Here is a 48,266-nt window from a genome sequence, read left to right on the forward strand (position 1 = left end):
GCCTCCGGGATCCCGACGTCTTCCATCAGTTCGAGAGCTCGTGCGTTGGCGCGCTCCTTGTCGAAGCCACGGATCTCCCGGCACACTTCGGCGATCTGCTCACCAACCGGGTAGGCGGGGTTGAGCGCGTTCGAGGGGTTCTGGAACACCATCGCGATCTCGTTGCCGCGGATCTGCTGTTCCATCTCCTTCTCGGAGAGCTCCAGGAGGTTCTCGCCGCGGTAGTTCACCTCGCCGTCGACGATCCGGCCCGGCTCGCGGATCAGTCGAAGGATCGACCGAACGGTGACGCTCTTCCCACAGCCCGACTCGCCGACGATCCCGACGATCTCGTTCTCGTCGACCGAGAGCTGGACGCCGTCCAGCGCTTCCACGATACCCCGGTACGTCTCGAACTGGGTGACGAGTCCCGACACAGAGAGGAGCGTGTTGTCGGACCCGGGGTGGTCGGCGGTGGAGCGTGCCGTTTGCATTCCTGAATAAGCCCTCTGGACGCTATGGGATAAAATTACGCGCTGATGTACTGTCCGTCGCTCGACAATCGAAGGCGGTAGCTCAAACGATCGCTTCGAAGTACGGCGCGAGGCGTCGACGGAACAGCGTATATATCCCGGCAACACCGAGCAGGCCAAGAAGCACCCACCGGACTGGACCGTCGTAGACCGACAGGGGGGGCACGGCGGCGAGGACAGCAACGACGAGGTCACGGGACGAGCCGTCGTACGGAATGACGTATCTGGCGCGCCACCAGCGTCCCGAGACGTGGTCGTACACCGCGTTCGTGCTCGTCCGCTCCCAGGGTCTGAGCTCCTCACCCGCGCCGAGCACGTCGCTCGTGCTATGGACCGCTGCGGCCGTCACCGCCATCGCACCCCCAACCGTCAGGTTCGACGGGACCAATAGCGCGACGATGATGACTGGGAGGGCAAGGAGCGGGCCGATAACCGGAAAATGCAGCGTTCGCCGGTGCTCGCCCGCGACCAGGTCGAGATCAGGAAACACGCCGCCGATGACCGCGCCGACGGCTGCGGCGGTCGCGAACTCCGGCATCGACAGTGCCACGGGGAGGGCGGCGAGTAACCCGATTGCGACGTGGGTGATGACCATCATGGCTCAGCGTGGGCGCTGCCACAGGAGGTCGTATCCGTGCGCGATAAACGTGAGGGCTCCGCTGGAAAGCTGCTCGCGCCGCGTCGTGAGCCAGTCCTCGGCGCAATCGACGCCCTCGATAGCCTCGGCGACGAACTCGAGGATGCAGGCGAGGAAGTAGCGTTCGTCATCGCGGTACTGGCCGTCGACTGGTCGGACGATCCAGTCCGACGCGGCCACGGCGAGGAGCGCTTCCTCACGGTCGCGAAGCCGGTCGATGAGCCGCCGCCCGGCGCGGCTGTCACGTCCCGGCGTCCCGTCGATGTCGCCGTGATACGCCGCGATGACCTGCTCGTCGCCCGGGTGTTCGGGCTGGAACAGGGTCACTCCGTCGAAGGTCAGGGGGGCGTACGCGAACCCCCCGGGCGCGAGCGCGCCGGAGATGGCGTCGAGCGCGTTCTGTAGCGGCACGAGATCGAGAAACGACTGCGCGATGAGGAGCTCGGCGTCGGCGCCGGGCAGTGCAGTCAGTGCGTCAGCGGCCTGGAACGTCACAGGGACCTCGTCGGCCTCACCACCCAGCAGACAGCCATCCGCCGTCTCCCGGGCCGCGTCGCCCCGACGCCGGAGCAGCTTCGGGAGGAACGAGCGGGCGAACGCGACGATATCCGGGTCAGCGTCGACGCCGCGGTACGACGCCGGGCTGATTCCCCAGTCCAGCAGCGACGCGACGGAGTTGCCGACGCCACAGCCAGCCTCGACGACCGTGGGCTGCTCGGCCACGGCGTTGCACATCCGTGCTCGGACCCGCCGGCTGCGTGCGCGGTCGTCGACGGACTGCTTGGCTGTCAGATACCGCCGCCGGGCGTGGCTGTGGCTCATTCCAGAACGCGTTCGTGGCTCGCCCAGGCGAGGTCGTCCTCCCACATCCGGACGGTGAGCCGGGTAGGGGTTGTGTCCCCGAGGCGTTCGACGAGGCGGTCACCGAACAGGCGTGCAAAGCGCTCGACGCTCGGGTTCGCGTCGCCGAACTCCGGCAGGTCGTTCAGCAGCGCGTCCCGATATCTGGCCTCCAGGCCGTCGAGGGCAGCCTCGACCGTGTCGATATCGACGAGGTAGCCGTACTCCCCCAGCTCCGGGCCGGCGAACACCAGTTCCGCGGTGAACTCGTGGCTGTGGACCTCGCCTTCGAGTCCGGGGTTCGGGACCGTGAGGAAATGCTGGGCGATGAACTCCCGGCGAACCGTGAGTCGGTACGTCTCCTCCGTCACGTGCTTGGTGCTCGATTCCTCGCCAGTCGGTGTCTCGGAGTCGTGGTCAGTCATGGGTAGGTGAGTATCACGTGCAGCGCTTCTGCAGGGTTGGTGTCGAGGAGGTCGTACGCATCCCCAGCGTTGCCGAACGGGACGCGGTGGGTCGCGAGTACGTCGCTGTCGAGCTGACGGAGTCGGTCGAAGGCCACGTCGAAGCGCCGGGGTTTGTCCCAACGGCCGCGGAGTTCCGGCGCGAGGCTACTGACCTGGCTCGAGAGCAGGTCGATCCGGTTACGGTGGAACGAGCCACCGAGGTCGACATCGGCGCGTTTCGATCCGTACCACGAGCCGACGACGACGCGGCTGTCGTAGCCGGCGGCCGCAATCGCGTCGTCCAGTGTCTCCGGTCGGCCCGAGAGTTCGTAGACGAGGTCCGCACCACCGGGGTCAGCACTGGCGAAGGGTGCATCGTCCTCGGGGGAAATCGCCCTGTCCGCGCCGAGTGCCCGTGCGGTCTCTCGACGGGACTGGATGGGTTCGACGACGACGAGCTCCTCCAGCGGGAAGCCTGCGAGGGCGTGGGTCGTACAGAGCCCCACTGGGCCGGCGCCGAAGACGACGACGCGCTCGCCGAGACGCGGGTGGCCGTCGAGCACCAGGTTGGTCGCTGTCTCCACCGTCGGGAGAAGCGTTGCCGCCTCGGTGTCGATGTCGTCCGGCAGCGCGACGACTGCCTCGGGCGACGACCGGATGTGTGTCGCGTGCGGGGCGAAGCAGAAGACACGCCGTCCGACCCACTGTTCGCTCTCTGGACCGGTCTCCACGACTTCGCCCACGGCCGAGTAGCCGTACGCGAGGGGGTACTCGAAGCCGCCGTCCAGCGCGTCGATGGTTTCGTCGACGGGGACCGAGTCTGGAAACTCGCCGCGGTAGACCAGCAGCTCCGAGCCCGCGCTGATACCCGAGGCAGCCGTCTCGATGAGCAGGTCGTCACCGGTCGGTGGCTCCAGTGGCTCGTCGTGAAGGTCGATACGTCCCGGTTCGGTGAAGTAGAGCGTTCGTGCGTTCATCGGGTTAGTCGTCGGCCCCCGTGGACTGTCGATGTGCTCCTCCTCGAGAGACAGGGTTCGAGCGCGTGTTTCGCGGTGGTGCTCGCTGCACGAATGGGAGTGGCTGCTGACCGGGCCCCCGGTCGTCCAGTCGGCGAGCTACTATCCGCGTGGCCTCTGTCAGAGCGTTACTCACGTATATTCTCAACGGGCGGATCAGTTTGATTGTTGTCCTTACTCACACGGTCGCTCTCCTTGCCGAGCAGGCCAGCAACAGCCAGGTAGTCACGGGCAAACAGCAGGAGCGAGGGAAGCAGAACGACCGCTGCGGCGGGGCGAACCGCCGACGCCGGGACAACCGGGAGTAAGGCGACAGTGATGAACGCCATCTGGATGCCTGCAAGGAGCCGGCGGACGCTGCTCGGCGGGAGTTCTCCGACCGACCGGCCGCGTTGGCGGCGCTGCCAGCAGCCGAACTTGAACAGGTAGCGCGCTGCCGAGAGTGAGAGATACCAGACGGGGATGCGGCCCCAGACGACGCCGACGAGCGGGGCGACCAGGAATCCGAGCGTGTCGAACGCCATGTCCAGTTTCTCGCCGAGCACGGTCCGGCGGCCGATGGTTTTTGCAAGCAACCCGTCAACCAGGTCAAGCGTCACGCCGATGCCGTACCATCCGACAGGGAGCCACCGCCACGCGCTCTCGACCGGTGGGACGACGAGGATGAAGCCGGCCACGCCGGCGAACAGCCAGCCCCGGACGACGGTGACCCCGTTCGCGATGCCCAGCGTCGGGTAGATGCGGACCCCGCCGTCGCTCAGCGCCGCCGTCTCGGGCGCCCGGTTCAGCGCCAGTGAGTCCCTGAGAAACCAGAGCACGTAGCCAAGCGGAATCGCCGCCGCGGTGGCCCACATCGCTGCGGTGGCCATGGAGAACCGGTCTCGCGTGGCAGTAAACACCATCACCGCCGCGAGAACGAACCCGATAGTTGTCGCCCACCATTGCCAATGGAGGGATCTCGGCGTGCTCATCGGGCGAACTCCGGGTCTCTGAGCCCAGTCAGGCGGTCATATGCCTCCTCGTCGACTCTGTGGCGGGCCGCAGCGAGGTTCGAGACGACGTGCGCTGCATCCGTCGTCGACGGAATCGGAACGACGCCACGTGTTACGTTCCAGGCGAGCACCGTTGTTGCGGGAGTCACCCCCAGCTCTTGGGCCACTGTCTCGACGACTGATTCATCGAGGAGCCCTGGCGCCGAGAGCGGCGAGTGGGCGACGACCCTGATGCCGCGGCGGTGACACCAGTCCACAAGCCGCTCGCGAGGCTGGTACGGATGCCGCTCGATCTGGACGAGCGCGGGCGGGACGTTCGCCGCGTCGACCAGCCGGGCCAACTGCGGAAGTGTGACGTTAGAGATGCCGAGCGTTCGCGCGAGTCCGCGCTCGTGAACGCGTTCGAGTCGGCGCCAGCTTTCCACGAGGCCGTGGTCCGCCTGCCGCGGCGTCCCGTCGGTATCTGTCGGGAACGTCAGCCGCTCCTGGGCCGCCACCGGCTGTTTCGAGAGTTCTGTGAGCGTCCCCTGGTGCTCCCACGCGCCCGGCCAGTGGAGGGCGTAGCAGTCGAAGGTCTCGACGCCGAGCTCGTCGAGCGAGCTCTCACAGGCAGCCTGCAGCTCATCGGCGCCGTGGTTCGTCCGCCACGGCTTGCCGATGAGGAACAGCGACTCCCGGGCAGGCGCGCCTGGCCCGTCGAGGAGTTCGCCGAGACGCCACTCGTTGCCGTAGAGCTCGGCGGTATCGAACAGTCGGTAGCCGGCATCCAGCGCGGTGCCGAGCGCAGGCTCGACGTAGCGCCCGTCCCGATACCGGGAGCAGCCGAACCCCACCGGCGGCAGTCTGATTGCCCCTCGGTCCGGCCGGGACGGTGGAGCGCTCACCGCTGGTGTTCGCTCCCGCGGCGCTGGGACGCCGGTCTCAGCATCGACAACGATCGACCCTGCAGTCTCCGCTGCGCACTCGATAGCGTTGCAGACAGCAACGACGTGCGCGGCCCGGCGAGCGCTTTGGCGAGATGTGGCCCCACGGTCGACAGTTTCGGCGAGCCGTTCAGGCCCCTCGATGTAACTGCGTTCGCGTCGCGGCTGCGGATGCGGCGCAACCGTCGACTCTCGGTCGCCGCCTCGGAGCGTTACCGTATCACGATCGGCCTCGAGCGAGCCAGTGTCACGCACGTAGAGCGTGCCGTCGTCGCCGTGGAGTTCGAGGCCATAGAACTCCCGACTGCGGTGGTCCACGTAGAAACTGGCCCGGAGCGCGACGACCGGTCCATCGGCGAACTCGAGCGTCGCCTCGACGTGCGGGAGTCCCGCAGGGGGCTCGTCGCCGGGCCAGGCGTCGATGGCGTCGGCGCGCCGGACCGTGGCGACGCGGCCGAACCACGCGACGAGCAGGGAGAGCGGGTAGACGGCGCCGTCGTAGAGCGGACCGACCTGGAGGAACGACTCCGGCCGGTCGTGCCACTGGTCGACTCGACCGACGTTCGCCGTCGCCGTCGCGAACCCGATCTCGCCGAGGCGACCGTCGTCGACGAACGCCTTGGCGTGGCGCTGGGCATCGCAGCGGTCGTTGATAGGCGCACAGCCAAGCGCCAGGCTCCGGGTTTCTGCCATCTCGACCAGGCCCGCCGCCCGGTCGGCGTCCAGCGCGAGCGGTTTCTCGGAGAACACGTGTCGATCGGCCTCGAGACAGCGCTCCGTGACCTCGGCGTGTGCGCCGTGGCTCGTCAGGTTCACCGCGAGTGGCGCGGATTCGGCCGCGAGCATCGCGTCGAGGTCGGTGTACACTGCCGGTTCGTCAGGCTGCCCGCCCGCCAGCGAGGCGGCGCGCTCGTGAACCCGATCGCAGACGGCCGTGAGCCGGAGCGCTGACGCTGGAACGCCCTCCGCGTACGCGCTGGCGACGGCGCCCGCTCCGACGAACACGCAGTCCACATTTATCCAGGGACCTACCGGCTAATATAGTCAGGGTTGCCGGAACCCGCCGGGCCGGGGTTGAAGCCGGCCGGCGACAAACGGGAGCTATGGCCCGGATCGCAGTGCTGCACAACACCCTCGATTTCCGCGGCGGCGCCGATGCGGTCTGTGTCCACACCTGCGCCGCGCTGGCGGAATCACACGACGTGACGCTGTTCACCGTCTCCCAGTCGAACCCGGCGGCCGTCGCGGCGCAGTTCGACGTCGACCTGGACGTGCAGGTTGCAGCGCCACCCGGGGCGACTGCGATTGCGACGGGCTTCTCGATCCTCGCACCGGCCATGGGCCCGCAGTTGGCCGCTCGAAGCGTCCTCCTCAGCGCGTTCTTCCGGCGCCACGCCGACGCGTTCGACCTCGCTGTGAGCACCGCGAACGAGCTTTCGCTTCCGTTGCCCTCTGTGCAGTACGTGCATTTCCCACAGTTCAATCTCGAGCGAACTGATGCGGGTGACTCGGGCCGACTCGACGGACTGTGGAGTCATCTCGCCGCGCCAACAGGGCCCGAACTCGAGCGCAATGTGTGCCTGCTGGCGAACTCGTCGTGGACCGCCGACGTCGTCGCGGATATCTACGGTCACCGTCCGGCGGTCTGTCACCCACCAGTCGACCCCATCGAGGGGAAGCCGTGGGAGGAGCGTGAGCCAGGCATCGTCGTGCTGGGCCGGATTGCGCCGGACAAGCGGACACTCGACGCCATCCATGTCGTCGATGGGCTCCAGGAGGCTGGGTACGACGTCTCCTGTACGATCGTCGGATCAGCCCCGTCCGCCTACCGCAACTACGTTTCTCGCGTCCGGACGGCGGTGAGCGAGCGCCCCTACGTCTCGCTGGAGACGGACGTCTCGCGGCAGCGAATCCGCAACCTGCTCGGTCGGAACCGGTACGGGTTGAACGCAAAGCCGGACGAACACTTCGGCATGGCCGTCGCGGAGTACGTCGCTGCCGGGATGTTCGCCCTCGCGCCCGACGAGGGCGGGCAGGTGGATGTGCTCGACGGGGATGAGACGCACCTTTTCAGCGATATCGACGAGGCAACCGCGCTTCTGGGAGCGGCAATCGACGCCGACCGCCGCCCGACACGCCCCCGGAACCGGTTCGGTCGGGAGCGCTTCGCCGACGAGATTCGTGCCCACGTCGCAGCCGTGCTCACGAGGGGGTGAGGGCCGTTTGGGGCGTAGATTGATGGGGTTCTACACTGTTGTTAGGATATGTCAACCGTCACTGACACGGCGGAGAGCGGATTGACAGTATCGACGGACGAGCTCACACGACTGCACTGGGTGGGCATCGCGCTGGCAGCGGTGACGGGCATCCTCCATCTCGTGCTCGCAGCAGCGTTGGTCCCGGGTGGGCTCGGGATCGCTTTCATCGTCGCCGGCGTGGGCTTTCTGGGCGGTATCGCCGCCATCCTCGTGGACTACCGTCGCCAGGAGTTTATCCTGCTCGGGATTCCGTTCACGCTCGGCCAGATCGTCGCGTGGTACGTGGCCAACGCTCCCGACTTCTCGCCGCTGGGCATCGGCGACAAGGTCGTCCAGGCCGTCCTCATCGTGGCGCTCGTGATGCTCTACCGGCAGGACTGACAGAATATCCTGCCGGCGGAACACGTTGGGCCGGCCGGTGATTCCCCCCTCGCTGGCTCCGTCGCCGCCAGGGGGATCCGCTGGCGCACTCGCGTCCCACGGCATCGACCGAACGGCCATCGTCGAGGCGGCCGCGCGCGTCGAGGCGTCGGTGCCGCAGCGCCACCGCATTGCGTTTGCAGGGATGGCCGAGGAACTTGCGACCCCGGATACCGACCTTCGCGTGTACGCGTTCGGAACGTCGGCGTTTCAGGATGCCCTCTCCCCTGGCGGCGCCCCCGAACCCAGAGAGCCGGGAGAGGGCTGTTCGAATCTCCTCGTCCCGGCCGACCGCTCGTCGTCGTCGCCGATGGTACTGAAGAACCGCGATATCAAGTCCCGCGGGTTCCGACCGCAGGTCGTACTGGAGGTCCCGCCGCTGGGTCCGTACAACGGCTTCCTCACGACGACGACGGCCGGACACGTCCTGATCTACCAGGGCGTAAATAGCGCAGGGCTCGTCGTCGCAAACACGTTCGTCGATAACCGTCGGGAGGGAGTGCCCGAGGCCGACCGTCTCCGGAACGGGGTGATCGTCCGTGACCTGCTGGAGCGATCTGACTCTGTGCAGGAGGCGATTGACCGCGCCAGGGCGCTCCCAACGGGGACGGCGAAGGGGCTGACACTGTTCTTGGCTGACGATGCGAACGCTGAACTGCTGGAGGTCGACCCAGCCGAGGAGCGTGTCGAGGGGGTCGCCGACGGGATCACTGCCAGGACGAACCATTTCCCCGGAATGGCGGAGACTGGCGCCCCGAGCACGGCGTTACGGCTTCGACGGCTCCGCGAACTGATCGAGGGGTTGCCCGCCGAAGTCGAGCCAAGGGACCTCGAGCAGGTTGCTCGTGACCACCGACACGGTCCGGGGGCAAACTCCATCTGTCGACATCCGACGACCGGGGACGGCGATTCGGAGCGCCTGACGGAGTCGACGACGGTCGGGTCGGCGGTGTTCGTCGGCGGCGATGCACGGATGCGGGCGGGGCAGGGACACCCCTGTGAGCAGCAGCCGGCGGCCTATCGGCTCCGTCACGAAACGTTAGGGGCGTTCGAGGAACGAGCGGCAGTCGCGGACCGTTGAGCGTGCCGATCAGTCGACGACCGCTTCGGTCTCCATAGCCAGCACTCGGGACCTGGTTTTCAACACCTTTCGGTTCCGGCGAACGCCGCGGGGGCGGTTCCGGCACAGAAGAGGGACGAACCAAACAGCGAAGTACGCGCCGACGAGAGGAGTCTGCATGCCAACGCTTGACAGAGGGCTGCTCGGCGATGCGTACTACAGCGACCACCACTGGGAGCTGCTGACGGAGATGGTGGACCTCGACAACCGGATGGCCGGCCAGTCCGGCGAGCACGAGGCCGCTGAACTGGTCAAGGACGCCTTCGAACGACACGGCCTGCGCGAGGCCGAGATCACCGACTTCGAGATTCCGGGCTGGTGGCGCGGCTTCTCTTCGCTCGCGGTCCGCGCCGACCGCGAGCACACGTTCGACGCCGATTACCAGAGTATCGCGCTCCCGGGGACGCCCGCGGGTGAGGTGACCGCTGAAGTGGTCGACGTGGGCTACGGCCGGCCAGCAGATTTCGCGAACGCCGAGCTAGAGGGCAAGATCGTCGCCGCCTCAAGCGCAACGCCTGAGGACTACGGCCGCTGGATCCATCGTGGTGAGAAGTACGGCGCTGCCGCGGAGGGTGGCGCTGCAGCGTTCGTCTTCCGCAACCACATCGAGGGGGCGCTCCCCCCGACTGGAAGTATCGGAAAGGAGGATGGGCCCGGACCGATTCCCGCCATCGGCGTCAGCAAGGAGGTTGGCGATCGGCTCGTCCGCTACTGCGAGGATGGTGACGTGGAGGCGACCCTGAACGTCGACTGCCGGAACGAGCCGACCACCTCGCCCAATATAGAGGCCGTCGTCGGCCCGGACACCGAGGAGGAGGTGCTCGTGACAGGGCACGTCGACGCCCACGACATCGCCGAGGGGGCGAACGACAACGGCGTCGGGACCGTGCTCTCGGCGGAGGTGGGGCGGCTGCTCGCCCAGATTGAGGACGAGCTCGAGACGAAGGTGCGCTGTCTCGTCTTCGGGAGTGAAGAGGTCGGCCTGTTCGGCGCCTACCACTGGGTCGAAACCCACCCCGACAGCCAGGTGAAAGCGATTCTCAACGCCGACGGCGCGGGCTACTCGCGAAACATGGACGTCTACACCCACCGCTTCGATCCCATCGGCGACGCCTTCGAGGAGACCGCCGCGGAGTTGGGCGTCCCCATCGACGTCAACGACGAGATCAGCCCGCACTCGGACCACTGGCCGTTCGTCCAACGCGGCATACCGGGCGCACAGGTGCGCTCGAAATCCGAGGGGAGCGGCCGCGGCTGGGGCCACACCCACGGCGACACGCTCGACAAACTGGACAAACGCGACCTCCGAGAGCTCTCGGTGGCGTTCGCGGCTGCGACGGCGAAGGTCGCCGAAGCTGACCGGGAGATCGAGCACAAATCCGTCGCCGAGATCCGTGAGGCGACGATCGAAGAGGGCTACGAGGAGGGCATGCGCAATGCCGGAAGCTGGCCCTTCGAAGCATGACGGAATTCACACTCGCCGCCGCCGGCGACGCGATCCTCACGCGGTCCCTGCGAGACGCCGTGGACGGCGAGACGGCGGCAATGTTCGACCCGGTTCGGGAGGCAGACGCCGGCGTCGTGAACCTGGAGGTGCTGCTCCACGACTACGACGGTCCGCCGGCAGCCAACAGCGGTGGAACGTACATGCGCGCGCCGCCGTCGGTCGCCGACGACCTGACGTGGGCCGGCTTCGACCTGTTCGCGGCGGCGACGAACCACGCTGGCGACTACTCGACTCGCGGACTGCTCGACACGCTCGAGGCACTCGAGAGCCGGAACATCCCGAGTGCGGGGCTCGGCCGCAACCTCGGGACCGCCCTCGAACCCGCCTACACGGACACGGAAGCGGGCCGTGTGGGGCTCGTCGCCGCCTGCTCGACGATCACCCCGGGAACGGTCGCCGGGAGACAGCGACCTGACATGCGCGGGCGACCGGGGGTTGCGCCGCTCCGACTCGAGACCGAGCTCCGCGTCAGCGAGTCCGACCTGGAGACGCTCGAGGGAATCGCTGAACGCACTGGCGTCGATGCCGAACGCGAGCGCCGGCGTGAAGAGGGGTTCCCGATTCCAAGCGACGAGGCGGAGGGGTTCGCGTTCCCCACCCCCCACGGCGGCAACCTGCAGTTCGTTGCGACCGAGGCGGACGAAGAGCCAACGGTCACCCGCACGCCCGAAGAATCCGACAGCGAGGCGTATCTCGATTCCGTTCGGGAAGCGTCGCGACAGGCCGACTGGGTGGTCGCCAGTGTCCACAGCCACGAGGGCGAGGGCGCGCTCATCAACGACCACTCCGTGCCCGCCTGGCTCGAGCAGCTCTCCCGTGACGCCGTCGACGCCGGCGCCGACGCGGTCGTCGTCCACGGTCCGCACGTCCTCCGTGGCATCGAGGTGTACGACGGCGCGCCTCTGTTCTACAGCCTCGGCGATTTCGTCATGGGGAACGAGACGGTGACCAAGCTGCCGGCCGATATCTACGAGCGCTACGAACTCGACCCGCTCACGGCGTCGCCGTCAGAGCTGTTCGACGCCCGCGTGTTCGACGACGACGGGAACCGTGTGGGGTTCCTTTCGAACCCGGCCTACTGGCGGACGGTGCTCCCGGTCTGTTCGTTCGATGATGACGGGCTCAGTCACATCGAGTGCCAGCCGGTGAGTCTTGGCTACGAAGCGGCGCGCCCCGACCGGGGGATGCCTCGGCCCGCCGCAGGGGAGGAAGCCGTGGAGATTCTGGAGAACCTGGCTGGGCTCTCGGCGCCCTACGGGACGGAGATCGCCATCGAGGACGGCATCGGGGTTATCGACGTTTAGGGCTCTCTGCCGTTACTCTTCGGCGCTGGGCTCTGTGCCGCACTCCGGACAGACTGTTCCCATCTCCCCGCCTTCGAACGTCACCTGCAGTGCCTCGTTCCCACACGACGGACACGGGCCGGGGACGCGCACGTCCTCGCTCTCCTTCGGCGCGCCGAACGCGAGCGCCTCAACCGGCTCGTCGCCATCATTGCTGCCGGTCTGATACTCGCCGGGCCCGAATCGGACGGCTTCCTCTGGACCGACCTCCACCGTCTCCGTGTCACCGAGGGGCTCATTTGTGTGTTCGAAGCTGGCCGTCCCCGACATGACGTAGAACGCCTCCTCCTGGTCGAGATGGGTGTGGAGACCGCCCGAGAACTCCTCGCCGGGGTCGAGGCTGTAGCGGTTGATGGCGAAATCCGCGGTGTTCAGCGGGTTCGAAAGCCCGAGTCGCCTGGCCTGTTCCTCCGAGCCGACGTCATCGACTGACACGTGTTCCATGGCACCTGGTTACTGCTACGATTGCAAGAAACCATCGTCCGCAGCGGACTTAGACGTTCAGGTCGGTCTCCGTACCGCAGTCGAGACAACGTCTCCTGTGCTGCCCGGCTCCGAAGTCGAGTTCCAACGACTCGGCGCCACAGTCTCCACACGGTCCAGGAACACGCATCTCACTACTCCCGGTTGGGGCGCCGAACGCGAGCGCCTCGACCGGTTCGACCCCCTCGTTCGCACCGGTCTGGTACTCACCAGGTGCGAATCGCACGGCTTCGTCCGGGCCAACGTCAACCGTCCGGGTCTCCCCGAGGGGCTCCTCGCGCGTCTCGAACGTCGCAGTGCCGGAGATGACGTAGAACACTTCCTCCTGATCCAGATGGGCGTGGAGCCCACCGGAGAACCGCTCGCCTGTCTCGAGATGGTAGTGGTTGATGGCGAAATCCGTCGCATCCAGCGGGTCCGAGAGCACACGATGGCTGGTGGTTCCGCCCTCGCCCTGCGGTGGAATCTGTTCGATCGAAGCCCGTTCCGTACGCCGATTCGGGGCGCTCCCGCGAAGAAGCTTCGTTGTCTCAGGGCTGGAACACGCTCGCGGGCTCATCGGCGAGGATCCTGTGCCGGGCACGTCGACGCCATTGGGCATCTCCCGACCGGGATACCGCGCCACGAGCCTCGCACTGATCGCATTGGGGGCGCAGGCGCGAGCTGCCGCAGGTCGAGAGCGAGTTCATCCGGCCACCCCGGTGCCAACTGCGCCGAGAAGCCGGGCCACTGCGACGGCTGCGTAGAGCCCGACCAGGCGGCCCGTCACGTCGACGGCGCCGAAGATGTCGCCGCGAACGCCGGCGAGCAGGCTGTTCGCCCAGTAGGCCAGAAGCCCGCCGCCCAGTAGCGCGCCAAGGAAGGCACCGGTGACGACTGAAGCCGGCCCCGGGGCGACAGCGAGCAGCGGGAGCCAGAGCGCCAGCGCTACGAGGGTAACGCCACCGAGTTCCCGCCGGCCGTTCCACTCCGTGAACTGTGAGCCCAGCCCCTCGTGGCGCGCAGTGCCGAGGCAGGCGATGCCGGCCATCGCGGTTTTAGCACCGATCTCCGCGGCGGTGACGACTGCGACGACCTGTCGCGCGGGGAGCGCGCCGAGAGAGCCGACGACCGACGCCGTGCCGAGCAGCGCGAGCACCAGCGCGACGACGGCGCCGACGCCGACATCGCTGTCTTTCAGTACCTCAACCCGCGTCTCCGCGTCGCCGTGGACGACGACGGCGTCCCCGAGATCGGCGACGCCCTCGAAATGAGCGATGCCCAGCAGCGCAAGAAGCACTGCGAGAAAGAGCACACCTGTCGCGCCGCCGAGGCCGACCCAGTGCAGTAGGGCCGTCAGCGCGCCCAACAGCAGTCCAACGCCGGCGCCTACGACCGGGAACGCCCAGGGCGCGTCAGTGAACGCTCGCCAGTCGGCTTGATCCCCGCTAACCCGAACCCGGGTGAGGAAGCCGACGGCCCCACGAAGCGCGCTCAGAAGCATCCCTCGCCCCTGGCGGCGGAGAGCTCGCCGAACAGTCCCGTAGTGACCCTAATCAGGGGGGACCTCACCACGCCGTCGCGGCGCATCACGTCGATACCGGCGGTAGCGGTCCCTGCGTCGGGTAGCGGGCGCTCGGGAAACAGGCCGGAGGTTCCGGGGGCATCGAGGCGATAGTCACACACCGCGGCCACCGTCGCCATGGGCCAGCCGGAGTTCGGCGAGTGCAGGACTGTGGCGACCGACCGCACTCGGACGAGTGCACACTGTGCACCCGCGGTGACAGCGAGGACGAGCGCGGTGGCGGGCCCCGGAACCGACGCCACCTCGCGGTCGAACCCCGCGCCCACGGCGTCGCTGACGACCGCCTGTTCTGCTTCGGGCGTTCTGCCCTCGCCGGGAGTTACTTCGGGGGTCCCCGCATCACCATCAGTATCGTCGGCCATTGTCCCGTGGTACCCCCCGCACTCGCTAAGCGTTTTGGCTCGGAGCAAGCTCTGGTTACCCGGCGCACTCGTGACAGAATAGGCCGTTTTGTATCGCTATTTGTGGTTTATGCATCCGGTCTCGCGGCGCAGATCGACCAGGGGATACCCACCCGAGAGGTCGGCCAACAGAGGTGAAACCGCGGCCAATAAGAGGGAACAGCAGAGAGAACGAGAGCACGCCACTCGCCGATAACTGGGCCGTCGGAGCCCCAGCCCTCAGATACTGGCTCGACAATCGATATCTGGTCCCAGCTATTCTCCCCCACCAGGCAGAGCACCGAGAGCTCCCGCGCTGCTACCTGGTGGGCGCCAAATCAGAAAGTCGATGACCGGTCGTTCAACCGAAAGCCCGCTTACAGCGAGTCTGACGAAGCATCTATGGCGGAGGCCGGTAACCCTGAACCGTGAAACTCGCCGTCCTCGGCGTCGGCGGCGCGGGCTGCCGGTTGGCCGACCAGCTCGCCGCGGCCGAGCCAGACGACCGTCAGTATCTCGCCGAAACCAGCGCTTTTGACACCGACATCGAGAGTCTCGGACGACTGGAGGTCGAACAGGAGAATCGCCACGCGTTCGGGAGCAGCGCCCGGTCGACCGGCGACGCTGTCGCCGTTCGTGAGGCCGCGGAGGCGAACGCTCTGGAACTCCGACAGGCTGCCAGTGACGCCGTACCGAGCGACGCCGCGGGCGTTCTCGTCACCGTCGGCGTCGGCGGGGCGACCGGTGCAGGTGCGGCGCCCGTGCTCGTCGACGCGCTCAAAGAGCGCATCGGGAAGCCCGTCTACGCACTGACGGTCATTCCCGGAACGGACGATACAGCGGCCGTCGAGAACGCCAGAGTCGGCCTGCTCGGCCTGGAGGCAACCGTCGATGCACAGCTTCTCTTCGATAACGACGTGCTCGATGTACCCGAGGAACGCCCGCCCGACGCCGAGGCCGCCACGGCCTACGCTGACGCCAACGCCACAATCGAGGAGTGGCTACGCCCGCTGTTCACCGCCGGGGAAGCCTCGACTGCGGCCGCCGTGGGTGAAACCGTCGTCGATGCCAGTGAGATCATCGCCACGCTGGGGGAGGGCGGCTACGCGACGATGGGATACACGCGGACGCAGGTCCGCGAGCCAGCCTCCTTCCTCGACCGCCTGCTGTCGCGGTCGGAAACCCCCGACAAGATCGAGAGCTACAGCACCATCGAAACTGCCGTTCAGCGGGCGCTGTTCAGACACCGCTCGCTCGACTGTGACCTCTCCCGGACGAGTCGGGCGCTCGTGGTGACAGCCGGGCCGCCGGCCTGGCTCAACCGTGAAGCCATCGCGGACGCCCGGGGAACGGTCGCGAGAGAAACAGCCGGAAGCACCGTTCGGGGTGGCGACACCCCCATCGAGGACGGCACAGATCTGATCTTGCTGGTGCTCTGTGCGGGAATGAACCGGCCAGACCGGGTGGCGTCGCTGGTGACGGACCAGTCGGTCGCCTGAAAACATTTAGCCACCGGGCAGCAACGCCTCGCCATGGTCCCCACTCGCCGCGCCCTCCTCTCCGGGCTGGCCGTCACCCTCGCCGGCTGTAGCAGCAATTCCTCCGGGTCGCCGACGCCGAGAACGACCACCGCTGGAGAGACGACGACGGAACCGACAACTGCGACGCCTGAGCCGCCGACTGGGACGCCGACGGAGCCACAGCAGCCGGAACACGTCCGGCTCGATGACGAACGAGTCCCCTGGCGGGTCGACTTCCCGGGCGACAGGATCGTGAAGCCGTCGGCCTCCGGCGACCACCTGTTCGTCGCTACGGGGTCGTCGCTTGCCGGGACTCCCAGGACCGGTGAGGAGTCCGTTGGCCATCTCGCGGCGCTCTCGCATCCGGACGGAGAGATCGAGTGGCACCGTGAACTCGACGATGCGCCGACGTCGGACGTTCACGTCCATCGCGATTCGGTCTACCTCCCCATCGGGCAGAGCACCGGACTCCAAGGGGTCAGCCAGCGGCTCGTCCGAGTCGAGACCGACGGGACGATCCGGTGGCAGTCCCCAACGCGTGATGCGTTCCTCCGGCCCTACGGCTTCGACGCCGAGGCTGCGTATCTCGGCACGGCCGACGACCATCTCCAGCCAGCCGGTGAAACGACGTTCGCGGTTAGCCTCGAAACCGGCACCGAACAGTGGGCTGTCGAGGGTGGTGACGCCTCAGATGGCCGTGTGGCTGACGAGACACTCTACGCGGATTACGGTGGCCTGGCAATCGCCTCGCTCAGGACCAGTGACGGCTCGACTCGCTGGCAGCGGCGCGTCGAGGCGCTCCACGGCCACGAACGCCCGCTGCCGACCGCGGCCGGTCACCTGTTCGCCGCCATCGAAGGCCAAGACAGCTACGGAATCGCTGGGATCGACGCCACCGACGGCTCGACGTCGTGGACCCACGGTCTCGATGCCGCCTCCCCGTTCGTGGTGACAAGCGCCACAGCAGTTGGGGACGCCGTGGTCGCGACTGAGTTCGACGGCCTGCTGTTCGCCCGCGACGCGGCAACCGGCGAGGCCCGCTGGCGTCAGGAGTACGGCGACAAACTACACGCACCGCTCGAGTGGGAGGGTGTGCTCTACTGTTCGGTTCTCGATGGCCCGGTGGTGGCCGTTGACGCCGACTCCGGCGCAGAACTGTGGCGCACGGACGTCGCAGGCGAGGGCGACGCGCAGCTCTCACTGGCAGGCGACACGCTGCTTGTCGGCTCCCGGAACGGGCGCGAGACGAGTATCGAGGCCCGGCGGGTCAGCGATGGCGGTCTGCGATGGCGACGGTCGATTCCCGGACCAGCGGTCGCCTTCGAAACCGTTGGAAACATGCTCGCAGTCGCGACGGAGACCCAGTCGGTCTACGGAATCACGCTGGACTGATCACGTCGCGACGCTGTAGCCGGCGTCCTCGACGTTCGTCTCACAGCCGCCACAGGCCATCCTTTCGACAGTGAGCGTTGTCCGTCCCATACTGGAGCGTGGAGGCGGGATGTAGAGAAACTTTCGCCCTGCGCTGGCGAGTTCTCCGGGAGCCGAGTACCTTTGTACCGTCGCCGTAACCGGATAGTGTGTCATCAGAACCCATCCACGAACGGCCGGGCGACCTCCTCGCTGAGCTGATCCGGTTCGAGACGGTCAACCCACCCGGCAACGAGCGCGCCTGTATCGAGTATATCGACGGCCTACTGACCGAGGCCGGCCTGGAGACGGAGACGCTCGCTGCGGAGCCCGAGCGGCCGAACTTGCTGGCCCGACTTCCCGGCGGCGATGCGGCGCCACTGCTGCTGCAAGGACACGTCGACGTGGTCCCAACTGAGGGCCAGGAGTGGTCCGAACCCCCGTTCGAGGGTGTTCGGAACGACGGGGAAATCTGGGGCCGCGGCGCACTGGACATGAAAGGCGGCGTCACGATGATGCTCGCCGCGATGCTCCGTGCCGCCGAGGAAGGGCTCGAGCCAGCGGGCGACGTGCTCTTTCTCGCGCTCTCGGACGAGGAGGCCGGTGGCGAGGTGGGCGCGAAACACGTCGTCGAGAACTATCCCGAGCGGTTCGACGGCGTTGGCTACGCCATCGGCGAGTTCGGCGGCTTCCCAATGCGTATCGACGGGACGGAGTTCTACCCGATCCAGGTAGCCGAAAAACGGGTCTGCTGGCTGGACGCGACGATCACTGGCGAGGGCGGCCACGCCTCACGCACGAAACGCGACGGCACGATGAACGCGCTCGGGACGGTGTTAACCCGGCTGACCGAACACCGGCTGCCAGCCCAAATCACCCCTGCCGCTCGGGAGTTCATCGAGGCGCTGGCCGACGAATCCGGCCCGGAACGGGCCGAACAGCTCCGGGGCCTGCTCGACCCGGAGCGGACCGACGAGATCCTCGACGAACTCGGCGCGGTCGGCGACCGGCTCGACCCGATGCTCCACAACACTGTCAGCCCGACCGTCGTCGAAGGCGGTGGGAAGGTGAACGTCCACCCCAGCAAGATAGAACTCCGAATCGACGGCCGGATCCTCCCCGGCGTGACACCCGAGGAGTTCATCGAGGAGGTCGAGACGGTCGTCGGCGATGTCGCTGGCGTGACCTTCGAGGTGGCTCGGTTCAGCGGCGCCCCCGACAGCACTGTCGACATGGGGCTGTTCGACCTGCTCGGCGACGCCATCGAGCAACGCAACTCCGACGCCGTGCCGGTCCCGTTCCTGCTCACCGGCGCCACTGACGGGCGGTTCTTCGAGGAACTGGATATCCAGCCGTACGGCTTCACGCCGCTGAAGCTCCCCGAATCGTTCGAGTTCATGCCGCTGGTCCACGCCGCCGACGAGCGGGTGCCCGAAACGGCGGTCGAGTTCGGAACGGCGGCAATCGGCGACGTCATCCGCGGGTACGGCCGCAACTGAGCCCGGCCGGCGGGCCACTCTCTCGGGCTTCCTCCAAGCAGTCAAACGCAGGGCAGTTAGGCGTTGTTCGCCGACGTTGCTGTGGAACTCGGTCTGGCCTGAAAAATCAGTGGTCGCTGCGTTCTTCGAGGATCTGGTCGACGACGTCCTCGACGTGGTCTTCCAGCACCCGGACCGCGGCGTCGTGGAACTCCCGACCGGTCACGTCGCGGATGCCGTGGTTCCGGCGGAGCAGCATCTCGACTTCGAACTCGGTGTCCTCCAGTCGCTCCAGCGTCTCCGGGCGGACGTAGATGCTCTTGGCGGTGGTTGCGTCGAACTCGAAAGCTGGGCCCCCGTCGTCGGTCGGTTCCTCCGTCGGCTTCTCGGCCTCCCGCTCGTCGTCGGTCTCCGCAGGCTCCTCCCCGTCGACGTCCGAGAGGCCGGCGAAGCGGTTCTCGTCAGGCATCGTCCTCTACGATCGCAGCCAGTTGGTGGAGTCTCTCGAGCATGTCGTTGTCAGCGTCGTACTCGCGGAGGGTTTGCCCCTCGCGCCAGGCACGGCTAAAGGCGATTCGGTGGCGGATGCCCGGTCCCGGCGACACCGGGTTGTCGAACTCCGCCGAGCGGGCGAACCCGGGGAGAAACTCGTCGAAGGGTGAGTTCTCCAGGTCCTCGATGATGCGTCGCTCCTCGTTGTTCCCCGAGAGGTCGTTGGGGACGATGGCGAGCAGTTCGAGGTCGACCTCGTTGCGGATGGGGAGGATCTGCTGGTCCCACATGCGCTCGAACCCGCTGACGCTCGGTTCGCTCATCAGAAGCGGGACGATCACGTGGCCGGCGCCGATGAGCGCCGCGTCCGAGAGCGGGCCGAGACTCGGCGGCGAGTCGATGACCACGTAGTCGTACTGCTCGTCGAGTAGCGGCTCGACGATACGCCGGCGCACCCAGAGCATCCCGAACGTCGAGTTTCGGATGCGGTCTGCGGTTTCGTCCAGGTTGATGTGGGCGGGGATGATGTCGAAGCGGTCGCGCTCGGCGATGATCTCCTCGGCGTCGACGGCGTCGTCGTCGGTGAGTACGTCGCCGATGTGGGGGCTGTCGGATTCGTACGCCTCTTTCAGCCCGACTCCCTCGGTGGCGTTGCCCTGCTGGTCGAGGTCGACCAGTAGCACGTCGTCGCCGTCAGCCGCGAGTGCGTCCGCGAGATTGATTGCGACGGTGGTCTTTCCGACGCCGCCCTTCTGAAGCGAGACGCTCACCGCTCGCCCCATCAGGCGGTCACCTCGACCGCTGGCCTTCGTGCATAACCAGCAGACGGCGGAGACGACCGCAGACGTACCCCCAGCGCCGCGACGTCCGGTTGCATACGAGAATACTCACTTCTGCAGGACACTTAAGAGTTCTCACGAACTGCAGATGCTTGGAACTGTGTACGGTATTTACGATTTTTACAAATTGTAACTACGGTGGTGCAGCCGGCGGTTCAGCTTCGGGGAGCCGACGCTCGATCCCCCAGTCTGGTGGTTGCAAACCGTTCCCCAAGCCCCACGTACTTGTACTCGGGCGTACATCTGCGCTCGTGGACGAACTCTCACCAGAGCGGTTCTACGACTTCTCGGCGGTCTCCGGCGCCGCGCTCTCGCCCGACGGCGAACGGGTCGCGTTCCTCGTCAGCGAGTTCGACAGCGAGGAAGACGAGCGATACAGTTCGCTGTTCGTCGCGCCGACAGACGGCGTGGCGGAGCCATACCGACTCACGCGCGCCTCGAGCGCGTCCTCACCGCAGTGGTCCCCCGATGGAGACCGGCTCGCCTTCATCGCCGCCCGTGACCAGGACGCCGAACTCGCCGTCGCGAACGGCTCCGACGCCGGCGAGGACAGCGATGCCGACGGGGAGGAGGCGGAAGACGAACCGGTCGGCGAGGGACCGAAACCACAGGTCTGGTCCTTCGACATGCGCCGCGGCGGCGACGCCCGGCAGCTCACAGACCGAGAGTACGGCGTCGACGACTTCGACTGGGGGCCAGACAGCGAGCGACTCGTCATCGCTGCCGAGGACCCGACCGAAGAGGACGAGGAGTATCTCCGCCAGCGCGAGGAGGACGGCCCTATCGAAGTCGACCGGCTCCAGCACAAGGGTGACGGCGTGGGCTGGATGGACGAGGTCCCGACGTATCTGTTCGTCGTCGACGCCGACTCCCGCGAAACGGTGCGGCTGGACCGCGCCTACGACGCGGAGAACGGTGACCGGCAAGGGCTCCAGCCGGCGTGGTCCCCCGACGGCGAGCGCATCGCCTTCATCGCTCAGCACGAGGTGGACCCCGACACGACCCACGTTCGCAACGTCTGCACCATCCGGCCTGACGGGACGGGCTACGAGCAGGTGACCGATGCGGGCCTGCGCGTGAGCGTGCCTCGCTGGTCGCCCGACGGCAGCCGCATCGTCGTCGGTGGCGGCGACCCGTACAACTGGTACAAACCCACCGAGGCGTACGTCCTCGAGGTGGAGTCCGGGGAGTTGCGGTCTGTCTCGGCGTCGCTCGACCGCACGATCGCCTTCGGCGGCAACCCACAGTGGCTGGACGACGGGACGCTGGTCGGGCTGTTCGGTGACGAGGGGAATACGCGGATGGTTCGGCTCGACGCAGCGGCCGACGACCCCGAGCGGGTGTTCGTCGCGCAGGGTCGTGGGCGCTCGGTCGATGGACTCGCTGTCTCGGACGACGGCAGCACCCTCGCCTTCCGGATGGACGACCCCGAGGAGAGCGCCGACATCTACGCGATGGAGCGGGCAGGCCTGGACGCGGAGGAAGACGCCCCAGCACAGGCAGGCGCGGCGGGCAAGGGGACGGCGGCCGACGAGGCGGGCCTCACACAGATCAGCGAAGTCAACGAGAACCTCGTCGGCGACGAGGAGACACACAGCTGTGTGCGGCTCTCCTGGGAGAACTCCGACGGCGTGACCATCCACGGGCTGGCCTATCTCCCGGCGGATTTCGACCCCGATGACCCGGAGCCCCGGCCGATGGTTTCCTCGGTTCACGGCGGGCCGATGTCGTATGACTCCCCCGCGTTCGGCTTCGACCACCTGTTCTGGACGAGTCGGGGCTACATCGTCATGCGCACGAACTACCGCGGCTCGACCTCCTACGGACAGGAGTTCGCCGAGCGCCTGCGGGGCACCCGCGGCGATCTCGAGGTCGACGACGTGGTCACCGGCGCCGAGCACATGGTCGAGAAAGGGTGGGCCGAGGCCGAGGAACTCTACCTCACGGGCTTCTCGTACGGCGGCATCACAACCGCCGCGACCGTGACGAAATCAGACCTGTTCGCCGGCGCCGCCGCCGAGCACGGCATCTACGACTTCTACGCCACGTTCGGCACCGACGACAACCATCTCTGGCACGAGGACGAGTTCGGTCTCCCCTGGGAGAACGTCGACACCTACCGGGAGATATCGAGCATCACCGACGTGGGCAACGTGGACACGCCGCTGCTCATCACCGCCGGCGAGGAGGACTGGCGCTGTCCGCCGACGCAGGCCGAGCAGCTCTTCGTCAGCGTTCGCAAGCAAGGCGTTGACTCGCGGTTGGTCATCTACACCGGCGAGCACCACAACATCGGTGACCCCGACCGGGCCATCCACCGGCTCGAGGAGCTCTCGACCTGGTTCGATAGCCACTGACGTCGACGGTACCCGCTTCGTCCAGTGGGCCACACGTTTTTTCAGCCGGACCAATCTGTCTGGCCGCCACGCCCCTCCACCTGTACGCCCAATCGGTTTTTCGGGTTGCTCGGGACGAGCAGAGGTAGTTCGACGAAACTACCCGCTGTTCACCGAGGGTCGCTGAACTCGTTGAACAAGTCGGTTACTCGCCCTTCGATTTCGTCCCGAATCTCACGCACGCTGTCGAGATCCCGTCCATCCGGGTCTGCAAGCGCCCAATCACGAACGTCGACGGCCCGGCCCACGTCACCAACATCGAGCGTTGAACACCCCATCGTTGCGACGTAGTCACACGACTGGAGTTCCTCCAGGGTGATCTCCTGTGGGGACCGACCTGTGAGGTCGAAGCCCGCTTCATCCATCACGGTGAGTACCTCCTCGTGGACGGTGGCTGCTGGATGGGTTCCGCCGGTCAGGATTTCGACGCGGTCCTCGAGGTCGCGCCGGGTTCGTTCACGCTCGGCGAACGCCGTCGACATCTGCGAGCGGCCGGCGTTCTGCACACACATGAAGGCGATCCGAATCTTCTCTGCTGACTCAGTTGGAGCTGACATTGGTGGATTGGTGATCAGTCGTCACTCGTTTCAGCGTCTCTCGTGTCGAGACTCCCCTGCTCGAAGCCGGCCCAGTCGTAGCGGCGCTGGAAGTACAGCGCGACGTTGACCAACGCCAGAAGCACTGGAACTTCGATGAGTGGTCCGACAACCGTCGCAAACGCGACGCCGGACCCGACACCGAACACCGCGACGCCGACGGCGATGGCGAGTTCGAAGTTGTTCGACGCGGCGGTAAACCCGATCGCCGTCGTCGTAGAGTAATCCGCACCGATCCCCCTGCCCATCGCGAAACTCACGAGGAACATCACGACGAAGTAGATCGTCAGCGGGACGGCGATCAGCATGACGTCGCCCGGGGACGCGACGAAGGCACCCCCCTGGGTCGCGAACATCACGATAACTGTAAACAGCAACGCGACGAGCGTCAGCGGGTCGATCTTCGGGACGAACTGCTCGTCGTACCACCGCTCACTCTTGACCCGAGTACCGACGTATCTGGTCAGGAAGCCCCCAGCGAACGGGATCCCCAGGTAGATGACGATCGCCTCGAACACCTGCATCGGGGTGATGTCGAACGTCGTGATCCCTGCGACGAGTGACTCCATTCCGAGCAGTGGCGGGAGAAACAGCGCGAAGAACCACACGTAGACGCCGTAGGTGACGATCTGGAAGAGGCTGTTGAACGCGACCAGGCCAGTGACGTACTCCGTCGACCCCTCGGCGAGTTCGTTCCAGACCAACACCATCGCGATACAGCGGGCCATCCCGATGAACACGAGTCCGAGGAAGTATTCGGGGCGTGCCGGCAACCCTGGAACCAGCCCGCTGAAGAACACAACCGCCAGCCCGAACATCAGCGTCGGGCCGATGAGCCAGTTCTGGACGAGGCTCAGCCCGAGGACGCGCCAGTTACTGAACACGGTTCGGAGCTGCGAGTAGTCCGCTTTCGCCAGCGGCGGGTACATCATCAGGATGAGTCCGATCTCAACGAAGTGGAACTTCTGAATCGGTTGGGTCACCGAGGGGGCAACGAAGCCGAGGCCCACACCGATAGCCATCGCACCGAAAATCCAGACGGTGAGATACTTATCGAGGAAGTCCATCGACCGTGGATTGCCGCAGTCTGGACAGTCGCAGTTCGGGCCGTGCTCGTGTGCGACGCTACTCATCGTCGTTCACGCCTCGATCTGCCGTTTCGAACAGCATCTCGGCAAGCTCGGTCGCTCTGTAGTAGCGCCAGTTCCCGTCTTTTCGGCGCGTGACGAGCCCCGCGTCGACGAGGTCAGCGAGCGCGTGACTGATTGCACTTTCACTGACAGACACGAGCGGGTCGAATTCACAGACACAGAGCTCGTCGTCCGCGACGGTGAGCGCGCGAGCAAGTCGATACCGAGTCTCGTTACCGAGAACGGCAAACACTGCCCGAGTTGGGTCGTTGTCGAACGCCGTCTCGGCGAGTGACTGGAGCTCATCGAGTCGCTGTTCGACGTCTTCGTCGCAGCAGTCCCCGAGCTCGTCGGTGAGCAATCGACGGATGCGGGTTTGGGTCTCGGCCATCGGAATCTACTTGAAAGCCTGTTCAAATAGGCGTTTTGATTTGAATCTGTGTTCAGATACTGTTCGAGTTGTTTCACTCGTCACGCTACAGAACGAACTCGTCGGATGAACGTCGGTTACGCCGAAAACGCTCCCTGCAGGTCCCCAGCCATGGCAGCAATCGCCTCCGGTGCTCTGTCGACGTCCCGCATCGTCGCGAAGCCGTGGACCATCGCCTCGTAGTTGATATAGCGGACATCGACGCCGTCAGACAGGAGCTGCTCGGCGTAGCGCTTGCCGCCGTCCCGGAGCGGGTCGAATCCCGCGGTGATAACCGTCGCCGGCGCTCACTCGACGGCCGCGTACGCGTCCTCCACCGCGGCCGGGAACGGATGCTCCGGAGCGAGGCGATAATCGACCGAGAGCACCCCACACCCGCTCTCGCGAGTGAGGAGGCGACAGAGCCTGTCGTGTGTCTCCAGCCCGCCGATTACGTAGCCACCACCGTGGAAGTAGAGGACCGTCGGGACGGGCTCCTCATACTGCCGGACAGAATGATACAACCATCGCTCGCCGTGAATCGGCCGTCAGCTCGTGTGAGAGCCAGAGGCTGGTGAGCGAGTCTGTACTGACTTCTGTCCGGCAGTATCACGCTCCGGGAGATAGCGACGGGCCGCGATGTCGTCGGCCGGTCCTGGAATCGCGATGTCGGTGGCTGAGCCTACTGTCGGCGGGTTCCGGTCGCCGTATCTGCTGACCAGGCGGGCCACAACTCGGGCCGTCGACCACACGCTTTTGATGCCACACCCCAACCACCTCCTAATGACAGAGACACTCCCTTCGGTGTATGGCGGTGAGATTCTGCACGTATACCTCGACAGCGGCGAGACAAGGGCCGAAGAGATCGACCCCGAGATGGCCCGGAAGTTCCTCGGCGGCAACGGGTTCGCCGCAAAGCTCGTCAACGACCACGTCCCAGACAACGCGGACCCCCTGGCGCCCGAGAACCTCGCGGTGCTCGCCGTCGGCCCGATGACCGGGACGCGGTTCCAGTCTACCTCCCGGGGCATCGCCGGGTTCGTCTCGCCGATGACCGACGGCTTCTTCGACAGCACGTTCGGCGGGAGCTTCCCGTACGCGCAGAAGACGACGGGGTTCGACGCCATCGCGCTCCACGGCCGGGCAGACGAACCGGTGTACGTCACGGTGACCGAGGACGGCGCAACGCTCGAACCCGCCGGGGAGCTGGCCGGGTTGGACACCTACGAGACGTGTGAAACGATTCGCGAGCGCGAAGGAATTGGGTACGACACGCACGTGCTCGCGGCCGGCCCCGCAGGGGAGAACCAAGTGCGCTACGCCTGCCTGCTCCACGACGGCGAGCGCCGGGAGGGTGTCGCGGGACGGGGCGGCAGTGGGGCGGTGTTCGGCAGCAAGAACGTGAAAGCTGTCGCGGTCCAGGAGGGAAGTTTCGATCCAGAACCCGAGAACAGCGAGGCGCTGTTCGAACTGGCGAACGGACGCACCGCGCCGCTGATGGCCGAGACCGAGATGCTCCAGGACTATGGCACCAGCGGCCTCGTCAACCCGGTCAACGAGATGGGGAAACTCGGCCGGCGGAACATCCAGACCGAGCAGTCCGACCCGGAGGACGCGGAAGCGGTTTCAGGCGAGCGCTTCGCCGACGAGTTCGTCACCGAACACACGACCTGTACAGCCTGTCCGGTCGCCTGCGGGAAGCACGTCAGCTTCGAGGAGGAACACGACGGCGAGCTCGACAGCGTGGAGGAGGCCAAGATCCCGGAGTTCGAGAGCCTCTACGCCACCGCAACCATGCAAGAAGTGTACGACATCAAGCGGGTGATGAAGGCCAACGACCTCTGTGACCGACTCGGCCTGGACACCATCTCATACGGCGTCACCGTCGCGTTCGCTCGCGAGTGCGCCGAAAACGGGCTGCTCTCGGCGGCGGACTCCCCGCATCTCGAGTTCGGTGACGAGGATGGCCTCGTCGAGTTGGTGAAGCAGGTCGCCCACCGCGACGGCTTCGGCGATGCGCTCGCGGAGGGCTCGTTCCGACTCGCAGACTCCCTGGCCGAGGACATCGAGGCCGGCGAGCGCGAGGCCGACGTGGGTGACCCCGAGGCGTTCCTCTACGGTGCGAAGGGCCTGGAGTTCGCGGCCCACTCCGCCCGGGGGCTGAAGGGGATGAGCATCGGCTACGCCACGGGGACCCGCGGCGGCTCCCACCACGATACCCGGCCGACGCTCCAGTACGATGGCGAACACGAGGAAACCACCGAGGGGACAGCCGAGTTCGCCGCCCGAAGCCAGCACTTCACCGCACTCGGCGACTCGCTCACCCAGTGTCGGTTCGTTCAGGAGGGCGGGTGGGGCAAGCGGGTGAACGACCGGTTCCGCGACGCCGTCAACGCCGCGACGGGCTGGGAGCTCTCGACTGACGAGGTCGAGCAACTCGGCGAGCGAGTGTACACAATCGAGCGCCACATCAACGTCTCCCGCGGCGTTGCCTCGCGCGAGGCCGACAGCCTCCCCAAGCGGGTGATGGAAGAGCCAATTCCGGACGGCCCTGCCGAGGGGATGCACTGCCCGCCGGAGGAGCTGGAGGCGATGCTGGAGGAGTACTACGAGTTCCGCGGCTGGAACGACGACGGCAGCGTCTCGGCGGCGACGATGGAGCGCCTGGGGCTGGAGGCACTCGCGGAGTAGCTACCGGACCCGCCTGTTGGCCAGGACGAATGGCAGACCCCCGGAACGGCCCCAGCGACTGCTGGAGCAGGTCCGTCCCGGCGCTCTCCGTCACGGCTGGGTTTCACTGACGAGTTCGCAGGGAGTATCGAGCAGTCGGTGGCGTCCAGTCTGGTCGGCCCAGATGAGCGCGTTCTCGCCGTCCTCGTCGCAGTAGCGGTCCCAGCAGCGGGCCAGCCCGACCGAGAGACTGACCGCAACCTGCGGGCTCCTCGCCGAGATTCGTGAGCGGGCTTCGAACGTGGGGAGCTATCGACAGCCCAGTCAGCCACCCCCTCGAAAACGGCTGTGAGAAGCGTGGCCAGTACTGGGTTACTACGATAGTGGCCGCTACGCGGGTGTCGGTAGCGACAGGCTTGCCCGAAACGACGGGGGTTTGTAGGCCACGCTGGAATCGGGGGGCGTGCGCGACGAGAGCTCCGGGAGCGCGGCCGGCATGGTTGCCGGCCTCTTCCTCGTGTCCGTGGCCGCCGCCGCCTACGAGATAACTCCCTCCAGCGTGCTCTCGCTCATCCAGGACTCTCTCGGCGTGAGTCCGACCGCTGCCGGCGCGCTCATCAGCGTGATATACGCCACCTCGGTCGTCCTGAGTCTCCCAGCGGGTGCGCTGCTGGACCGCATCGGCCCGCGGCGGATGGTGACGGCCGCCGGCGTTGCACTCACTATCGCAGGGCTCTGGGGATGGGCGGCCGCGACAGCCGGCTCCTACCTCCTTCTGCTGCTTTCGCGCGTGCTCGGCGGCGCCTGCTACGTCGTGGTGTGGAACGCCGGCGCGAACGTCTCCGGGAACGCCGTCAGCCCGCAGCACCGCGCGACCGCCGTCGGCGTGTTCACCGCCAGCGCGCCCGTCGGGTTCTCGGTTGGTCTGTTCGGCGCACCTGTCGTCGCCGCGGCGACGAGTTGGCCGGTGGCATTCCCCGTGTTCGCCTCCGTCGGACTCCTGGGGGTTGGGCTGTTCCTGTTTTCCAGTCGCGGGCGCGCTCTCGGCGTCGACGCTGAGGCACCCGACCGGGCGGCGTTCCGGGCGTTGTTCCGCAACCGGACGGTCTGGCTGCTCTCGGCGCTCTGCTTTCTCGGGTTCGCACTCTATCTCTTCTTGAACTCCTGGCTGCCGAGCTATCTCTCCGAGGGGCTCGGCCTCTCGCTGGCCGCCTCAGGGTTGTTGACTGCGCTGTTCCCCGCCGTCGGCATCGTCGCACGAACCGTCTCCGGTGCGCTCTCGGACCGGCTGTTCGACGGCCGGCGTCGCCCGGTTGTCCTCGGCGCATTCCTCGTCGCGACCCCCGGCATCGCGGCGTTCGTGCTCGCAGAGACGGTGCCGGCCATCATCGCACTGCTGGTGGTCGTCGGCTTCGCCGTGCAGGCGACGATCGGCCTGCTGTTCACCTACGTCGCCGAGGTCGTCGAGCCGGCGGTGCGGTCGACCGCTGTCGCGTTGCTCACCAGCGTCGGCCTGCTCGGCGCCTTCCTCGCGCCGCTCGGTGCCGGCGTGATCATCGAGGCCCATGGCTACCAGCCGGCGTTTCTCACAGCAGCCGTCATCGCCGCCGTCGCTATCGGCGTCGCGTGGCTGACGCCGGAGGCGAAAGGGATGGAGCTGGGGTGACCGCCAAACGGGAACGTCTCCGAAACGGGATAACTGATAGCCTCAATCAGCCGTTCCGGGGGAAGCGTTCTCCAGGGAAAACCGGGTGCATCGTCAGCCGAGAGACCAACCCATATCTGAAAGCCTATTATTCTGGGGTTGCAATCAAACGTATGCGATTTGACTTCGTTCGATCGGTCGGGATACTGGTACTTATTACGGCGCTTGCCACCATCGGTCTCGCCGCGGGACAGGTCATGCCGTCGGGAATCATCTTCATGATGGTGCTCCCGTCGATGATCGTCTTCGCCATCGTGGCGTTCCTGCTCGGGATGAAATTTGGCGAGTTTCGTACTGCCCGGTAGCCTCCGATCGACTGTCGTACCACCGAGTTCAACGACACAGATCGACACATAGCCGCTCTGCCGGTGCAGGAGTGACGACCGTTGGGCAACGGTCGACGCTGCCGTTGGCCTCGAGGGGGCGACCGTCTCCGTCCGCAAGAGGCCAGGCGGCGTTGCCGAGCGCTGATCCCCGCGGTTCTGCGCCACCGGTGACCCGTTCTCTCCCCTAACCAGTCGCCTTCCCTGACGAAGCGAGCCCGAGCTAGGCGGCGGGTCGTCGTCCGAACCGGGAGTTCGTCTGCTCCATACCTCCGCCCCATTCACCACCTCCCACGTCGCTGTTGCTGGGAGTTTCAAGGGAGCCACCGAGACCGATAACGCTATTTCTTGGCGTGGACGGCCGAGAGCGTCCCCGACTGGTCGACCACGAACAGGGCGCCGTAGCCGACCGCCGGCGAACCGTCGACCCAGTCCGGAAGCTCGATACGCCAGGCAACCGAGCCGTCTTCGACAGCGACGGCGTAGAGCCGCCGGTCACGGCTGCCCACGTACGCGTGGTCGCCGCCGATAGCGGGTGCACCGTGAATCGCGCCGCCCGTTTCGACGCGCCAGCGCTCATCGCCCGCGACAGCGGAGAGGGCGACGAGCGTTCCGTCCCTCGTTGCGGCGTAGACCGTCCCGTCGACCGCTGCCGGCGCCGCGTGGATCGGTTCACCGACTCCGGACTCCCAACGGATATTGCCGGCAGCGCTGAGTGCGACGACGGACGCTCCGCTCCCAACGTACGCGCCGTCGGCACCGTAGCCGAAGTCGCCGACGACCGGGGTTGTGCTCCACGCGTGTTCGATCCGGCTGTCGACGCCAGCCGCTGTCAGCGCAAACAGCGTCCCCGAGAGCGTTCCGACCCAGATACGCCCCCAAAGAACTGTGGTACGGTGCTGATCCAGGGACGTTCTGGAAGCTGTACTCGCCACCGCTCGCTCCCGTCGGCCACCCACATCGCGGTTTCGAGGTTGACGTGCCCATGCCAGCGAACCGAGGGGGTCCCGTGCGGGCCGTCGAGGTCCACGGCACCGCTGTTGGCCGCATCAGCGTGCACTGTCGGCCAGCGGCCGGAGAGTGCAGGAGCCAGGCCGGGTTCGGTAGGCACTTCACTCGACGTCTCGGACGAGCTTTCGGGAGCCCCAGTCGTGCTCGTTCCGGGCTGCTCGCGCTGGTCGCTACAACCGGCAAGCGCGGCTGCCAGGCCGACACCCGAGCACGTGCCGGCGGCTGGCAGGCTGTGAGTCGGGTGGGGTGGAGTTCTCCGCGTCGGCCGCATCGGCTGGACTGTTGGAGGGCATCGTTTCATAGTGATTACTGTCGGGATGCATCGCTCGCAACTGGACTCGCCCTCGAATACCACAGGCCATCTTCACCGGGGAGAGAGCGAGAACCGGCCGCTTCACGTGTGGTTCGGTCCCTGCGTCGGAGCGGAGGATTCACACTTCTCCAGCGTCAGGGTCAGATATGGCACAAATAGAGGTCGACCTCCCCGACCGAATCGACGGCGAACTGAACCGACTCGTCGAGTCCGGTGAGTTCCTCAACCGAGAACGCGCAATCGAGGACCTCCTCCAGCGCGGCGTCTCGGCGTACGACATCGACGAGGAGCCCGGCGGCGTCGAGGAGATGGAGGGCGATCTGTTCACGCAGGCAGTCGAGGACCAGCAGGACCCGGCGATGCAGGACGAACCGAGCGACGACGAGCCGACGTTCTGAGCACAGTGTGTCGCAACCGGACCGTCACGTTTTGACTCTCCACCTGGCTGTCATCGCCGACGGAGACGGCCGTTTCGGTATCGAGACGCTGGAGCGGAGCAAGGACCGACGGAGCGACGGCCAGTCGTTACTCCACGTTCGCGACGCCGTGGTATCGTCGTGACGGACGGTGAGCACGAACCGGAGCACAGGGTCGTGCTCGCGGGCGACGAGCGGCATCCGGGTGAGATGCTGAACCCGCCCGCGACCCTGCCCAACCTGAATCCGATAGCGGATGGCTCGCACCATCGCCTCATCGGCATCTTCGACGGCGGTCTCCAGGGGAAGGCCGGTAGCGAGCCTCGCGCAGACGGTTGGAGAAGACGAGCGCGAGGCCCGCAACAGCGACGACAAGGGTGGTGGCGACCATCTCGTCCCCGGTTGTCGGTTTCTGGTCCGGGCGAGAGTGTCCGGCATCGCTCCGGTGGATGAAGTCGGTGCGCTACCCTCCAACCGATGATTTCCTGAGATACCCAGTAATCCTGTCCACGGCTGTTCTCCGGAGACGCACCTTTTTGCCCCGTAGGCCGCGACTCCCACTCACACCATGAGCCGGGAAACCGTCAGTCACGAAGAGGACGGAGTTATCTACGAGTTTACCCCCGAGTTAGAGGCGGTCCGGACCGTCGCGCCGGGCACCGAACTCACCATCGAAACCATCGACAGCCTCGATGGCGAGATCCAGGAGAACGAGGACCTGCTTGCACGGATTCCCGACGAGATCAACGCTGCGACCGGGCCCATCGCCGTCGAGGGCGCCCAACCCGGGGACGTACTGAAGGTGGATATCGAGGCGGTCCGGGTCGCGGAGGACCGCGGCCGGGTCCTCACGACCCCCGGGTTCGGCTTGCTCCAGGACGACGAGGACGTGGAGGCGCCGTTCACTCAGATCACGCCCGTTGAGGGCGACGAGATCCGATACGGCGACCTCTCCGTCCCGATCGACCCCTGTATCGGCACCATCGGCGTCGCGCCCGCCGAAGAGACGTTCTCAACGCTCGTCCCGCACGACCACGGTGGCAATCTCGACACCAACGAGATGACGACGGGGACGACCGCCTACTTCCCTGTCTCGCAGACCGGCGGGATGCTGGCGATGGGTGACTCCAAGGCGGCGATGGCCGACGGGGAGATGTGTGGCACGGGGGCCGAGATCGCGACGGATATCGACCTCACGGTGGAGCTCATCTCCGACCCCGAGTTCGACCTCCAGCGGCCGCTGGTCGACACCGGCGACTACTGGAAAACCGTGGCCAGCGCGGAGACGATGGAAGCGGCGAGTAAACTTGCCCACAAGGACGCGATGGCGCTGCTCTCGGCGGAACACGGGTTCGACGCGACCGAGAGCCACACGTTCGGGAGCCTCGTCGGCGGCCTCGAAATCTCACAGGTTGTCGACCCGCTGGTGACTGTCAAAAACGCGATTCCGTCGGAGTACGTCTCCTCGCCGTTCTGAACCGGGGCGGGCGGGAATCAGCGCCCGAGCAGTTCGAGCAGCAGTGCTTGTTGGGTCGGCATCCGGTTGCCTGCCTGCTGCCAGACGACCGAGCGATCGCCCTCCAACACCGCGTCGGTCACTTCCTCCCCGCGGTTGGCCGGCAGGCAGTGCATAACCGCCGCGTCGGTGTCTGCGAGTAGCTCCTCGTTCACCTGATACCCTTCGAACGCCGGCAGCTTCTCGGCGCGCTGGTTCGCTTCACCCATACTGATCCAGACATCAGTATAGACCGCCTCGGCGCCCTCGACGGCCGCAGTGGGTGAGTCGAACAGTGTCGGCGCACCGCCAAGATCAGCAGCCGTCGCCAGCGCGTCGTCGTCGACGCCGTAGCCCGGCGGCGTCGCCAGCCTGAGGTCAACACCCGCGAGCGCACAGCCGACCACCAGCGAACGGGCGACGTTGTTGCCGTCGCCGACCCAGGTGACCGTCGTATCGTCGTCCGTGATCTCACGCAGGGTCAGCAGGTCCGCGAGCGCCTGACAGGGGTGGGCCTGGTCGGTCAGTGCGTTCACCACCGGCACGTCGGCGTAGTTGGCAAGCTCGACCAGGTCGTCGTGGTCGTTCAGGCGCGCGACGAGCAGGTCGACGTACTGTGAGAGCGCCCGCGCGGTGTCTTTCACCGGCTCGCCGTGGCCGAGATGAATCTCGTCGGGCCCGAGGAACGTCGGATGCGCACCCAGCTGGGTCACGCCTGCCTCGAACGACGTCCGGGTGCGCGTCGAGGGTTTCTCGAACAGCAGCCCAACGGTCATATCGGTGAGACGGGCGTCCTCGTCGCCGGCTTTCAGCGCCCCAGCGCGGTCGAGGATCCGCCGGAGCCCAGCGGGGGTGAGGCTCTCGATAGTCAGGAAGTCGGACGGGAACTCGGTATGGGCTGTCTCGTGCATTGCTGTCTCGTGCATTGGTGTGTCGTGGTCAGTTCGCAAGCTGTTCGCAGGCAGTACGGAGAACCGCAACGGCGCGGTCGAACTCAGCGAGCGGCAGTCGCTCGTCGGGTGCGTGGTCGAGGGCTGAATCGCCGGGCCCGTAGGAGACGACCGGGACGTCCCAGCCATCGGCGAAGAGGTTCGCGTCGGCGGTCCCGGTCTTGTGGAGGTGGGTCGGCTCCCCGCCGGCACCGCGAATCCCGCTACGGAGCGCCGCTGCCGGGGACCGCCGCGGATCGGCGACGTGGGGCGGTACTGCGTCGCTCCAGGTGAGCGAGCCGTGTGTTAGACAGGTTTCAACCGATTCCTGAACCGACAGCGGGCTCTCGTCCGGGGGAACGCGGAACTGGACGTCGAGTGTGGCCTCGACGGACTCGCCGTCAGCAGCCAACCCACCGGTGATCTCGGTCGCTCTGGCGGTGATCGTCCCGAAGATGCCCGCTTCGTCACCGTCTGGTTCGGTCTCAGCATCGGAACCGTCGACCTCTTCGCGGACACGTTCCCACCAGGCTGTCACGTGATCGATGGCGTTTGGCTCCGGGCGAGCGCCGTGGGCCGCGCGACTCTCGACAGTGTAGCGTCCCGACACGAGGCCACGGTAGCCCAGCGTCAGCGCGTTCCAGCCCGACGGCTCGCCGTTGACGACCGCTTCCGGCGCCGAGCGGTCCGCTAACAGGTAGCGCGCACCGGCGGAGTCCGTCTCCTCAGCGACGACACCGGCGAAGGAAACGCCGGTTTCGATGGCGGCGACGGCCATCGCAGCCAGCGAGCCGGTGGCGTCGACGCTCCCGCGTCCGTGGAGCACTGGGCCGTCCGCGCCGAGTGCAGCGTCCCCCTCGACAACGCTGACTGGAAGGTCGCCCGGTACCGTGTCGATGTGGGAAGTGAGCAGCACCGAATCGTCAGCAGGGGCGCGTACGTTTCCTGCGGCATCGAGCACCGCATCGCGGCCGTTGCGCTCGAAAAACGAGCGCAGGTGGGACGCGGCCGGCGCTTCCTCGCCCGACGGCGACGGGATCGAGACCAACTCGGCGAGCAGGCGGCGGCCCGGCGTGTCGAGCGTGCCGTTGGGAGCCTCGATATCGGGTGCTGGGCGCGCGTCACTCATGTGAGCACCTCGACGAGCGCCTCGACGACCGTGTCGGCGTGCTGTGTCTCAGCGACGAGCGGGGGGAGCAGGCGGACCACAGAGCGCCCGGCCGGCAGCGCGAGAATCCGCTCGTTCAGCGCGAGGTCGCGGAGGACGCCCATCGCGCCACGTTTGACCTCGATCCCGACCATGAGGCCCTGGCCGCGGACGTCGCGAACGGGGAGGTCGTGGGCGTCGACGGCAGCCCGGAGCTCAGATTGGAGGTAGCTCCCCACGTCCGCCGCGTTCTCGGGGACGTTCTGGGCGAGGAGCCCAGCAAGCGTCGCGTCGGCAGCGGCGGCCACGAGCGGGTTGCCGGCGAACGTCGAGCCGTGGTTTCCCGCGTCCTCGGCGACCCAGTCGGCACAGAGCGTCGCACCCAGTGGGAGGCCCGAGGCCAGCCCCTTCGCTGTCGTGATGATATCGGGGACGACGCCCGCCGCTTCACAGGCCCAGAGCGTCCCGGTGCGGCCGAGTCCGGTCTGGATCTCGTCGAGCACCAGCGCCGCGCCGGCCTCTGCGGTCTGTTCGCGGGCAGTCTGGAGATAGGAATCGCCAGCGCAGTGGACGCCGCCTTCGCCCTGAATCGGTTCGAGGAACACCGCCGCGGTGTCGTCGTCGACGGCCCCAGCGAGCGCGTCATCGTCGCCGTACGGGACGAACTCGACCGCACCCGGAAGCGGGCCGAACGGATCCCGGTAGGCGTCCTTCCAGGTGAGCGAGAGCGCGCCGAGGGTACGGCCGTGGAACGCACGCTTCGTCGCGACGACCTTCTCGCGGCCAGTCGCTGACCGGGCGAACTTCAGCGCCGCCTCGTTGGCCTCGGTCCCGGAGTTACAGAGCCAGACCTTCGAGAGGTCGCCCGGCGCGGCCTCGGCCAGTCGCTCACGCAACGCGGTCCGGACCGCGACCGGGTAGGAGCCCTGGACGTAGAGCAGGTCGCCGGCCTGCTCGCGGATGGCCTCGACGACGTCCGGCGGGCTGTGCCCCAGCGGCGTGCAGGCGTAGGAGGCGCCAAAATCCAGGTAGTCGGTTCCGTTCTCGCCTGTCAGAGCCATCCCCTCACCGCTCGCGATGGCCAGGGGCTTCTCGGAGAAGACGAACCCTTCGTCGGTCATCCGACGTCACCCCCGGAGGCGGTGATGCCCAACACGTCCGACTCGGGCTGCAGGCTCTCGACACCGCCGTCGGTTTTCGCGCCAACAGCAGCCGGGTCGATGGACGTTCCGTGTCCGGTGAGCGCGGCGACGAGCGGTTTGCGGAGGCCGGCGTCGCCGATTGTCACACCGACTGCGCCGCCTTCCAGTGCCTCGCGAGTCGCGTGGACCTTCCGGGCCATGAACCCGTCCGCGGCGTCTTCCAGCTCGCCCATCCCTCCAGGAGTCGTTGCCGATTCGATGAGTGTTGACTCATCGTCCGGGTCAGCGTACACTCCGGAGACGTCAGTCAGCAGGACGAGCTCACCACCCAACTTGGCTGCGAGGAGCGCGGCGACGCGGTCCGCGTCCGCGTTGGCGACGGTGCCGTCGTCGGCCAACATCGGCGGGCAGACGGTCGGGATGTAGCCGTCCGAAAGCAGCGTCTCGAGCAGCCCGGTGTTCATCGCGACCGGTTTGCCCGCGCGGTCACCACGGCGGATCTTCTTTTTCCCGTCCTCGACGATGCGAACGGCCGACTTGCGCGGGCCGGTAACCAGTCCGCCGTCGACCCCCGAGAGCCCGATGGCATCGACGCCGACGGCGCGGAGGTCGCTCACGAGTTCGGTGTTGAGCTTCCCCGGAAGCACCATCTCGAACGTCTCAATCGTCTCGTCGTCGGTGAAGCGCCCCGAGACGCCCGCCGGTGTCTCGACGTACTCCGGCTCCTCCCCGAGTGCCTCGAGCGTGTCGTCGACGGCGCTGGAGCCGCCGTGGACGACAACCACCTGGCGACCTGTCGCCGTGTAATGCGCGACGTCGGCGACCACCCCAGCCGGGTCGACCGCACGGGCGCCGCCGACTTTGACCACCAGCGGGGGCTGCTCGGCTGCTTCGGATGGCTGCGTCATGGCGACCCCACCGGGTGGAGCCCCTGGAACCCCAGCCCTGCCGTCTCGTCCAGCCCGAGCGAGATATTGGCGGCGTGGACCGCCTGGCCCGCGGCGCCTTTCATGACGTTATCGATGGCCGCGAAGGCGACGACACGGTCGCTCTCGGGGTCGGTTGCGAACCCGACCTCCGCGAGGTTGGTGCCCGCGACGGATTTCGGCTCGGGGTAGCGGTAGACACCGCCACCGCCCGCAACCAGTCGGACGAACGGCTCGTCTTCGTAGGCGTCGCGGTACGCACCCCAGAGGTCGGCCGTGTCGACGCCCTCCGTGGCAGCGGGCCCGTCCGGATACACGTGGCAGGTGGCCGCTGCGCCGCGGACCATCTCCACCGCGTGGACGGTGAAATCGACCGGGAGATCGAGTTGGTCGAGGAGTTCGGCCTCGTGGCGGTGTCCGGTGGGTGCGTACGGCCGCACCACGCCCGAGCGCTCGGGGTGGGAGGCCGCAGCGCTCCCGGCGGCGCCACCCTCCGAGGAGCCGACTTTGAGGTCCGCGACGACGCAGTCGTCCGGCGACAGCAGGTCGGCGTCGACCAGCGGCTTGAGCGCGAGCAGCGTCGCCGTCGCGTTGCAGCCGCCGCTGGCGATAATCTCGGCTTCGACGAGCCCCTCGTGGCCGAGCTCAGGGAGTGCGTATGTCGCCGCATCGAGATACGCCGGTGCGTCGTGACCGTCGTACCACTCGTCGTAGGCTGTTTCGCTCTCCAGACGGAAATCAGCCGAAAGGTCGACTAACAGGTCGGTGCCATCGAGATACGCCTCGACGTTCGCCATCGTGACGCCGTGGGGGGTCGCCGCGAAGCGGACGTCGACCGGCTCCAGTGACGCTGGCTCGGAGAAGCGCAGGTCGAGGTCGCGCAGGTTCGGGTGGACGTGCCCCACGGTGCGGTGTTCGTGCTCGCGGGAGGTTGCCTCAACGATCTCGAACTCCGGGTGGCTCGAGAGCAGACGCAGGAGTTCACCACCGGCGAACCCCGAGCCCCCGATGACACTCACAGAGAGTGTCACGCTGTCACCTCCGGCGTCTCGCCCCCGGTCTCTGGAACCGTCTCCAGCCAGTCGACGATGGCCGCGGGGACGTCGGTGTCGACAGCACCGTTCAGCGCGGTGAACTCGACAGTGTGGTTCACCTCGTGGACCGTGTAGCCGTCACCGGTCTCCATCAGGTCGACACCCAGCAGGCCGCCGCCGACAGCATCACTGGCGGCGATCGCGAGCGCTTCGACATCCTCCTCGAGGCTGAACGACTCCGTTTCCGCGCCCGCCGCGGCGTTGGTGATCCAGTGGTCCGAACTGCGGGTCATCGCCGCCACCGGCTGGCCGCCGGCCAGCAGCACGCGAATGTCGCGGCCGGGTTTCTCGACGAACTGCTGGATGTAGAAGACGCTGTGTTCGTAGTGGCCAAGCGTCGCCTTGTGTTCGAGCACTGCCTCGGCGGCCGAGCGCGATTCCAGTTTCGCCATCAGGCGGCCCCAGGAGCCGACGACCGGCTTGAGCACGCAGGGGTAGCCGAACGATTCGACGGCCGAAAGCGCGGATTCGGTGCTGAACGCGACAGTTGTCCTCGGCGTCGGGACGCCCGCGGCTGCGAGCGCGAGGCTCGTCTCCACCTTGTCCGAACAGACTGCTGCGGTCGCTGCTGTGTTCACGACCGGCACGTCGTGGTGTTCGAGAAAGCGCGTCGCGTAGCGCGAGCGCGAGGTCGCCAGACAGCGGTCGAGCACCACGTCACAGGACGAGAGCGCAGCCGGCGGCGCGTCGAGGTCGAACGTCAGCTTCCGACTGTCGGCTTTCGTCACCTCGTGGCCGCGGTCACGCAGCTCCGAGAGGAGCTGCTTCTCGTCGGCGCGGATGCGTGAGTACAGCAGTCCGACCTCCATCACTCCCCCCAGTCCTCGGCGAGTTCGGGTGCTTCCGCGAGTTCGACGGGCTCCGTCCCGATAACTTCCAGCTCTGTCCCACAGTCACCGCAGTCCAGGATCTCGCCGTTCTCGACGTCCTCGGGCACTGCAACGACCGCGCCGCAGGTTACGCAGGTTGGCTCTGACATCGTACTCTCTACTCGGCGATGGCTATACTTTAATCCACGGATTTAAATTTTGAAAAATACGCTCAATGACGTCTCTACGGGGTGATTTCCGACGATTCGGTGCCGCACGATTTTGGTCGCAGCGGCGCGTTGAGAGTAGTGGCCCGGATGGGCCGCGGCGTCGCCGCCGGCCGCCGGAGGTGGGAGGTTCTCGGTCGCCGGAACAGCCGCCGCTGGGTTGACATCTCGCTCCCCGAAGCTGATTGCTGGCGTCCAGGAGTGTCCGCCTCAGACATGACTCGCGACCACCTCCTCGAGTGTCTCTTCAGCAGTCGCGAGTGACTGACGGCGCGATTCGACCGCCGCAGTGTGCTCGGCACGCACCGCGTTCAGTGTCTCAGCTGACTCAGCCACGGCGTCAGAGGCGGGCCCACCACGCGAGTCGCGCGCGGCAACGCTCCCGCGAGCGGACAGGAGCGTCCGAAGCGACTCGGTATCGACGTGGGCCGAGAGCGGTTCATCCAGCGTCTCGATAGCTGCGTCTTCCAGTGCGGCCACGAGCGCCCCGGTGCTGGCCTCGGCAGGGACGGTAGTCGCCGCCTCGGCAACCAGTTCGTGGGCCGTTCTGAACGGGACCCCAGCGGCCGCCAGCGCGTCGGCGGCGCCGGTGGCCGTCGAGAACCCCGTGCCGGCGTCGGCCGCGCAGGCCTCGGCGTCCCATTCGGCTGTCGCGACCGCGCCAGCCGAGACCCTCGTCGCCTCGGTGACGATATCCACCGCGTCCCACGCGTGCGGGGTTGCACGCTGGAGGTCGCGGTTGTAGGCGCGGGGAAGCCCTTTCAGCGTCGTCAGCAGCCCGGTGAGCTCCCCGACGGCGTCGCCGCTGACCGCGCGGACCAGTTCTAGCGAGTCGGGGTTCTTCTTCTGTGGCATGATGGAGGAGGTAGAGGCGTAGGCATCGTCGAGCTCGACGTGGCCATCCTTCGCCGCCTCGATGAGGTCCGTCGCCACTCCCGAGAGCGTTGCCGCGAGCGCGGCCAGCGCGCTACTGCCCTCGACCAGGAAGTCGCGGGCGGTCACCGCGTCGGCAGCGTTCTCGACGATGCCGTCGAACCCGAGCAGGGCGGCCGTGCACTCGCGGTCCACATCGAACGTGGTGCCGGCAAACGCCGCAGCGCCCAGCGGCGACTGGTTCGTGCGGTCGTACGCATCGAGCAGGCGCTCAGTATCGCGCGCAACTGCCCCCACGTAGGAGCTGAGCAGGTGGCCAACCGTCGTCGGCTGAGCGTGCTGCCGGTGGGTAAATCCGGGGACGACGGTGTTTGCCTCAGCCTCTGCGGCCTCGAGGAGTGACTCACGGAGTGTGAGCGTCGCGTCGGCGGCTTCCAGCAGGTCCTCACGGAAGCGATAGCGGATGCAGGTCGCCACCTCGTCGTTACGCGAGCGCGCGGTGTGCATCCGCCCGCCTGCGGGCCCGACACGGGCCACGACGGCCGACTCGATCGCCTCGTGAACGTCCTCGCCAGCGGGGAGTGCCGCGTGGCCGTCACGCTCGACGGAATCGAGCGCCTGGAGGATCGCCTCGGTATCTGCGTCGCCGAGGATTCCCTGCCTGGCCAGCATCACGACGTGGGCACGGTCGACAGCGAGGTCAGCAGCGAAGATGCGCGTGTCGGCGTCGAGACTCGACATGAACGAGCGCGCTGGGCCGCCGGCGAAGCGCTCGCCGCGGACGACTGTCTCCTCGGCGTCCGCGTCGGCCCCGTCCGACCCTGCATCCACATCGCGGTCCGGTTGGCCGTCACCGGACGCGCCCTCTTCGCGGTCCGGTTGGCCGTCACCGGACGCGCCCTCTTCGCGGTCCGGTTGGCCGTCACCGGACGCGCCCCCGTCACTCATCTACTGGCCACCGTCCGTGGAGAGCTCCGGTTTCTCGACATCGCCGTCCACGTCCTCCGCCGCCTCGGTGACCTGGTTGGCGAGGCGCTCCTGGAAGCCGTGGTACTTCGCGACGCCCGTCGCGTCGGACTGCTCGATGCCGCCGACAGTCTCGGTGTTGAACGAGGCTGCGCTCTCTGAGTAGACCCCGTACTCGGACTCGCGGGCCACTGGGCGGACCTGTCCGCCCTGGAGCTTCACCGTCACCGTCCCGTTCACCTTCGACTGGCAGGCATCGAGATACCCCTCCAGTGCGGTCACCAGCGGCGCGTCGACGAGCCCTTTGTAAGCCGCTTCGGCCCACTGCTGATCGATCTGGGGTTTGAACTCGCGCTCGGCTTTGGTGAACACGAACTGCTCGAGCCCTTCGTGGGCGGTCAGCAGCACCGTCGCGGCCGGATGTTCGTAGTTCTCACGCACCTTCAGCCCGAGCATGCGGTCCTCCAGCATATCCGTGCGGCCGACGCCGTGGGCGCCCGCGAGCGCGTTCAGTTCCTCGATAAGCGTGACGGGGTCGATAGGGGCCCCGTTCAGCGCGACCGGGTAGCCGTCCTCGAACGTGATGTCGACCAGGTCCTCGCCGCCGTCGGGCGCCGAGGTCCAGTCGTAGATCTCCTCGCTCGGGACGTGACTCGGGTCCTCGAGGTCGCCGCCCTCGACTGAGCGCGACCAGAGGTTCGTGTCGATGCTCCACTCGCCCTCGTTGCCGGCTTCGACGGGCAGGTCGCGCTCTGCGGCGTACTCGACTTCCCACTCACGCGTGAGGCCGAGCTCGCGCACCGGTGCCACGACGTCCAGTCCGGAGCCACGCCAGACCGTTTCGAAACGGAGCTGGTCGTTCCCCTTCCCCGTACAGCCGTGGGCGATGGCGTCACAGTCCTCCTCCTCGGCGACCTCCAGAATCGCTTCGGCGATGACCGGACGCGCGAGCGCGGTGCCCAGCGGGTAGCCCTGATAAGTGGCGTTGGCGCGCACCGAGTCCAGACAGAGCTCCGCGAACGCCTCGGTGGCGTCGATGATATGGATATCCAGTCCCAGCGCGTCGGCGGTCTCCGTGGCCTCGGCGAACTCGGCGTCGGGCTGGCCCACGTCGACGGTGACAGCGACGACCTCGTCGTACTCGTACTCCTCTTTCAGTAACGGCACACAGACTGTGGTGTCCAGCCCACCGCTGAACGCAAGTGCAACACTCGTCATACACACGGCTGAGAGTCGCTATCCAATAAATCCAGCGTAATTGTTTTTGAAAGAAAATCGGTTGCGCGGCGCTCACGACGGCAAACAGGCAGGAGCAACAGCGAAACGGTGACGAAGTGAGAGAGTGGAGTTGGGCCTAACAGGCCCGCGGCCGGATCTCGACCCGCCGCTGTCGGAGGGAGGCGACGACAGGGGCGGAATCGGGTGTCACATGTGAAACGGCGGAGGCAAGCGGTAAAACAGTTTCGACAATGCGGTCATCTTCAGCACCTGGGTCCCAGTCGCTCGTAACTCGGTTTCGCTCTACACCCCCGCCGGGATGGTTCAGGCGCACTCTCGAGCGGGGCTTCGCAGGACCGCAGCTGGTTTGCTCACGTATCGGAAACTGCCGGCCGGGAGGCGGCCAGCTACGAATCGACCAGGGGGAACGATGCCAGCCTGTCCGACGCGATCGCGGTGAGTCCCCGTGAGGTCGCCGACTCGTTTGCCCGAATCGCGAAGGCGTCTCGAAGCCCCGTCCGCGTTGCAACGGGCTGGAACCGAACGTTCGTTCCGTCCGGACCGACGGTCAAGAGCAGGTAGGCCTGGGGGAACGAACAGGAGGTCGGGACCATCAGTTCACGCACGCCCCCCTGGGTTGCTGTCGCCGGCATGTGGAGGTGCCCGGTGAGCAGCATCGCGGGGTCGATGTTCGTCAGTTGGTCGACGAACCCCTCGCCGTCGCGGGTGACCGGCGGGATACCCATCTCCGGCTCGACAGCGTCGCGATGCGCCCGCAGTTGGTCGAACATCGCCGGGAGGTTGTGGTGGGACAGCACCACTGGGTCAGTCGCACGGTCGGCGACGGCGCGGAGTGCGTCGTCGTTCGCGGGATCGAGAGCGCCATCATGGGTGTCGAAGAGGAACTCACGGGTTCCGGCGGTGTTGAGTCCAACCACGTCGACGCCGGCGACAGTGGTCAGAAACGGGAACTCGCCATCCGGCGCATATCGGTCGGCAAACTCGGTCGTTGGCATCGTTTCATGCTCGTCGCTGGATTTCGGAACGTCGTGGTTGCCGGGGATGGCGTAGAAGGGAACGTCGAGGTCGGCGACCGCCGCGTCGACGGCATCGACGTTCCACGGTTCCCCGTCTTTCGTGAGGTCGCCGACCGACAGCACGGCATCGACGCCGCGCGCGGTCGCGTCAGCGAGCGCATTTCGGAAGTGCTGTTCAGTGACGTCGAATAGCTTTGACGTTCCCTCCGCTCGCGTTGCCACGTGTGGGTCGGCGATGACGGCGAGCTTCGTCGGTGTTTCGGTGGTGGGCCTGTCGAGGGATGCCAGAAGCGACCCGCTGTTGGCACCCGGTGTGAACTGGTTGCGTTCCACGCATCGGTGATTGGGCGAGAAGCATAAATAACCCGATATGAATGCGTACGAGCCCCACAGTAACACTCCATACTGGAACGTATCACGGAGTGACTGCTCCACCGAGTGGCTCCAGGGGCCGCTGTTGACTCTGAAAATGGGATGGCCCGCACTACGACGACTCACGGAAGAACGCACTCGGATCATCGTGGCGAACAGTTCCGAGATGCGTCCAGTCGAGCAGTTGGACGTGGGTGTAGAGCTCGCCGCGCTCGCGAGCGGCCATTTCGAGCTCCTCGGCGACACCGGTGTCGACGGCGCCAGCCAACAGCAGCGCTCGCCGAGTCGTCGCATCTGTGATTTCGGTGACGAAAAACAGCGTTGAGCCAAGCGACCGGCGATGGACTGTGGACCCATCGACGTCGCCATCGAGGACCGACCGAACGTCGCTGGCGACAGCGTTCGGCACGGTGTGGACGAAGCCAAAGCGGTCAGATTCACCCACCTCCGGCGATTCAGGAGCCGTATCGCCAGCTCGCACGGCGACTACCTCCCACCCGTCCTCCCGGTATTGTCGGGCTATCTCACGCATCTCGCCAACTGTTCGCTCCCACGGGCCGATCTCGGTTCGCTCCTCCGAGTTCCGTTCACTGTCGCTCATCTATTCGGTGATGGGCCCCAAGACCTGTGTTTGTTGCTATTTTTTCACTTTGGGATATTGCGAGCTATGTACTGTTGGGCAGTACCGCGTTCAGCACCCAGGACTCCGGAACGGAATGAGTAGTTCGACAGCCCGTATCCAACTGTTAGCAAGGTTGGACCGGGACCACGGCCACCGAGACCACGCTCAAGCTCCCGAGCGGGAGAAGGAGAAAAACGACCCTGAGGTGTCCGAGCTCTCCGAGTACGTTTCTGGATCGCTGGCGGTACGCGCTCCCGAAAGTACGTCTTCGAGTTCGACCTCGAGGCACCCTTCCACGCAGCGCTGGGCCAGATCGCCTCGGAGAGTGCGTTCGTCGTCTCCCCCGAGAGTACAGTTGGCGACATCGAAGCGGGCGAAACTGTCGGCCTCGATGCCGCCACCGACGGGAGCGTTGTTTATCGCGGTACGGAAGTCACGGAGCTCTCCGGCCGTCCACGTCGACAGTGGCAGCGGAACGCCCAACTCGTGTTTCAGGACCCACAGGAAGCGTTCGATGACCGAATGACCGTCGGCGAGATCATCCGGGAACCGATGGACGCCCACCTAGTTGGGACGCCCGCCGATCGAAAACAGCAGGTGTACGAGCTGCTGGACCGTGTTGGTCTCTCCGAGGAACACTACTACCGGTAGCCACACCAGTTCTCAGTCGGGCAGCGCCAGCGCATCGGTATCGCCCGCGCACTCGGGTTGGAGCCTGATTTCTTCGTCCTGGACGAGCCCCTCAGTGCTCTCGATGTCTCCGTCCAGGCGCGCGTCATCACCCTCCTCTCTGAACTGCAGGCTGAACTCGGCCTGACGTATTTGTTCATCGCCCACGACCTGAGTGTCGTCCGCCAGATTGCTGATCGAACTGTGGTGATGTATCTCGGCAACATCGTGGAAACGGGACCAACGGCGCAGCTGTTCGACGAGCCATCCCATCGGTATACCGCGTCCCTCCTCTCTGCGGTTCCTGGCTCCCACGCCCGTGGCCGAGCACAGCCGGACAGGGGGCGAATCAGACTTCACGGCACGCCGCTGAATCCGCGGAATCCGCGCGACGGCTGTCCGTTCACAACACGCTGTCCGGCGAAGATCCGATCGGACGACACGATACCGGAGCCTCTCTGGGTCGCCCTCGGTGGGTTCCGCGGTGTCCTCCGCGAGCGTGCAGGACGTGATGTCTCGATATCGACCGTTCTGAAGCGGGGACTCGGCTTCGCCGACAACGAGACAGCCCGGACTGCACGTGCTGACCTGTTCGGAAACCTGGACGTCCCACCGGCGCTCGCATCGGAACTGGACACGGCGGTCCATCTGGCGACAACCGGTGAGGACGGGGCAGCGGCTGCGCATCTTCGGGAGACGTATGGGAGTAACTGTGACCGTGTCGAGTCTGAGAACCGACAGAATTCGGACGGCTCTCTACTCGTCCATCGCGGCCTCTGTCGCCCGCGCGAGCGCAGCCACGCCGCGGTCCATCTCCGCTGCGGTGACGTGGCTGAAAGAGAGCCGGAGCGAGCGCTCGCCACCGCTGTCGGCGAAGAAATGCGAGCCCGGGAGGTAGGTCACTCCCTCTTCGGCGGCTTCGGGGAGCAGTTCCCCGCTGTCGATGCCTTCGGGCAGCGTCACCCAGACGAAGAAGCCGCCTTCGGGCTCGGTCCAGTCCGCTCCCGGAGGAAGATGAGCAGCCAGCGACTCGAGCATCGCGTCACGCCGCCCTTCGTAGGCTTCGAGCAGTTCCTCGACGACTGGCTCATAATGACCAGCATCGAAGTAGCGTCCCAGCACGCTCTGGGTGAACGTGTTGGTGCCGCCAGCCGAGATATGGCTAATCTGCTCGATTATCTCCTCGTGGCCGACCAACCAGCCCGTCCGGACGCCGGGGGCGATGGTTTTCGAGAACGTCCCCATCCGCACGACCCAGCCCTCGTCGTCAAGCGCCGACAGCGGCGTCACGTCGTCGCCGTCGAACCGGAGTTCGCCGTAGGCGTCGTCCTCGACGATGATGAACTCGTACTCGGCGGCGAGTTCGAGCAGCCGCTCCCGGCGCTCGCGGCTCAGCGTCGTCCCCGTCGGGTTCTGGAAGTTCGGGATGGTGTACACCAGTTTCGGCATCGGCGCCTCACGCTCGCGGCGCTCCTCCAGTGCTGTTTCGACGGCGCTCACGTCGAGGCCGTCGTCGTCGAGGGAGAACCCCGTCACCTCGACACCGTAGTTGCCGAATAGCGAGAGCGTTCCCATGAACGTCGGCGCCTCGACGAACACCTCGTCGCCGTGGTCCAGGAACGTCTGGGCCACTCCGTCGATGGCGTGGGTCGCGCCATTGGTCAACAGCAGTTCGTCCGTGGTTGCTTCGATGCCGTGGACGGCCTCGCGCTCGAGAACCCCCTCCCGGAGGCTGTCGACGTACTCCCCGCCGCCGTACTGAAGCGCGTGGCTTCCCTCCTCTTCGAGCACCGCTCCGAGGGACTCAAGCAGTGCAGTCTCGGGGAACGACTCCGGGTAAGGAAAACCGAAGCTGAGCGAGACGGCATCGGGAGCGGTGATCGACCGCCAACTCCCGTACCCTGGCTCCTCGAGCGTTTCCTGGACGGTTCTCGCGAACAGTTGGTCGAACAGCGTCGACCGATCGGACTCAGTCATTGACGGAGAACAGTGGCCTCACGAGATAAAGCCACGCGACCCGGAAAGCCAGGAACCGCGTGTGAATCGGTCTCAGGGAAGCGGTATCGGAACCCCAACCGACGGCGGCAGCGTAGACGCGGCTCTCCTCGCTGCGGCGAGCCAGTGAAGGCCGCCCTCTACGGAGGGCACGCAGTTCGGTGTCATCGAGCGGCCGGTCCGGAAGCGCCTCGAGTACGGACACGGTAGCTGGTAGCTCCGGCAGCGTGAAACAGCTGTCGGCACGCCCACACTCCGAACGACGACCACTCAATGGGTTCTCGTATTCCTTGACGATATGGTCTGAACTACCGGGCCCGATTCCCTCTCGAAATGGTTTCGACGCCAACACAACAACAGATTTCCGTTGCGAGGGCGAAAACTACGCATGAGTGAAACTGCCCTTACCCGACGAGAGGCCCTCCGCGTCGGCGGCACCGCCCTCCTCGCCGGACTTGCCGGCTGCTCCGGAAGCATCGGCGGCAACGTGACGACCTATGGGAAGTGGACGCCAGAACAGTCCGGGAGCGGCGCTGAAGAGAGCGGCGAGTCGATGCACACCATCCACCCAAGGGAGCTCGACGAGGCCCGACACGCACTGGGCGACCGCTACACCCTCATGTCGGAGCTTCTCGACCCACCGGTGCCATCCCTGGAGTTCGGCGAACTTTCGACGGTCTACTCCAACGGTGGCTGGTTCACGATGCTCTACGGGATCGAGGCGGAGTTCGAGCAGGACGAGATGGTGTCGGCCTACGAGACCGAGTCCGACGCCGAGCCGGTCGGCAGCAGCTACGAGGGGTACGAACTGCTTCGCGTGGAGGCGATGCTCTCCTCCTACCTCGTCGGCGTGGCTGACGGGAAAATCGCCATCGCCGGCGCGGGGGAGCGCGACCGCGCGGCCCTGGAGGCGCTGGTCGACGCCCGCCGCGGTCAGGCCAGACGGGTCGACGGCGACGGCCCGCTCTCCTCGTTCAGTTCGGCGATCGGCGACGAGTCGTTCCTCCAACTCTCGCTGGGCGACCACGTGTCGACGAGAATCGGCGAGACGACCCCGACCGCTGTCGCCTCCGGATTCAGCGTCGTCGATACGGACGAAGAGCTCGTCGGACTGACAAGCGCCTTCAGCATGCCCCAGACGGTAACTGAGCCGGTGGTCGCCGTCGAGAGCCATCTGGAAACCGACGCGACCGTCGGCGTCGCGTCCTACGCGAACCCCGAGGTGACGACTGAATCGGGCGTCGTCGTCGCCACTGAGGAGCGGCCAATCGACGACGGGCTGGTGTTCTGAACACCGACCGTCTGCTGCGCTCGCTCCCTGGCAAACGTGTGACCATCACCAGAAGCCTCCGGCGTCCGGTTAGCAGCCAGGAATCTCTGGTTTCTGGCGACAAAAACCCCCGTCGGCCCCGACAGGGCTACCGTGGACTGCCGATTCAGCTCGTTCGCTCGCAGTTTGAAGCTGTTTATCAAATTAGTTATAGGTCACCAACCGTCGACGGTTTCACACAGCGACGGTGGAGTTTCCGCGGTCGCGAGATGGAGCTCGCGACAGGTCACCAACCGTCGACGGATTCACACAGCGACGGTGGAGTT

At 66.5% G+C, this 48,266-nt stretch carries 45 protein-coding genes and 2 pseudogenes; 17 read left to right on the plus strand and 30 right to left on the minus strand.

All coding sequences use genetic code 11. The annotated features are described in order from the left end of the window. From V5A38_RS02940 to V5A38_RS02970, 7 genes are all read right to left on the minus strand, one after another. Window positions 1-473, minus strand: a 473-nt coding sequence (locus tag V5A38_RS02940) for an ATP-binding cassette domain-containing protein (RefSeq protein ID WP_332324255.1), incomplete at its 3' end; no start/stop codon positions are given. Between the two features lie 82 nt (window positions 474-555). Then, a complete protein-coding gene (locus V5A38_RS02945; RefSeq protein ID WP_332324256.1) occupies window positions 556-1,110 on the minus strand; it encodes a metal-dependent hydrolase in 555 nt (184 codons plus the stop codon). 3 nt (window positions 1,111-1,113) lie between these two features. Continuing rightward, window positions 1,114-1,971, minus strand: a complete 858-nt coding sequence (locus V5A38_RS02950; protein WP_332324257.1) for a class I SAM-dependent methyltransferase — start codon at window positions 1,969-1,971, stop codon at window positions 1,114-1,116. Continuing rightward, window positions 1,968-2,414: a 6-carboxytetrahydropterin synthase gene (locus V5A38_RS02955; RefSeq protein WP_332324258.1), complete on the minus strand. Its 447-nt coding sequence runs from the start codon at window positions 2,412-2,414 to the stop codon at window positions 1,968-1,970. Before V5A38_RS02955 ends, V5A38_RS02950 begins: the two co-directional genes overlap by 4 nt. Continuing rightward, window positions 2,411-3,412 (minus strand): zinc-binding alcohol dehydrogenase, encoded by a 1,002-nt coding sequence (locus V5A38_RS02960; RefSeq protein WP_332324259.1) that lies wholly within the window; start codon window positions 3,410-3,412, stop codon window positions 2,411-2,413. Before V5A38_RS02960 ends, V5A38_RS02955 begins: the two co-directional genes overlap by 4 nt. A 167-nt stretch (window positions 3,413-3,579) precedes the next feature. After that, the gene (locus tag V5A38_RS02965; protein WP_332324260.1) at window positions 3,580-4,422 is read right to left on the minus strand and encodes a CDP-alcohol phosphatidyltransferase family protein; all 843 of its coding nucleotides are present in this window, start codon (window positions 4,420-4,422) and stop codon (window positions 3,580-3,582) included. Next, complete coding sequence (locus tag V5A38_RS02970; RefSeq protein ID WP_332324261.1) at window positions 4,419-6,380, minus strand: aldo/keto reductase; 1,962 nt, start codon at window positions 6,378-6,380, stop codon at window positions 4,419-4,421. Before V5A38_RS02970 ends, V5A38_RS02965 begins: the two co-directional genes overlap by 4 nt. A gap of 89 nt (window positions 6,381-6,469) precedes the next feature. Between V5A38_RS02970 and V5A38_RS02975 the strand changes: the two genes are divergently transcribed. The 5 genes from V5A38_RS02975 to V5A38_RS02995 all read left to right on the plus strand — a co-directional run bounded on the left by V5A38_RS02975 (window position 6,470) and on the right by V5A38_RS02995 (window position 11,975). Beyond that, a complete protein-coding gene (locus tag V5A38_RS02975; RefSeq protein ID WP_332324262.1) occupies window positions 6,470-7,582 on the plus strand; it encodes a glycosyltransferase in 1,113 nt (370 codons plus the stop codon). Between the two features lie 48 nt (window positions 7,583-7,630). Further along, a complete protein-coding gene (locus V5A38_RS02980; protein ID WP_332324263.1) occupies window positions 7,631-8,005 on the plus strand; it encodes a hypothetical protein in 375 nt (124 codons plus the stop codon). 37 nt (window positions 8,006-8,042) lie between these two features. Then, entirely contained in the window at window positions 8,043-9,125 is a 1,083-nt protein-coding gene (locus V5A38_RS02985) for a C45 family autoproteolytic acyltransferase/hydolase (protein WP_332324264.1), read from the plus strand. 157 nt (window positions 9,126-9,282) lie between these two features. Then, window positions 9,283-10,629: a M28 family metallopeptidase gene (locus V5A38_RS02990; RefSeq protein WP_332324265.1), complete on the plus strand. Its 1,347-nt coding sequence runs from the start codon at window positions 9,283-9,285 to the stop codon at window positions 10,627-10,629. Further along, window positions 10,626-11,975, plus strand: coding sequence for a CapA family protein (locus V5A38_RS02995; protein ID WP_332324266.1), 1,350 nt, complete (start codon window positions 10,626-10,628; stop codon window positions 11,973-11,975). The genes V5A38_RS02990 and V5A38_RS02995 overlap by 4 nt, the downstream gene beginning before the upstream one ends. A 12-nt stretch (window positions 11,976-11,987) precedes the next feature. Here the strand turns inward: V5A38_RS02995 and V5A38_RS03000 are convergent, their stop codons facing one another. From V5A38_RS03000 to V5A38_RS03015, 4 genes are all read right to left on the minus strand, one after another. After that, window positions 11,988-12,458, minus strand: a complete 471-nt coding sequence (locus V5A38_RS03000) for a cupin domain-containing protein (RefSeq protein ID WP_332324267.1) — start codon at window positions 12,456-12,458, stop codon at window positions 11,988-11,990. A 49-nt stretch (window positions 12,459-12,507) separates the two neighbouring features. Continuing rightward, complete coding sequence (locus V5A38_RS03005; RefSeq protein ID WP_332324268.1) at window positions 12,508-12,924, minus strand: cupin domain-containing protein; 417 nt, start codon at window positions 12,922-12,924, stop codon at window positions 12,508-12,510. A 258-nt stretch (window positions 12,925-13,182) separates the two neighbouring features. Further along, on the minus strand, window positions 13,183-13,980 hold the full coding sequence (locus V5A38_RS03010) for an adenosylcobinamide-GDP ribazoletransferase (RefSeq protein WP_332324269.1): 798 nt from the start codon (window positions 13,978-13,980) through the stop codon (window positions 13,183-13,185). Then, window positions 13,971-14,423: a hypothetical protein gene (locus tag V5A38_RS03015; protein WP_332324270.1), complete on the minus strand. Its 453-nt coding sequence runs from the start codon at window positions 14,421-14,423 to the stop codon at window positions 13,971-13,973. Before V5A38_RS03015 ends, V5A38_RS03010 begins: the two co-directional genes overlap by 10 nt. Window positions 14,424-14,869: 446 nt before the next feature. Between V5A38_RS03015 and V5A38_RS03020 the strand changes: the two genes are divergently transcribed. The 3 genes from V5A38_RS03020 to V5A38_RS03030 all read left to right on the plus strand — a co-directional run bounded on the left by V5A38_RS03020 (window position 14,870) and on the right by V5A38_RS03030 (window position 18,870). After that, entirely contained in the window at window positions 14,870-15,940 is a 1,071-nt protein-coding gene (locus V5A38_RS03020) for a hypothetical protein (protein WP_332324271.1), read from the plus strand. A 33-nt stretch (window positions 15,941-15,973) separates the two neighbouring features. Next, window positions 15,974-17,353 (plus strand): PQQ-binding-like beta-propeller repeat protein, encoded by a 1,380-nt coding sequence (locus V5A38_RS03025; RefSeq protein ID WP_332324272.1) that lies wholly within the window; start codon window positions 15,974-15,976, stop codon window positions 17,351-17,353. A gap of 188 nt (window positions 17,354-17,541) precedes the next feature. Then, entirely contained in the window at window positions 17,542-18,870 is a 1,329-nt protein-coding gene (locus V5A38_RS03030; protein WP_332324273.1) for a M20/M25/M40 family metallo-hydrolase, read from the plus strand. Between the two features lie 106 nt (window positions 18,871-18,976). Here the strand turns inward: V5A38_RS03030 and V5A38_RS03035 are convergent, their stop codons facing one another. Both V5A38_RS03035 and V5A38_RS03040 read right to left on the minus strand, forming a co-directional pair. Further along, on the minus strand, window positions 18,977-19,318 hold the full coding sequence (locus V5A38_RS03035) for a hypothetical protein (protein WP_332324274.1): 342 nt from the start codon (window positions 19,316-19,318) through the stop codon (window positions 18,977-18,979). Beyond that, the gene (locus V5A38_RS03040; RefSeq protein ID WP_332324275.1) at window positions 19,311-20,123 is read right to left on the minus strand and encodes a ParA family protein; all 813 of its coding nucleotides are present in this window, start codon (window positions 20,121-20,123) and stop codon (window positions 19,311-19,313) included. Before V5A38_RS03040 ends, V5A38_RS03035 begins: the two co-directional genes overlap by 8 nt. 308 nt (window positions 20,124-20,431) lie before the next feature. Here V5A38_RS03040 and V5A38_RS03045 point away from each other — a divergent pair, with 308 nt between their 5' ends. Further along, window positions 20,432-22,537 carry a S9 family peptidase gene (locus tag V5A38_RS03045; RefSeq protein ID WP_332324276.1) on the plus strand — a complete coding sequence of 702 codons (2,106 nt, stop codon included), beginning with the start codon at window positions 20,432-20,434 and terminating at the stop codon, window positions 22,535-22,537. A gap of 149 nt (window positions 22,538-22,686) precedes the next feature. Here V5A38_RS03045 and V5A38_RS03050 read toward each other — a convergent pair whose 3' ends face one another. The 4 genes and pseudogenes from V5A38_RS03050 to V5A38_RS03065 all read right to left on the minus strand — a co-directional run. Continuing rightward, on the minus strand, window positions 22,687-23,133 hold the full coding sequence (locus V5A38_RS03050; RefSeq protein WP_332324277.1) for a low molecular weight phosphatase family protein: 447 nt from the start codon (window positions 23,131-23,133) through the stop codon (window positions 22,687-22,689). Window positions 23,134-23,147: 14 nt separating this feature from the next. Beyond that, window positions 23,148-24,305 carry an ACR3 family arsenite efflux transporter gene (arsB, locus tag V5A38_RS03055; protein WP_332324278.1) on the minus strand — a complete coding sequence of 386 codons (1,158 nt, stop codon included), beginning with the start codon at window positions 24,303-24,305 and terminating at the stop codon, window positions 23,148-23,150. Continuing rightward, window positions 24,298-24,693 carry a metalloregulator ArsR/SmtB family transcription factor gene (locus V5A38_RS03060; protein WP_332324279.1) on the minus strand — a complete coding sequence of 132 codons (396 nt, stop codon included), beginning with the start codon at window positions 24,691-24,693 and terminating at the stop codon, window positions 24,298-24,300. Before V5A38_RS03060 ends, arsB begins: the two co-directional genes overlap by 8 nt. A gap of 116 nt (window positions 24,694-24,809) precedes the next feature. Beyond that, window positions 24,810-25,205, minus strand: a pseudogene (locus V5A38_RS03065) (alpha/beta hydrolase fold domain-containing protein); the annotation flags it as partial. Between the two features lie 289 nt (window positions 25,206-25,494). On the opposite strand from V5A38_RS03065, the gene V5A38_RS03070 reads away from it, so the two are divergent. From V5A38_RS03070 to V5A38_RS03080, 3 genes are all read left to right on the plus strand, one after another. Next, on the plus strand, window positions 25,495-27,402 hold the full coding sequence (locus V5A38_RS03070) for an aldehyde ferredoxin oxidoreductase family protein (RefSeq protein WP_332324280.1): 1,908 nt from the start codon (window positions 25,495-25,497) through the stop codon (window positions 27,400-27,402). Window positions 27,403-27,844: 442 nt separating this feature from the next. Then, the gene (locus tag V5A38_RS03075) at window positions 27,845-29,047 is read left to right on the plus strand and encodes an MFS transporter (RefSeq protein ID WP_332324281.1); all 1,203 of its coding nucleotides are present in this window, start codon (window positions 27,845-27,847) and stop codon (window positions 29,045-29,047) included. A gap of 152 nt (window positions 29,048-29,199) precedes the next feature. Continuing rightward, window positions 29,200-29,391 carry a hypothetical protein gene (locus tag V5A38_RS03080; protein WP_332324282.1) on the plus strand — a complete coding sequence of 64 codons (192 nt, stop codon included), beginning with the start codon at window positions 29,200-29,202 and terminating at the stop codon, window positions 29,389-29,391. 359 nt (window positions 29,392-29,750) lie between these two features. Here the strand turns inward: V5A38_RS03080 and V5A38_RS03085 are convergent, their stop codons facing one another. After that, window positions 29,751-30,344: a PQQ-binding-like beta-propeller repeat protein gene (locus V5A38_RS03085; protein ID WP_332324283.1), complete on the minus strand. Its 594-nt coding sequence runs from the start codon at window positions 30,342-30,344 to the stop codon at window positions 29,751-29,753. 535 nt (window positions 30,345-30,879) lie between these two features. On the opposite strand from V5A38_RS03085, the gene V5A38_RS03090 reads away from it, so the two are divergent. Both V5A38_RS03090 and V5A38_RS03095 read left to right on the plus strand, forming a co-directional pair. Next, window positions 30,880-31,131: a CopG family transcriptional regulator gene (locus V5A38_RS03090; RefSeq protein WP_332324284.1), complete on the plus strand. Its 252-nt coding sequence runs from the start codon at window positions 30,880-30,882 to the stop codon at window positions 31,129-31,131. Between the two features lie 586 nt (window positions 31,132-31,717). After that, on the plus strand, window positions 31,718-32,626 hold the full coding sequence (locus V5A38_RS03095) for an acetamidase/formamidase family protein (RefSeq protein ID WP_332324285.1): 909 nt from the start codon (window positions 31,718-31,720) through the stop codon (window positions 32,624-32,626). Between the two features lie 17 nt (window positions 32,627-32,643). Here the strand turns inward: V5A38_RS03095 and argF are convergent, their stop codons facing one another. The 11 genes from argF to V5A38_RS03150 all read right to left on the minus strand — a co-directional run bounded on the left by argF (window position 32,644) and on the right by V5A38_RS03150 (window position 43,985). Next, window positions 32,644-33,570, minus strand: a complete 927-nt coding sequence (argF, locus tag V5A38_RS03100; RefSeq protein ID WP_332324286.1) for an ornithine carbamoyltransferase — start codon at window positions 33,568-33,570, stop codon at window positions 32,644-32,646. A 13-nt stretch (window positions 33,571-33,583) separates the two neighbouring features. Next, window positions 33,584-34,702 carry a [LysW]-lysine hydrolase gene (locus V5A38_RS03105; protein WP_332324287.1) on the minus strand — a complete coding sequence of 373 codons (1,119 nt, stop codon included), beginning with the start codon at window positions 34,700-34,702 and terminating at the stop codon, window positions 33,584-33,586. Continuing rightward, the gene (locus V5A38_RS03110) at window positions 34,699-35,841 is read right to left on the minus strand and encodes an aminotransferase class III-fold pyridoxal phosphate-dependent enzyme (protein ID WP_332324288.1); all 1,143 of its coding nucleotides are present in this window, start codon (window positions 35,839-35,841) and stop codon (window positions 34,699-34,701) included. The genes V5A38_RS03105 and V5A38_RS03110 overlap by 4 nt, the downstream gene beginning before the upstream one ends. Further along, on the minus strand, window positions 35,838-36,770 hold the full coding sequence (locus tag V5A38_RS03115) for an acetylglutamate/acetylaminoadipate kinase (protein WP_332324289.1): 933 nt from the start codon (window positions 36,768-36,770) through the stop codon (window positions 35,838-35,840). Before V5A38_RS03115 ends, V5A38_RS03110 begins: the two co-directional genes overlap by 4 nt. Beyond that, complete coding sequence (gene argC / locus V5A38_RS03120) at window positions 36,767-37,819, minus strand: N-acetyl-gamma-glutamyl-phosphate reductase (protein WP_332324290.1); 1,053 nt, start codon at window positions 37,817-37,819, stop codon at window positions 36,767-36,769. The genes V5A38_RS03115 and argC overlap by 4 nt, the downstream gene beginning before the upstream one ends. Continuing rightward, complete coding sequence (gene lysX, locus V5A38_RS03125; RefSeq protein ID WP_332324291.1) at window positions 37,816-38,691, minus strand: lysine biosynthesis protein LysX; 876 nt, start codon at window positions 38,689-38,691, stop codon at window positions 37,816-37,818. The genes argC and lysX overlap by 4 nt, the downstream gene beginning before the upstream one ends. After that, entirely contained in the window at window positions 38,691-38,861 is a 171-nt protein-coding gene (locus tag V5A38_RS03130) for a lysine biosynthesis protein LysW (RefSeq protein ID WP_332324292.1), read from the minus strand. Before V5A38_RS03130 ends, lysX begins: the two co-directional genes overlap by 1 nt. A 267-nt stretch (window positions 38,862-39,128) precedes the next feature. Next, window positions 39,129-40,739, minus strand: a complete 1,611-nt coding sequence (argH, locus tag V5A38_RS03135) for an argininosuccinate lyase (RefSeq protein WP_332324293.1) — start codon at window positions 40,737-40,739, stop codon at window positions 39,129-39,131. Further along, window positions 40,740-41,975: an argininosuccinate synthase gene (locus V5A38_RS03140; protein ID WP_332324294.1), complete on the minus strand. Its 1,236-nt coding sequence runs from the start codon at window positions 41,973-41,975 to the stop codon at window positions 40,740-40,742. A 407-nt stretch (window positions 41,976-42,382) separates the two neighbouring features. Beyond that, on the minus strand, window positions 42,383-43,345 hold the full coding sequence (locus tag V5A38_RS03145) for a metallophosphoesterase (RefSeq protein ID WP_332324295.1): 963 nt from the start codon (window positions 43,343-43,345) through the stop codon (window positions 42,383-42,385). 151 nt (window positions 43,346-43,496) lie between these two features. Continuing rightward, complete coding sequence (locus V5A38_RS03150) at window positions 43,497-43,985, minus strand: hypothetical protein (protein ID WP_332324296.1); 489 nt, start codon at window positions 43,983-43,985, stop codon at window positions 43,497-43,499. A gap of 507 nt (window positions 43,986-44,492) precedes the next feature. Here V5A38_RS03150 and V5A38_RS03155 point away from each other — a divergent pair. Both V5A38_RS03155 and V5A38_RS03160 read left to right on the plus strand, forming a co-directional pair. Then, window positions 44,493-44,657: a hypothetical protein gene (locus tag V5A38_RS03155; RefSeq protein WP_332324297.1), complete on the plus strand. Its 165-nt coding sequence runs from the start codon at window positions 44,493-44,495 to the stop codon at window positions 44,655-44,657. A 39-nt stretch (window positions 44,658-44,696) separates the two neighbouring features. Then, window positions 44,697-45,044: pseudogene (locus V5A38_RS03160) on the plus strand (ABC transporter ATP-binding protein); the annotation flags it as partial. Between the two features lie 387 nt (window positions 45,045-45,431). Here the strand turns inward: V5A38_RS03160 and V5A38_RS03165 are convergent. After that, window positions 45,432-46,652: a PLP-dependent aminotransferase family protein gene (locus V5A38_RS03165; protein WP_332324298.1), complete on the minus strand. Its 1,221-nt coding sequence runs from the start codon at window positions 46,650-46,652 to the stop codon at window positions 45,432-45,434. A gap of 406 nt (window positions 46,653-47,058) precedes the next feature. Between V5A38_RS03165 and V5A38_RS03170 the strand changes: the two genes are divergently transcribed. Continuing rightward, entirely contained in the window at window positions 47,059-47,961 is a 903-nt protein-coding gene (locus V5A38_RS03170) for a hypothetical protein (RefSeq protein ID WP_332324299.1), read from the plus strand. Window positions 47,962-48,266: the final 305 nt, after the last annotated feature.

This window comes from Halolamina sp. (genome assembly GCF_036626355.1).
Lineage (GTDB): Archaea > Halobacteriota > Halobacteria > Halobacteriales > Haloferacaceae > Halolamina.

Excerpts from the sequence above, each read along its gene's own strand:
- V5A38_RS02980 (WP_332324263.1), top strand. The coding sequence starts at position 7,631 with ATGTCAACCGTCACTGACACGGCGGAGAGCGGATTGACAGTATCGACG.
- V5A38_RS02965 (WP_332324260.1), bottom strand. The coding sequence starts at position 4,422 with ATGAGCACGCCGAGATCCCTCCATTGGCAATGGTGGGCGACAACTATC.
- arsB (WP_332324278.1), bottom strand. The coding sequence starts at position 24,305 with ATGAGTAGCGTCGCACACGAGCACGGCCCGAACTGCGACTGTCCAGAC.
- V5A38_RS03000 (WP_332324267.1), bottom strand. The coding sequence starts at position 12,458 with ATGGAACACGTGTCAGTCGATGACGTCGGCTCGGAGGAACAGGCCAGG.
- V5A38_RS03110 (WP_332324288.1), bottom strand. The coding sequence starts at position 35,841 with ATGACCGACGAAGGGTTCGTCTTCTCCGAGAAGCCCCTGGCCATCGCG.
- V5A38_RS03165 (WP_332324298.1), bottom strand. The coding sequence starts at position 46,652 with ATGACTGAGTCCGATCGGTCGACGCTGTTCGACCAACTGTTCGCGAGA.
- V5A38_RS03105 (WP_332324287.1), bottom strand. The coding sequence starts at position 34,702 with ATGAGTGACGCGCGCCCAGCACCCGATATCGAGGCTCCCAACGGCACG.
- V5A38_RS03130 (WP_332324292.1), bottom strand. The coding sequence starts at position 38,861 with ATGTCAGAGCCAACCTGCGTAACCTGCGGCGCGGTCGTTGCAGTGCCC.
- V5A38_RS03095 (WP_332324285.1), top strand. The coding sequence starts at position 31,718 with ATGAGCCGGGAAACCGTCAGTCACGAAGAGGACGGAGTTATCTACGAG.
- V5A38_RS03140 (WP_332324294.1), bottom strand. The coding sequence starts at position 41,975 with ATGACGAGTGTTGCACTTGCGTTCAGCGGTGGGCTGGACACCACAGTC.
- V5A38_RS03090 (WP_332324284.1), top strand. The coding sequence starts at position 30,880 with ATGGCACAAATAGAGGTCGACCTCCCCGACCGAATCGACGGCGAACTG.
- V5A38_RS02990 (WP_332324265.1), top strand. The coding sequence starts at position 9,283 with ATGCCAACGCTTGACAGAGGGCTGCTCGGCGATGCGTACTACAGCGAC.
- V5A38_RS03170 (WP_332324299.1), top strand. The coding sequence starts at position 47,059 with ATGAGTGAAACTGCCCTTACCCGACGAGAGGCCCTCCGCGTCGGCGGC.
- V5A38_RS02975 (WP_332324262.1), top strand. The coding sequence starts at position 6,470 with ATGGCCCGGATCGCAGTGCTGCACAACACCCTCGATTTCCGCGGCGGC.
- V5A38_RS03060 (WP_332324279.1), bottom strand. The coding sequence starts at position 24,693 with ATGGCCGAGACCCAAACCCGCATCCGTCGATTGCTCACCGACGAGCTC.
- V5A38_RS02955 (WP_332324258.1), bottom strand. The coding sequence starts at position 2,414 with ATGACTGACCACGACTCCGAGACACCGACTGGCGAGGAATCGAGCACC.
- V5A38_RS03070 (WP_332324280.1), top strand. The coding sequence starts at position 25,495 with ATGACAGAGACACTCCCTTCGGTGTATGGCGGTGAGATTCTGCACGTA.
- argF (WP_332324286.1), bottom strand. The coding sequence starts at position 33,570 with ATGCACGAGACAGCAATGCACGAGACAGCCCATACCGAGTTCCCGTCC.
- lysX (WP_332324291.1), bottom strand. The coding sequence starts at position 38,691 with ATGGAGGTCGGACTGCTGTACTCACGCATCCGCGCCGACGAGAAGCAG.
- V5A38_RS02960 (WP_332324259.1), bottom strand. The coding sequence starts at position 3,412 with ATGAACGCACGAACGCTCTACTTCACCGAACCGGGACGTATCGACCTT.
- V5A38_RS03035 (WP_332324274.1), bottom strand. The coding sequence starts at position 19,318 with ATGCCTGACGAGAACCGCTTCGCCGGCCTCTCGGACGTCGACGGGGAG.
- argH (WP_332324293.1), bottom strand. The coding sequence starts at position 40,739 with ATGAGTGACGGGGGCGCGTCCGGTGACGGCCAACCGGACCGCGAAGAG.
- V5A38_RS03150 (WP_332324296.1), bottom strand. The coding sequence starts at position 43,985 with ATGAGCGACAGTGAACGGAACTCGGAGGAGCGAACCGAGATCGGCCCG.
- V5A38_RS03015 (WP_332324270.1), bottom strand. The coding sequence starts at position 14,423 with ATGGCCGACGATACTGATGGTGATGCGGGGACCCCCGAAGTAACTCCC.
- V5A38_RS02945 (WP_332324256.1), bottom strand. The coding sequence starts at position 1,110 with ATGATGGTCATCACCCACGTCGCAATCGGGTTACTCGCCGCCCTCCCC.
- V5A38_RS03025 (WP_332324272.1), top strand. The coding sequence starts at position 15,974 with ATGGTCCCCACTCGCCGCGCCCTCCTCTCCGGGCTGGCCGTCACCCTC.
- V5A38_RS03010 (WP_332324269.1), bottom strand. The coding sequence starts at position 13,980 with ATGCTTCTGAGCGCGCTTCGTGGGGCCGTCGGCTTCCTCACCCGGGTT.
- V5A38_RS03080 (WP_332324282.1), top strand. The coding sequence starts at position 29,200 with ATGCGATTTGACTTCGTTCGATCGGTCGGGATACTGGTACTTATTACG.
- V5A38_RS03050 (WP_332324277.1), bottom strand. The coding sequence starts at position 23,133 with ATGTCAGCTCCAACTGAGTCAGCAGAGAAGATTCGGATCGCCTTCATG.
- V5A38_RS03040 (WP_332324275.1), bottom strand. The coding sequence starts at position 20,123 with ATGGGGCGAGCGGTGAGCGTCTCGCTTCAGAAGGGCGGCGTCGGAAAG.
- V5A38_RS02995 (WP_332324266.1), top strand. The coding sequence starts at position 10,626 with ATGACGGAATTCACACTCGCCGCCGCCGGCGACGCGATCCTCACGCGG.
- V5A38_RS03115 (WP_332324289.1), bottom strand. The coding sequence starts at position 36,770 with ATGACGCAGCCATCCGAAGCAGCCGAGCAGCCCCCGCTGGTGGTCAAA.
- V5A38_RS02950 (WP_332324257.1), bottom strand. The coding sequence starts at position 1,971 with ATGAGCCACAGCCACGCCCGGCGGCGGTATCTGACAGCCAAGCAGTCC.